45 protein-coding genes and 1 pseudogene (1 of these 46 running past the window's edge) are annotated in these 57,671 nt (G+C 32.0%); 13 read left to right on the plus strand and 33 right to left on the minus strand.

Annotation, left to right across the window (positions count from 1 at the left end; all coding sequences use genetic code 11):
* Positions 1–214: 214 nt before the first annotated feature.
* The 8 genes from CVD18_RS03480 to CVD18_RS03515 form a co-directional block, all read right to left on the minus strand.
* Positions 215–742 (minus strand): GNAT family N-acetyltransferase, encoded by a 528-nt coding sequence (locus tag CVD18_RS03480; protein ID WP_103864104.1) that lies wholly within the window; start codon positions 740–742, stop codon positions 215–217.
* Positions 743–779: 37 nt separating this feature from the next.
* Complete coding sequence (locus tag CVD18_RS03485) at positions 780–2,405, minus strand: M1 family metallopeptidase (protein ID WP_103864057.1); 1,626 nt, start codon at positions 2,403–2,405, stop codon at positions 780–782.
* 96 nt (positions 2,406–2,501) lie between these two features.
* A complete protein-coding gene (locus CVD18_RS03490) occupies positions 2,502–3,836 on the minus strand; it encodes a M28 family peptidase (RefSeq protein ID WP_103864058.1) in 1,335 nt (444 codons plus the stop codon).
* Positions 3,837–4,085: 249 nt separating this feature from the next.
* A complete protein-coding gene (locus CVD18_RS03495) occupies positions 4,086–5,426 on the minus strand; it encodes a DUF4302 domain-containing protein (protein ID WP_103864059.1) in 1,341 nt (446 codons plus the stop codon).
* Between the two features lie 16 nt (positions 5,427–5,442).
* Complete coding sequence (locus CVD18_RS03500) at positions 5,443–6,342, minus strand: substrate import-associated zinc metallohydrolase lipoprotein (RefSeq protein WP_103864060.1); 900 nt, start codon at positions 6,340–6,342, stop codon at positions 5,443–5,445.
* A 10-nt stretch (positions 6,343–6,352) separates the two neighbouring features.
* Positions 6,353–7,831: a RagB/SusD family nutrient uptake outer membrane protein gene (locus tag CVD18_RS03505; RefSeq protein WP_158250381.1), complete on the minus strand. Its 1,479-nt coding sequence runs from the start codon at positions 7,829–7,831 to the stop codon at positions 6,353–6,355.
* A gap of 13 nt (positions 7,832–7,844) precedes the next feature.
* Positions 7,845–11,549 carry a SusC/RagA family TonB-linked outer membrane protein gene (locus tag CVD18_RS03510; RefSeq protein WP_158250382.1) on the minus strand — a complete coding sequence of 1,235 codons (3,705 nt, stop codon included), beginning with the start codon at positions 11,547–11,549 and terminating at the stop codon, positions 7,845–7,847.
* 124 nt (positions 11,550–11,673) lie between these two features.
* The gene (locus CVD18_RS03515) at positions 11,674–12,843 is read right to left on the minus strand and encodes a FecR family protein (protein ID WP_103864063.1); all 1,170 of its coding nucleotides are present in this window, start codon (positions 12,841–12,843) and stop codon (positions 11,674–11,676) included.
* Between the two features lie 200 nt (positions 12,844–13,043).
* Here CVD18_RS03515 and CVD18_RS03520 point away from each other — a divergent pair, with 200 nt between their 5' ends.
* Positions 13,044–13,517: an RNA polymerase sigma factor gene (locus CVD18_RS03520; protein WP_255409411.1), complete on the plus strand. Its 474-nt coding sequence runs from the start codon at positions 13,044–13,046 to the stop codon at positions 13,515–13,517.
* 22 nt (positions 13,518–13,539) lie between these two features.
* Here CVD18_RS03520 and CVD18_RS03525 read toward each other — a convergent pair whose 3' ends face one another.
* Together CVD18_RS03525 and CVD18_RS03530 are read right to left on the minus strand one after the other, a co-directional pair.
* Positions 13,540–14,694 (minus strand): nitrate/nitrite transporter, encoded by a 1,155-nt coding sequence (locus CVD18_RS03525; protein ID WP_103864065.1) that lies wholly within the window; start codon positions 14,692–14,694, stop codon positions 13,540–13,542.
* A gap of 5 nt (positions 14,695–14,699) precedes the next feature.
* On the minus strand, positions 14,700–15,494 hold the full coding sequence (locus CVD18_RS03530) for a sugar-binding protein (RefSeq protein WP_103864066.1): 795 nt from the start codon (positions 15,492–15,494) through the stop codon (positions 14,700–14,702).
* Positions 15,495–15,872: 378 nt separating this feature from the next.
* Here CVD18_RS03530 and CVD18_RS03535 point away from each other — a divergent pair, with 378 nt between their 5' ends.
* The 3 genes from CVD18_RS03535 to CVD18_RS03545 all read left to right on the plus strand — a co-directional run bounded on the left by CVD18_RS03535 (position 15,873) and on the right by CVD18_RS03545 (position 17,682).
* Positions 15,873–16,280, plus strand: coding sequence for an amino acid-binding ACT domain-containing protein (locus CVD18_RS03535; RefSeq protein ID WP_103864067.1), 408 nt, complete (start codon positions 15,873–15,875; stop codon positions 16,278–16,280).
* A complete protein-coding gene (locus CVD18_RS03540; protein WP_103864068.1) occupies positions 16,277–16,747 on the plus strand; it encodes a DinB family protein in 471 nt (156 codons plus the stop codon). Before CVD18_RS03535 ends, CVD18_RS03540 begins: the two co-directional genes overlap by 4 nt.
* A gap of 245 nt (positions 16,748–16,992) precedes the next feature.
* Complete coding sequence (locus tag CVD18_RS03545; protein WP_103864069.1) at positions 16,993–17,682, plus strand: helix-turn-helix transcriptional regulator; 690 nt, start codon at positions 16,993–16,995, stop codon at positions 17,680–17,682.
* 74 nt (positions 17,683–17,756) lie between these two features.
* Here CVD18_RS03545 and CVD18_RS03550 read toward each other — a convergent pair whose 3' ends face one another.
* The 11 genes and pseudogenes from CVD18_RS03550 to CVD18_RS03600 form a co-directional block, all read right to left on the minus strand.
* Complete coding sequence (locus CVD18_RS03550) at positions 17,757–20,312, minus strand: T9SS type A sorting domain-containing protein (protein WP_158250383.1); 2,556 nt, start codon at positions 20,310–20,312, stop codon at positions 17,757–17,759.
* A 647-nt stretch (positions 20,313–20,959) separates the two neighbouring features.
* Entirely contained in the window at positions 20,960–22,771 is a 1,812-nt protein-coding gene (locus CVD18_RS03555) for an acyl-CoA dehydrogenase family protein (protein ID WP_103864071.1), read from the minus strand.
* A gap of 75 nt (positions 22,772–22,846) precedes the next feature.
* Positions 22,847–24,037 (minus strand): acetyl-CoA C-acyltransferase, encoded by a 1,191-nt coding sequence (locus tag CVD18_RS03560; protein ID WP_103864072.1) that lies wholly within the window; start codon positions 24,035–24,037, stop codon positions 22,847–22,849.
* A 40-nt stretch (positions 24,038–24,077) separates the two neighbouring features.
* Positions 24,078–24,426 (minus strand): annotated as a pseudogene (locus CVD18_RS03565) (four helix bundle protein).
* Positions 24,427–24,469: 43 nt separating this feature from the next.
* Positions 24,470–26,875 (minus strand): 3-hydroxyacyl-CoA dehydrogenase/enoyl-CoA hydratase family protein, encoded by a 2,406-nt coding sequence (locus CVD18_RS03570; RefSeq protein WP_103864073.1) that lies wholly within the window; start codon positions 26,873–26,875, stop codon positions 24,470–24,472.
* Between the two features lie 17 nt (positions 26,876–26,892).
* Positions 26,893–27,348: a MarR family winged helix-turn-helix transcriptional regulator gene (locus tag CVD18_RS03575; protein ID WP_103864074.1), complete on the minus strand. Its 456-nt coding sequence runs from the start codon at positions 27,346–27,348 to the stop codon at positions 26,893–26,895.
* 192 nt (positions 27,349–27,540) lie between these two features.
* Complete coding sequence (locus CVD18_RS03580) at positions 27,541–29,313, minus strand: long-chain fatty acid--CoA ligase (RefSeq protein ID WP_103864075.1); 1,773 nt, start codon at positions 29,311–29,313, stop codon at positions 27,541–27,543.
* Positions 29,314–29,864: 551 nt separating this feature from the next.
* A complete protein-coding gene (purL, locus tag CVD18_RS03585; protein WP_103864076.1) occupies positions 29,865–33,539 on the minus strand; it encodes a phosphoribosylformylglycinamidine synthase in 3,675 nt (1,224 codons plus the stop codon).
* 346 nt (positions 33,540–33,885) lie between these two features.
* Positions 33,886–34,329: a hypothetical protein gene (locus CVD18_RS03590; RefSeq protein ID WP_103864077.1), complete on the minus strand. Its 444-nt coding sequence runs from the start codon at positions 34,327–34,329 to the stop codon at positions 33,886–33,888.
* 2 nt (positions 34,330–34,331) lie between these two features.
* Positions 34,332–34,637, minus strand: a complete 306-nt coding sequence (locus tag CVD18_RS03595; protein ID WP_103864078.1) for a hypothetical protein — start codon at positions 34,635–34,637, stop codon at positions 34,332–34,334.
* 128 nt (positions 34,638–34,765) lie between these two features.
* On the minus strand, positions 34,766–35,977 hold the full coding sequence (locus CVD18_RS03600; RefSeq protein WP_103864105.1) for an RsmB/NOP family class I SAM-dependent RNA methyltransferase: 1,212 nt from the start codon (positions 35,975–35,977) through the stop codon (positions 34,766–34,768).
* Positions 35,978–36,053: 76 nt separating this feature from the next.
* Between CVD18_RS03600 and CVD18_RS03605 the strand changes: the two genes are divergently transcribed.
* A complete protein-coding gene (locus CVD18_RS03605; RefSeq protein ID WP_103864079.1) occupies positions 36,054–37,124 on the plus strand; it encodes an oxidoreductase in 1,071 nt (356 codons plus the stop codon).
* A 32-nt stretch (positions 37,125–37,156) separates the two neighbouring features.
* Here the strand turns inward: CVD18_RS03605 and CVD18_RS03610 are convergent, their stop codons facing one another.
* The 7 genes from CVD18_RS03610 to CVD18_RS03640 form a co-directional block, all read right to left on the minus strand.
* Positions 37,157–37,603: a sensor of ECF-type sigma factor gene (locus tag CVD18_RS03610; RefSeq protein WP_146052696.1), complete on the minus strand. Its 447-nt coding sequence runs from the start codon at positions 37,601–37,603 to the stop codon at positions 37,157–37,159.
* A gap of 34 nt (positions 37,604–37,637) precedes the next feature.
* Complete coding sequence (locus CVD18_RS03615) at positions 37,638–38,168, minus strand: hypothetical protein (RefSeq protein ID WP_103864081.1); 531 nt, start codon at positions 38,166–38,168, stop codon at positions 37,638–37,640.
* A gap of 31 nt (positions 38,169–38,199) precedes the next feature.
* On the minus strand, positions 38,200–38,718 hold the full coding sequence (locus tag CVD18_RS03620) for an RNA polymerase sigma factor (protein ID WP_103864106.1): 519 nt from the start codon (positions 38,716–38,718) through the stop codon (positions 38,200–38,202).
* A gap of 1,597 nt (positions 38,719–40,315) precedes the next feature.
* Positions 40,316–42,145, minus strand: coding sequence for an ABC transporter ATP-binding protein (locus CVD18_RS03625; RefSeq protein ID WP_103864082.1), 1,830 nt, complete (start codon positions 42,143–42,145; stop codon positions 40,316–40,318).
* 31 nt (positions 42,146–42,176) lie between these two features.
* Positions 42,177–43,907, minus strand: a complete 1,731-nt coding sequence (locus CVD18_RS03630) for a phospho-sugar mutase (protein ID WP_103864083.1) — start codon at positions 43,905–43,907, stop codon at positions 42,177–42,179.
* A 208-nt stretch (positions 43,908–44,115) separates the two neighbouring features.
* Entirely contained in the window at positions 44,116–45,063 is a 948-nt protein-coding gene (locus tag CVD18_RS03635; RefSeq protein WP_103864084.1) for a glycosyltransferase family 2 protein, read from the minus strand.
* A gap of 3 nt (positions 45,064–45,066) precedes the next feature.
* Positions 45,067–45,594: a DUF4199 domain-containing protein gene (locus tag CVD18_RS03640; RefSeq protein ID WP_103864085.1), complete on the minus strand. Its 528-nt coding sequence runs from the start codon at positions 45,592–45,594 to the stop codon at positions 45,067–45,069.
* A 353-nt stretch (positions 45,595–45,947) separates the two neighbouring features.
* Here CVD18_RS03640 and CVD18_RS03645 point away from each other — a divergent pair, with 353 nt between their 5' ends.
* Together CVD18_RS03645 and CVD18_RS03650 are read left to right on the plus strand one after the other, a co-directional pair.
* Positions 45,948–46,199, plus strand: a complete 252-nt coding sequence (locus tag CVD18_RS03645; RefSeq protein WP_103864107.1) for a type B 50S ribosomal protein L31 — start codon at positions 45,948–45,950, stop codon at positions 46,197–46,199.
* A gap of 208 nt (positions 46,200–46,407) precedes the next feature.
* Complete coding sequence (locus tag CVD18_RS03650; RefSeq protein WP_103864086.1) at positions 46,408–47,589, plus strand: GlmU family protein; 1,182 nt, start codon at positions 46,408–46,410, stop codon at positions 47,587–47,589.
* A 54-nt stretch (positions 47,590–47,643) separates the two neighbouring features.
* Here the strand turns inward: CVD18_RS03650 and CVD18_RS03655 are convergent, their stop codons facing one another.
* Together CVD18_RS03655 and CVD18_RS03660 are read right to left on the minus strand one after the other, a co-directional pair.
* Positions 47,644–48,720, minus strand: coding sequence for a hypothetical protein (locus CVD18_RS03655; RefSeq protein WP_103864087.1), 1,077 nt, complete (start codon positions 48,718–48,720; stop codon positions 47,644–47,646).
* Positions 48,721–48,838: 118 nt separating this feature from the next.
* Positions 48,839–50,461, minus strand: coding sequence for an ABC transporter substrate-binding protein (locus CVD18_RS03660; RefSeq protein ID WP_369858577.1), 1,623 nt, complete (start codon positions 50,459–50,461; stop codon positions 48,839–48,841).
* Between the two features lie 141 nt (positions 50,462–50,602).
* Between CVD18_RS03660 and mtaB the strand changes: the two genes are divergently transcribed.
* Positions 50,603–51,931 carry a tRNA (N(6)-L-threonylcarbamoyladenosine(37)-C(2))-methylthiotransferase MtaB gene (gene mtaB / locus CVD18_RS03665; RefSeq protein ID WP_103864088.1) on the plus strand — a complete coding sequence of 443 codons (1,329 nt, stop codon included), beginning with the start codon at positions 50,603–50,605 and terminating at the stop codon, positions 51,929–51,931.
* A gap of 69 nt (positions 51,932–52,000) precedes the next feature.
* Here the strand turns inward: mtaB and CVD18_RS03670 are convergent, their stop codons facing one another.
* On the minus strand, positions 52,001–52,303 hold the full coding sequence (locus tag CVD18_RS03670) for a GNAT family N-acetyltransferase (RefSeq protein WP_103864109.1): 303 nt from the start codon (positions 52,301–52,303) through the stop codon (positions 52,001–52,003).
* A gap of 304 nt (positions 52,304–52,607) precedes the next feature.
* Here CVD18_RS03670 and CVD18_RS03675 point away from each other — a divergent pair, with 304 nt between their 5' ends.
* The 3 genes from CVD18_RS03675 (at position 52,608) to CVD18_RS03685 (ending at position 54,819) form a co-directional block, all read left to right on the plus strand.
* Positions 52,608–53,279, plus strand: coding sequence for an alpha/beta hydrolase (locus tag CVD18_RS03675; RefSeq protein ID WP_103864089.1), 672 nt, complete (start codon positions 52,608–52,610; stop codon positions 53,277–53,279).
* A 68-nt stretch (positions 53,280–53,347) separates the two neighbouring features.
* Positions 53,348–54,295: a lytic transglycosylase domain-containing protein gene (locus tag CVD18_RS03680; RefSeq protein WP_103864090.1), complete on the plus strand. Its 948-nt coding sequence runs from the start codon at positions 53,348–53,350 to the stop codon at positions 54,293–54,295.
* 104 nt (positions 54,296–54,399) lie between these two features.
* Positions 54,400–54,819 (plus strand): sulfite exporter TauE/SafE family protein, encoded by a 420-nt coding sequence (locus CVD18_RS03685; RefSeq protein ID WP_103864110.1) that lies wholly within the window; start codon positions 54,400–54,402, stop codon positions 54,817–54,819.
* 10 nt (positions 54,820–54,829) lie between these two features.
* Here CVD18_RS03685 and CVD18_RS03690 read toward each other — a convergent pair whose 3' ends face one another.
* Together CVD18_RS03690 and CVD18_RS03695 are read right to left on the minus strand one after the other, a co-directional pair.
* A complete protein-coding gene (locus tag CVD18_RS03690; RefSeq protein ID WP_103864091.1) occupies positions 54,830–55,636 on the minus strand; it encodes a redoxin domain-containing protein in 807 nt (268 codons plus the stop codon).
* Between the two features lie 152 nt (positions 55,637–55,788).
* On the minus strand, positions 55,789–56,304 hold the full coding sequence (locus tag CVD18_RS03695; protein WP_103864111.1) for a hypothetical protein: 516 nt from the start codon (positions 56,302–56,304) through the stop codon (positions 55,789–55,791).
* Positions 56,305–56,480: 176 nt separating this feature from the next.
* On the opposite strand from CVD18_RS03695, the gene rpmH reads away from it, so the two are divergent.
* Positions 56,481–56,639 carry a 50S ribosomal protein L34 gene (rpmH, locus tag CVD18_RS03700; RefSeq protein ID WP_081414554.1) on the plus strand — a complete coding sequence of 53 codons (159 nt, stop codon included), beginning with the start codon at positions 56,481–56,483 and terminating at the stop codon, positions 56,637–56,639.
* Between the two features lie 99 nt (positions 56,640–56,738).
* On the plus strand, positions 56,739–57,671 hold the 5' end (the start) of the coding sequence (gene carB, locus CVD18_RS03705) for a carbamoyl-phosphate synthase large subunit (protein ID WP_103864092.1). It continues 1,920 nt past the right edge of the window; the window shows 933 of its 2,853 coding nt (coding positions 1–933); the start codon lies at positions 56,739–56,741; its stop codon lies beyond the right edge, outside the window.

The following is a 57,671-nucleotide window of genomic DNA, read 5'->3' on the forward strand; positions in this document are numbered from 1 at the left end:
ACAAAAAACTGTCCTAGATGTTAACGCTATAAAGAATTACAGAAATATCGAAGCACAATATCAAAAACTAATATCAACGCAATTATAAACTAGAGCCAAAATAATTAATAAAGTGTTCGTATAGAGGGGGGTAATTACTAAGTGAGGTTTTAATGCTTTGAAGCCTGTCTAGAAATTAAAGATCGGTTTCAAGCAAATACTTTGAAGACTTATCCTAAGATAGTTTATGTAAAGAAAAAATAATATTATCTACGTTATCTGGGTCGGTCTTGTTGGGCAAGAGCTTAAAATTATTTCTAATTAGTAAGTTTTTTGAGGCTTCATTATTTTGATGTGTATATGCTTCTATAGTATGTAGCTGAAGAGTTGTAAACCCGTAATCAAGTATACAGGTTAAAGCTTCATTCATAATACCTTTTTTATGAAAGGAGGTGTGTAAGTCGTAACCAATTTCTGCATTTTTTTTATCCTCAGAGAAATTCCATAAACAGATTGTACCTATAAGTTTTGGGTTTCCTTTTATGGTAATCCCCCAGAATACCCAGTCACCTTGTTCAATTCCTGTATTAATTTTATTGATAAAATGAATAGCTTCTTCTATGGTATTAGTTTTTGGCCTTTTTACATAAGTATTAACTAGTTCATCTGATCGTAAGAATTTTACTTCTGCACTATCATTTTTTTCTAATTGTCTTAATTGTAATCTATTGGTTTGTAAAATAGGGAAGGGGGAGAATTTCATTATCTGATTTTTGGTCATTACAGCTTACTAGGTAAAATCATTGCAATACAGTACTATCTATATAGAAATTAGGGTCAATAGTAATCTTATTTCCTTTTAAATCTTTTCTTTGCCATGACGCATTAGGGCGAATCCATAAAGGTGTTCCATCAACAAAAATACGAATAGGCATATCAAATTTTTCAACAATATTGGTGTATCTAAATTTTAAGGTGTCTTTTTCAAAAGTATACTCTAGAATAGGTATTCTTGTGTCTCTAAGGTATTGATCAAAAAACTGTTTTAAATCAATGCCTGTTATGGTACTTAGATAATCTTCTATTTGTTTTGTGGTAACGGTTTGATGATAAAATTTGGTATTAAGACCTCTTAGGATAGATCGCCACTTTGTATCATCTTCTACAAGTTGCCGTAAGGTATGTAGCATATTTGCTCCTTTGTAATACATATCTCCCGACCCTTCATCATTCACATTATAAGCTCCAATTATAGGTTTGTCGTTTAGGATAATTTTTCTAGTACCTATAACATATTCAGAAGCTGCTTTTTTTCCATAATAATAATCCACAAATAAGCTTTCAGAATATGCAGTAAAGCTTTCATGAATCCACATATCGGCAATATCTCTATTGGTTATATTATTGGCAAACCATTCATGTCCTGATTCATGAACAATGATAAAATCAAATTTTAACCCCCATCCAGAACCAGAAAGGTCATTGCCTAAATATCCATTTGCATATTTATTTCCATAGGTTACAGAGCTTTGGTGTTCCATTCCAAGATAAGGTACTTCTACAAGTTTATAACTATCTTCATAAAAAGGGTAGGGACCAAACCAATGTTCAAAGGCTTTCATTGTTTTTGGAGCGTCTTTAAACTGCTTCTTAGCTTTTTCTAGGTTATCTCTGAGTACATAATAGTTCATATCTAGAGTTCCTTTTTCTCCTTGATATTGCTCTCCAAAATGTACATAATCACCAATATTAATATTTACTCCGTAGTTATTAATAGGGTTGTTTACAAACCAATGGTAGGTTTTAGTTTTATTGGCATGATTTTCTACTTTTCGCAATCGCCCATTAGAAATATTCATCAGATCTTTAGGAACATTTACACTTATAAGTAAACTATCTACTTCATCATACATATGGTCTTTGTTTGGCCACCATATACTGGCTCCTAATCCTTGGCAAGAAGAAGCAACAAAGTGATTTCCATTTTGGTCTTTTTTCCAAGAGATTCCTCCATCCCAAGGAGCACGAACTGCTTCACGAGGTGCGCCACTGTAGTATATTTCTATAGCTTGGGTACTATTTTTTTTTTGAGTAGAAGAGAGCGTAATAAAATGTGCATTACCTTCTGAATTTACTTGTAATGGTATATTATTTTGTACTACTCTTTCAATTTTTAAAGGGGGTTGCAAATCAATTTGCATGACAGTATGTTCTTTGAGTACCTTATAATAGATGGTGTTTTTTCCTGAAATAGTTTTTTTATCTGGGTTCACTGCAATATCGAGGTGGTAATAAGTAAGATCCCACCATGCTCTTTCTGGAGTTATTGTACCACGTAACGAATCTTGTCTGGTAAAACTTGATTCCTGAGCAGATACTAACTGTATTTGAAAAGTAAGTAAGACGAAAAGTAAAAATTTATTCATTGTTTAATATATGATATCTTATTTATGAATTAAGTATTATCGGTAATAGCTACCTCTTATACTAATCTAGTTGATGTTTTGATACTGTTATTAGATTCAAAATACTTCAGAAGGAAATACTACAGGGCTCTCAAAACCATTCTTTCCTACTGTTGCTATCCCAAAAAAGAAATTATCAATAACAATACCATCTAATACAAAATTGTCTACATCACCAACAAATTTGCTATGATCCCAGATAGGAGAAGTAGTATCTCTCCAATATATTTTATATCCTAAGACAGTAGGGTCATTGACTTTTTTCCATTTAAATTTTGCTGCGGGTTGTACAATACCTCCAATTTTTACTTCGGAAGGAGCAGGGGGAGCCCAAGCAATGCTAGCTAAATTTATAGCGTTTACAGCAGTTAACTTTGCTGCATATTCAAAATTTACGTGTTCCACGACATCACCATAGTTAATTCCGTTTTCTTCTCTTATATTTTGATGTTGTTGTGTATAGTTTTCATGAGCTTCCATAATTCTGATTCCGGCATACCCCAAATCGTTAAATGGTCTATGGTGGCCACCTCTGCCAAAACGATCTAGTCTGTAGATCATCATGGGATTCATTTCTGGCATATATGTTTTTACATTTTTATGTACATATCTGGCTAGTTGTCTAGAGATTCCATCAACTTCACCTCCATAAAAACGTCTTCGTTTTATCGTTTTTTCAGTATCGGTAGGATTGGTAGGTTCAGAAAATATTCTGAATGATCTGTTATCAATTACTCCATCAACTCCTTTGATATTGCCAATCATATCGTTGTTGAGGATGCCTATAATATCCCATTCTTTGTTTTGTGCATATTTGGCCAACCCAGCCCCTCCAAAGAGACCTTGTTCTTCTCCTGATAATCCAACATAGATGATACTATTTTCAAAAGTATATTGAGATAATACTCGGGCAGCTTCGATTGTACCCGCCATTCCGCTTGCATTATCATTAGCTCCAGGAGCATCAGTAGTAAAATCCATAGTATCACTAGCTCTAGAATCTATATCACCACTCATGATAATATAGCGATTGGGGTATTTGGTACCTTTTTGTATTGCAACTACATTTACAACCCACGCATCATGCGGAACTCTAGTTCCCATATCTTTGGTAACAAAGTCTTTTTGATAAAATACAGAAAGACAGCCAGAGCATTGTTTTGAAACGTTTTCAAACTCTTGTTTTATCCATCTTCTTGCAGCTCCAATTCCTCTTGTATCAGAAATGGTATCACTGAAAGTATTACGAGTACCAAATGCTGCTAATTTTTTAATATCAGTTTCGATTCGATCCGCAGAAATAGTATTGATAATATCATAGACACGTTGATCAGTTTGTGAAACTAAAATAGTAGACATGAATAGTAGGGTGGCAGTGATAAATGTTTTCATTTGTGTTAATTTGATCGCCTAATTTAAATAAAAGAGATAAGTAATATGGATTTCTTAACATATTTATAAGAGGATAAGTCAATAAACCATAAGGGATAACAAGGAATAGTTAAAACATATTGATATATTTTTTTTAAAATGTGTAAGCTTTTATATTAAATAAGAAAACCCGAAGTAAAAACTTCGGGCTTTCGCAAGTTGAGTTAATTAGGCTATTGAGGGAACAATAGTCATTTGTAAATATTTTGATTAAGGATTTAATAATCCATACATAGAAAATCTAAAATTTGGAAAGCTTACATTGGTCAATTGAAATGATGGGATATCACTAAAACGGCTTTCATTCGTTCTTTGGAAATACCATCCAGTCCCACTTCTCAATAAATTCAATAAGCCTTCTACTTCATTTACTATAGGATTATTTGTTGATCCAACATAATTTAGGATTAGTCTTTCTCCTGGTATTTTATTAATTCTAAAGGCAAGTGTTAATTGATCACTAAGCCCTACAACTGATACGCCATGTACATCTGGTCCAAACTCATTCATCCTGATATCAAGAACTCGAATATTCATACTCTTAAGTAAATGTAAAAAATCAGGAGAAGTTTGTTCAAGATAAAAAGATGATGTATCGTCAAAATACAAATATCTATCGAATGCTGTATCAAAAGTATCTACATCTGATGAAAATAATGAAGGGACTAGTGCTGTAGCGACAGGGGCTAAATTATAACCAATAGTTGTATTTAGACCTCCATCTTCAGAAACTAGTGTGTTATTAGTTTCTACAAAAGTAAAATCAGTAACTTCTATGTCATTTATCTTGAAAGGAGTTAGAAATGAAAACCCGCTTTCTTTTACAGATACAGGGTATGAGGTAGATATTAATTGGCCAGTATTTTGATCAAATGTAGTTACAATACCAGTTCTTTCTATATCAGAAAAAGTAAATGTACCATTGAAAATGAGTTGATTTTCTGGAGCTTCAGAAGGATCTGTAACCACAATATTTCTTAAAAAACTGATTGTATTGTGCCCTGTAGAAACAGGGTCATAGAACTGTCTTAGCCCCATAATACGTTCTTTGTCTCTGGCATTAGCTTTTTCAAAAACGATTTTGGTAACATCATTTCCAGAATCGGTTTTACTTCTAAAACTTATTTGTTCTGCTGTAACTTCTTCAAAGATAAATTCAAACTCTGCTTCTAGTCTAAAACCATTAATTTCAAATAGATTATGAAAAGTAGAATAATTTTCAAAAACTAATTCAGGGAAATGAGCTTTTCCTACTCGATAAGTAGTTTCTAGATCTTGTGCACCTAAGGCATAATCAGATACGATTTCTACGGTATTATCCTCATTAAATTTCAAGAAAATATTATAAAAACCAACACTGTTTTTTGGGTGGTACACAAGTTTCCATCCATATTCAGCATCCGTTAATGTTTTTTTATAATCTGTTAGAAGTGCATCAACACGACTATCAATGTCTTGGTCAAATAATGGCTCTACTTCATTATCAGTGCTACAAGCCATAAAACCAAGAGTAAGGATAAATAATGTATATATTTTTATATTTTTCAACATGTTATTCCTAGTTTAATTAGTTAATACTATTTAAAAATTCATCTCTCAGAATATTCACATCTATTCCTACATCTTCTTTCATGTACTTGATGATTACATCATATTTTTCTTTGATACGAGCTTTACCTTCGTTTCTGGCAATACAACCAGGGGTTCCATCACATGTCTCAGGAGTAATATAAGTAGCTTCGAATACATCAGGCTCTGTTGTAATGATATAGGCCATAGTCTCTGCAAAATCTTCTGCGGGTGATGAAGTAGCATAAGGAGTAACCATCCCTCTTTGTAAAGCTTGTTCATCACTTAAATTAAACCAAGTTCCTGATGAAGTATAATTATCTTCAGAAATTCTAAAGAAAGACTCTATATCAAATTTAAAGTTCTGATCAATAATATGAGCAAACTCATGATGTAAGGTTCTGAATGTTTGTACAATCCAAGCTGTATTATCAGGTGTATATTCATTGGCTTGAGTAAGGGTTACTCTTACTCCAGAATCAGCTACCCCAAGGGTTATAGTACCATTGCTATTAAACAAAGGAGAACCTAAGATTACAATTTCTGCTGGAAAATATGTTCCTAAAAATTCACCTCCTTGATTTGAAGCCTTATTATAAGGCTCTATCCAAGCTTGTTTGATAAGTTCTGCTATTGGTTGTACTACATCTATACGTGGTGGTGTAGCAGATTTTGTAGGATCGATAAATTTATCTACAAATTTATAATGAATAACAGATCCATAAGGATCTCTGAATTCTTTTTTTAAGAATTGATCAATTTCTGTTGTTGATTCTGGTTCCCCGTTTTCAAAAATAGCGGTAGGCTGTAATGTTTCTTCTCTATCACAAGCTATAATGATTAGGATAGAAAATACGATAAACAACAGTTTCTGAGTTATATTTATTTTTGTCTTCATAATCAATATTTTATCTAGGGTTTGGAGTTAGTCCTAATGCGATTGCATCTTCAGGGATTTGTACAGCTTTTCTTAAGTCATTCTCAGTAAGAGTAAGTGTTTGTCCACCTTCACTTACAGGGAGTACGTGTGTTACAGAACGGTTATGACGTTTGATATCAAACCAACGTAATCCATGATCCCAAAATTCTTTCTTACGCTCGTGTAAGATCAATTCTAGAATACCATCCGCAGGAGTACTAGCATTATAAAAAGACTGAATAGCAGCAATATCGGTATATTCTGTTCCGTTATATCTTTTTACAGCCAATTGGTTGATATCTGCAAGGGCAGCATTTTGATTACCACTTAATAAATATGCTTCTGCTCTGTTTAATAAAACCTCTTCTCCTTTAAATTCTACACTAATGTGATAAGGTAATCCTGAATTTGAAGATAAATTTTCTCTGAAAAAATATTCAAAAAGTTTAGGGAAAACAGTTACTTCATCATCAGGAGAACTGAAAGGGTTATTTCTAACATCTCCAATTGATAAAGGGTTCGTAAAAAGTGCTATAACATCATTCCCATTTAATCTAAAACCAAAATTACTTCTTTGATAATTACTTGTTTTTTGAATAACTAGAGCATTACTTAGTTCTTCTGGGTTGGCATATTGTATCGCAATCGCATTAAATCCAGAAATTGAAAAATCTGCTCCGTTTTTTACATAAATAGCGGGGTTGTCATCAATAAAGAGGTTGCTATACTTGATACAGTTTTCATAATCTCTTTTCCATAAATAAAATCTGGAAGCAAAAGCCTGAGCAGCTTTTTTTGTAAAATGATACTTTTTTGTTCCCGAGAAAAATTTATCACTTATTAGGGCTAATCCATCAAGTAAATCTTTTTCAACAAAATCATAAACTTCTGCTACCGTATTACGGGTGTAAGTAGGTAGGAACTCTGTCTCAGGCTCTGTGATATAGGGTACCCCCAGATTAGTAGAAGCATTATTATTATAATGCATACCAAACATGTTTACCAACATAAAGTGGTTGTATGCTCTAGAGATAAGTGCTTCTCCTTTTATCGCATTTCTTTTTTCTGGATCTCCTTCTAGATTATCAATTACAGCAAGAACCTCATTGGTATGTGCAATTGCTTGATATGTTTGATTCCAAAAATAAGTTGGGGTATCCTGAAAAATTGCAGTTACATTATCCCAAGTATAGGTTTGTAAATCTTGTAGACGGATAGTGTTTCCTCCAGCATCAAGTACTACTCCATCTGCATTAGGAACTCCTAATGGGCCTGCCAAATCTGTATACATATCTGTAAATGCTATACCTCCTTGAGAATAAGAATTAGCAATTAGTTTTGCTGCTTTATCAACAGAATCTAATACTAGTCTGTCATCAGGAGATTCTTCCAAATATTGTTCGCAACTAAAGCTTACAATAGAAAGGACAAATAGTAATATATATGATTTTAATTTATTGTTCTTCATAATTAGTCTTTTTTTAAAATCCAACATTAAGTGAAAGAGATACTGTTTTTGGTACTGGTAATGCAGCACCTCCTGAGTTAAAAAATTCAGGATCCTGACCATTCAATGCTTTGTCAGAATACAGTAAGAATAAGTTCTCTCCCTGTAGACGAATTCTTGCAGAAGAAAGTCCTAATCTCTCTGCATAAGAGGATGGTACGGTATATCCTAATGCTATAGATCGCATACGTGCATAACTACCATCTACAACTCTTAGATCACTACTGTTGTATAGTTGATATGCATTATCACGAGCGAATACGATACCATTATTCACAAAACCATTAAGTTGACTGATTATAATACGATTATCTAAAATAGCTGGAATATTGGTTACATTTTCATCACCTGGAACAGCCCATCTGTTAATTAATTCTCCTGGTAAAGAATTAAAGTCAGTATATGCTGCATCAAAATTACTATTCAAACGTATTTTGTAATCAAATTTGAAAGAAATATTGGCTGATAAAGAAAAGCCAGCATACTCAATAGTATTACTAAAACCACCAGCTCCTCTTGGTTGTGTTGGTCCTTCATACTTCAATATTTTTTCAATATCATTTCTGTTTTGTAAGTCTATATTGGTTACTCTATTATTATCAGCATCAAAGAATGTAGGGATACCAAATTCATTAAGGCCTGCAAAACGTGTTGAATACAATGCAGAGATTTCACGACCATTTATAGGAGATCCAGAAGGTGAGATTAAATCAACTAAACGAGGATTAAACTTTAGATTCTTTACTTCTTCTGTATTATACCCTACATTAATGTTAGAACTCCATTTGAAATTTTTGGTTTTGATATTTACCGTAGATAATCCAAATTCATATCCTTCTACGTCTAGATCAGCAAAATTCCCTGTTTTAAATGCTTCTCCACCAACACCACTAGTTCTTACAGTACCAATTAAGTCAAAAGAATTACGCTTATAATATCCTATTTCTCCAGAAATACGGCTATTGAAAAGAGAGAATTCTAATCCTGTACTAAACTCTTTTAGTTTCTCAAAAGTTAAATCAGAATTTTCTAAAGAATTGATTCGTATTATAGTCTCAGCATCTTGAGGACGTAAAGGTATCCCACCACGTAGATCAAGAGATGCGCTGGTAAGAGGACCTCTTCCTCCTGATAAACCGTATGTAGCTTTTAGTTTTAAAAAGTTTACCCATTCTACATTAAAGAAATCTTCATTATCAATATTCCAAGCACCGCTAATGTTATAGTTGGTAAGGTATCTTGCTTTAGGACTTGATCCTTGTAGGTTTGATCCATCGTATCTCAATGTACCATTAATAGTATATCGGTTATCATAGGTATATCCACCATTAAAGAAAAAACCTGTAAAACGATCTCTAAAATTACTAATGTTAAAATATTGATCATTATTATCTATCAATTGATCGATAGCATCTGGATTTGTATTTACTAGATACCCGTTTTCATAAGAAATTCCAATACCAGTATATTCTCTACTCTGCCTTGTAGTAGATTTTACTTCTTGTCCCAAAAGAGCAGTAAATTGATGAATATCTTTATAGGTAGAATTCCAAGCAATAGAATTTCTCCAGTATACATAATCTAGAACATTTTCATTATACACATTAAGACCACCTTCTGGAAGAATAGAATATGGAGGTCTGTTTGGATTATCTCTATCCTGATATAAGAAAGGATTAATAGGACCAATAATATTATCACCAGCTCCAGCTCTAAAAGCTTCTGCTTGATTGGATACTCCTGTAATAATATGCTCTCTTTGCGTAATTGCTTTACGGTAATTAAAAGTAGAAGTAGCAGTTAAATTATTTGTAATTTTATAATTAAGATCAGTTTGAAATGCAATATCTGTTACATCAATATCTATATAATTATTTCTCAATTCATGGATGATATTAAAAGGAGCATAGTTCTTTCTAAAAAACTCTAAGCTCCCATTTTCATCATATGGTGTAACACTTCTACTATTTGTCAAAGAAAAACTATAAGGGTTGATTTCAAATTCACGTTGAAACTCACCAGTAAGAGGGTCTAAACTTCTGTCATTTGTTCCTGGAGTTCTTTGATTTCTAAAACTACCAGTTAATGAAGTAGCTAATGAGAAATTATCCGAAAGGTTAAATTTGGTACTTAGTTTAGTTGTATATCGTTGAGCTTCGTCTCCTATAGTTTGACCAGCATCATCAAGATAACTCAATGAGAAATAATAAACAGCATCATCACTACCTCCAGATACATTTAGAGAGTGTGTTTGTTGTAATGAGAAATCTGAGAAAAGTGTTTTGAACCAATCTGTATTTGCAGTTTGATAACGGTTGAAAAATTCATCTGATATTTGTCCGTTAGGGCCTATTTGTACATTGTTAGGTCTTCTAAGATTATAGTATTGTCCTAGTACCCCATAAGATTCAGCACGTTGCGCAGTAGTTAAATCAATTAATCCTTTTTCTACTAATTCTGCATATACAGATAATTCTTGTTGAGAATTAAGGACATTGAAGTTTGTATAACGAGGTCTTAAACGGTAAGCAAAGTTATTGTTATATTTTACACTTAATCCTCCTTTTTTACCCTTTTTGGTAGTAATTACAATGACACCATTTTTAGCACGTGCACCGTATAATGCAGTGGCAGAAGCATCTTTTAGGATAGAAAAACTATCAATATCATCAGGGTTTAATCCTGCAACAGAAGACCCTATTAATGAATTGATATCTCCAGAAGCTAAGTCTTCTTGAGCTAATTCTACATTATCTTCTAGGATAACTCCGTCAACTACCCAAATAGGGTTGTTGTTTCCATTAAGAGAAGTATTTCCTCTAATTCTAATTCTTGGTGAAGCACCAAAAGTTCCTGATACATTATCAACAACCACACCAGCATCTCTACCTTCTAGAAGTCTTGAAGCATCAGTTACACCTTCAATTTTGATGTCTTCAAGATCAAGTTTTGTAGCAACCCCTGCAAATAGACGACGATCCACTTTTTTATATCCATCGGTAATAACTACTTCTCCCAATGATTCTACAGATTCTATCAATACAATATTGAAAACTGTTTTTTTCTCATTAGCAATTGCAATAGTTTGGTTTTCAAAGCCAAGGCTTTCTATTAATAGTACATCCGCTACAGAAACTCGCATTGTGAAATTACCGTCAAAATCAGTAACAACTCCTTGTGTTGTTCCTTGAATTGACACGGTTGCACCTGGAACAGGAAGCCCATTTTTATCTACAATTTGCCCTTTAATTTCAAAACCTTTTTGAGGTTTCGAAAGAGCAGTTTGTGGGTTTTTTATAGGAGAAGCATTTGATCTTACTGGTTTTTTTACTAGTACAATTTGCTTATCCACTATTTTGTAAGAAGTAGTAGTGTTTTTAAATATTTTATTCAAAATATACTCAACTCTTCGGTTAGATACCTTTAGAGATATTTTTCTATTGGTATTAACTTCAGAGTCCTTGAAGAATACTTTGAATTCTGTTTTTTGCTGTATTAGATCAAATACTTTCTCGATTGTAAAATTTTGAACATCTAAGGAAATCTTAGTGTTTTGCGAGTATGTACTTGCGTTTATTCTAAATAGAGACAATATAATAAGTAGTATTGTTAGCCTCATTTTTAAATTAAATATTAATTTTGCCACACTATTACTGTGGTTTTGTATAATTATTTTCATACTTTTAATATGATTTAATGATTGAACCATTGTTGAATTAAGCTTACTCTAAATCGGGAAATGTTGCAGCATTTCTCGATTTTCTTTGTTTTATAGCTTCCTATTTCTTACTCATTTTTTGTTTTTAGGGGTTAATAATTATTTCACTTTCTTTGACAATAAAATTGAAGGATGTATTGCTACTGAAGGTTTTAAGCACATCTTCTAAGCTTTCTACATCAAACCTCCCAGTAAATTTTTCTTTCTTCAGTTTTTGATAATTGATTGTGATTTTCTTGTCGTAAGAGCGTTCTAGTTTTTTGACAATACTTTCAAAACTTTCATTTTTGAATAACAAAATACCATCTATCCATGCGACATAATTTTCTGTTTTTACTGTAGATATATCCAAATTCTGAGTTGATTTTGTAAGACTAGCTTTTTGATTAGGTTTTAAAATTTGATCTGTATTTTTATCAAATCGCTTGTTTCCCTTAGATATACCAACACTTCCTTCTACTAAGACAACTTCAGAAAAAGAATCATCAGTATAGGATGAAACGTTGAATTTTGTACCTAATACTTCAGTTCTAATACCATTTGTAGATACAATAAAAGGGTCTTTTTCATTTCTAGCTACTTCAAAATAGGCTTCTCCTGATAACTCTACTTCTCTAATCTGTCCTGCAACAAATTGAGCAGGGAATTTTAAAGTAGAACCAGCATTTACATGAACGGTTGTACCATCAGAGAGTACAATTTGAAATTTCTTACCATAGGGAACTTTAAGAATATTGATACTTGGCTTTGTATTTGCTATACCTTTACTTTCATTTGTATAAACAATTTTGCTTTTTTTCTGAACTCCTAATAAAATACCATCACCATTCTTGATTTCTTTAAATAAATCATTCTCTTTGATTGCTTCAAAGTCTCCATTGTCAACTTGTAATGTTATTTCATTTGTTGGTCGGTCGTTATTGAATATATCTTTATTGTAGTATAAAGCAGAGGAAATTATAAGACCAATAAAAATAGCAGCATATTTTAGATAATTATTGGTTTTATTTTTAGGGGTTTTAGTATGAGATTTTGTATTTTGTATTTGTGTTTTAAATAATGAAGATGCTTGTTGATTATCAAAATCATTTTTACTTAATTGAATGTAATGATCTGTGAGAATATATTCCTTTAACTCATTTAGATTATCTTCATCTTTTAATAAAATTTCAAAAGCGATGCGCTCCTCTTCAAACATCTCATTATTGACATATTTTATTATTTGATTTGTATCCAAATTTTTGTTTTTTTTCATGCGAATTATTGGCTTATTTATAAGTAAGACTAGAAAAAAATAAAAAACCCTTACGCTTGAAACTGTTTTTTTTATTATTTATGTAAAGTTTTTGTTAATTATTTTGTGATAGGGTTATAAATGAGGTTAAAAAGGTTGCTATAAAAAACGAAACCCAAATAGAAGAACTTAGGCGAGGGAATGAATTCGTTTATAGGCGTTTGTATGAAATGCACTATAACGAATTGTGTGCCTATATCTATAACTTATCGAGAGATAAACAACTAGCAGAAGATATCGTTCAGAATGTAATGCTTAAAATCTGGAAGAACAGAAAAAGTTTAAGGATTACTACTTCTATGAAAAGCTATTTGTATAAATCTTGTTATTATGAGTTACTTGATAGCTATAAAAGAAATAAAAAAGAACTTAATTATATAGAGCAGATAAAAAAGGATGCTTTAGAACTTTTTGTAGAAGAGGATAATGATTTTGTGAAAAACAGAATAATTAAGGTTAGAGAAGAAATAGAGAAACTTCCACCAAAATGTAAAGAAGTCTTTGTGTTAAATAAGTTACAAGGATTTAAATATAAAGAAGTAGCAGAGCAGTTAAACGTTTCTATAAAAACAGTAGAAGCTCAAATGTATAAGGCAATGACAAGGATAAAAAAATCGTTAGAATCCAAAGATTAGATGTTCTTTACTTTATAATAAACTATTTTCTTAGCATGTAAATCCCAAAGATAGGACCGATACCCAAAAATAAGTAGAGTAAAGTAGGGTCTATTTTATTTGCCAAGAATGATAATAACTGAATGCTGATAATAGTGATAGCAAAACCAATACAATTTACAATAGTTAACCCCGTACCTTTAAGTTCTGAAGGAACTGAAGTAGCAACCATAGTTGAGAATTGAGGAGAATCAGAGATCACTAACATTCCCCAGATATGCATTGCAATCAGAAATAATTCAAATGGTAATTGAAAAAGTAAGGGAGAGGTAAGGCAAAATATTCCTGAGGTTAATAGTGAATGATATGCTACTTTTTTACTACCACTATTCAACGATAGTAAGCCTCCTAGAATACAGGAAATAGCGCCAACTCCTATAATGATAAACGACCAAAAAGATACTTGAATGTCAATATGTTGTGTTTGTGCATAGGTTTTAAGTATAATAGGTACAAATGCCCAAAAAGCATATAATTCCCACATATGACCAAAATAGCCAAAAGATGCTTTTCTAAAACTTTGGATACTAAATAACTGAATGACAATCCCTAGTTGTAGCTTTGATACAAGTTTTCTATAAGGACCATCAGGTACTGTAAGCCACATTGCAAGTCCACCAATAAAAGCTAATAATGAGGTGCTGATGATAACCGTTTTATAATCATTACTCCATGAATACTCATTAATCAAATGAGGTAATGCCGTGCCCAAAACTAAAGCACCTACAAGGTATCCTAATGCTTTTCCTAAACCATCTTTATAATAATCAGAAGCTATTTTCATACCTATTGGATAGATTCCTGCTAGAAAGAATCCTGTGGCAAAGCGTGCAGTAAGCAAGTTGAATATTGTAATCTCAGGAATCAAAAGGAATAAATTACAAACCCCTCCTAGAAAAGCACAAATTATAAAAATCCGCGAAGGAGAAAATCTATCAGCAAGCGTAAGTAATGCAAATGTAAGTGTGCCTATAATAAAACCAAATTGTACGAACGATATGAGATATCCTAATAAATTAAAATCAACATCAAATTGAGAAGCGAATGTATCAACAATAGCATTGCCTGCAAACCATAATGATGTGCAAAAAAACTGTGAAATAATAATCACAGGAAGTATGTAGAACTTTGGTTTCAATAGATTTATTCTTTTAGAATAATTGTGCCGAAAATATCGGCATTAATTCGTCCCAGATCTTTTTCTTTTCCAGGAACAAAAACCGAGCCAATACAATTTTCTCGCTCTTTACTATTATCATTATCGTTATAAGCGATAGCAAATCCTATTTTTTGATCTTTTTGCAGGATTATCGGGTCATTTACTTTTCCTTCTTTATAGGTGTCATCATAAATAGTAACTTCAAATTCCCATATAGACACATCTCCATTGGTTACTCGTTTTGAATGTACATGATTTGTAAGTAATATAGGATTTTTATGCTCATCAATGTCAATTACATTACCATCTAATGAGATAGAGTAAGCAAATGCATTATTAGAATATTGATGCTCCCCTCCAGAATTATCTGCATCAATAAAAATTTCTATATTATCATCATTCCTCCAGAAATGTAATGGATTTTTATTTTGATCAATCAAGATATCATCCTTTATTTCTACAAGAATATAAAGAGCCTCGTGTGTCCATGCCATCTTATATCTTCCAAAAAAATCAGTAAAATTGTAGGCAGAACCTAACCATTTTTGATCAAAGCCATACCATAATGTTTCTTTCCAGATAGGGTCGTTCATATCTCCGTCTAATTTGGGAACAATGACAGCTTTTTTGACTTCTCTAATTTGATGATCAATTTTAGTGTTCTCAGACTGTGTATTTTGTTGATTTAGCATAGCCAATCTATTTCCTGAGGGATTAGTTATGTCTTTTTTACAATTGGTGTTAACTAATAAAAGGCACAATAAAATTAATCTTGTCATAATATAATTAGGTCAAATAGTCAGGGTAAAAGTAAGGAACAAAAATTAAAGATAGAATGTGGTATGTGAATAAGTAACAGTTATTTACTTTTTAAATATATAATTATAATAAAGAATATAGCTTGTTTGATACGTCTCAAAGCATACTAATTCTATGAAAAAAGAGTATAGCTTTTTGTTAAAAAATCTATACTTCATTCTATAATGAAATAAAAAAAAGGAATGAAATTTATTTTTGTACTGTATAAATATTGAGGTACAAAGTAATAGAACAAGAGGTGTTTGTAGATGGTAAATTATGATAGATGATATCTTTGATTATCAAGCGCTGTACAATCAGAAATTAGTATTAATCCATTAACATAAAATTATATTAAAATGAAAGATTTATCAATACGATTAGGGAACCATCCAGGAGCTTTGGCAGAAATGGGGGAAATATTAGCTAATGCAGGGGTTAGTGTTGAAGGAGGAGGAGCATGGGTAGTCAATGACTCAGGAATAGCTCATTTTCTTTTTGAAGATGCTACCAAAGCAAAAAAAGTATTAGAAGATAAAGGTATTGAAGTGATAAGAGAAAATAAAATTCTTGTGCAACGATTACAACAGGATCAACCAGGTCAGTTAGGAAAAATAACCAGACTCATGCAGAAAGCGGGAGTAAATATAGAAGTGCTTTATAGTGATCATGATAATCAATTAATTTTGGTTGTAGATAATTACGAAAAAGGAAAGGCTATTTCTGATAATTGGAGTAAAGGAATATATGAATTACAAGAAGTATGAATTCTATAGAGATTATTTTATTAAACGCAGAAGAAACAAGAAGGCGTAGCATAAAGCTATGGAAAGGAATACCAGAAGAATTTTGGAACTGGAAACCTGATAAAGATGCTTTTACTGTTATCGAAATGATTAGGCATGTGCTAGAAAGTGAACATTTATTTCATAAAATAATTGATAATAGAGGAAATCTTGGGAATTATCAATCTCCTTGGCAAGGAATAGTGTATTCAAATATAAAATTTGAATTAGAAAAGGCAATACCTTATAGACAAGCTTTTCTTGATATGATAAAAGACCATACACTTCCTGATTTGGAATATATAAGAATTGAAAGAACAGAAGTAGGGCAAAGCAAAAAACTTGGCGACTACCTCAATAGAATTATATTTCATGAAACCGTACATATGGGGCAAATGTTGAGTTATTTGAGAACATTGAGGATTGAATGTCCTAAAATATGGGATTAATAGCATTTCTTCTTTAGAATGGCTTCACCTGAATTGCCTTTTGATTCGGAGATTAGAGAAAATTTAGTGATAATCTCTTTGTCGATATATTTTATTTTGAAGTATGTGTAGTAGTTGATTGTATTTGGCTATTTCGGAGTGATATTTGATTGTAGATAGTAGTGTCGATATTATTACAATCAATACGATTAAAATTATTGAACTACTTTCGTAAATGTAATATTGTATTTTATCACAGACTACTTATGGAAGAGTTTGAAAATAAATTTTCTGAGATAGCTTCTCTTTTAGGAGATAAATCCCGATCAATTATGCTTTGGTGTTTATTAGATGGTAGAGCGTATACCGCTATGGAATTATCTATATGTGCTGATATTTCTGCACAGTCGACTAGTAATCATCTAAAAAAACTTATAAAGGCTAATGTATTGAGTGTAGAAAAGCAAGGTAGGCATAGGTATTATAGGTATGCAAGTGCAGATGTGGCTCAGGTTATAGAATCAATGGCAGGATTGGTGTCATTAGATGAAAATTACAAAAGAGTAAACAAGCCTAGTCAAAATAATATCACTTATGCAAGAACCTGTTACGATCATCTGGCAGGAGAGATTGGTGTTAGGATTACAGATGCGCTACTAGATAATGGAATAGTGGAAGTTTTAGAAAAAAAATATGTGGTCACTACAGAAGGAAAGAATTGGTTTAAGGAAATAGGGATAAATGTAGATGAGATAATGCTGCAAAAACGTTCTTTCGCTCACCCATGTCTTGATTGGAGTGAGCGCAGATATCATATTGCTGGTGCTCTTGGAGCTTCATTTCTAACGAGTATGTTACAAAACGATTGGATTCGAAAAAAGAAAGATTCGCGAGAAGTAATTGTAACTTCTATCGGAAAAGTAGAGTTAAGAAAAAGATTACATCTAGAAATATAAAAACCGCCTTTTTATTATATAAAGAGGCGGTTTTTTCAGACACTATCTCATTAAGTGTGTAACTTAAAACTAAGTTATTGTTTTATTATTTTTTTAATTATAGTTTCTCTAGATGTGATGATTTTGATAAAATAAACCCCTTTAGGAATTTCATTTGTTTCAATACTTAATTTAGTGTCATCAGTTATTATTTTATTAACTGGGAATTGTTTTCCGTTTGCTGAATAAAAATATAGCTCAAAATCATTTTTAGTATCAATTCCTTTTATAGTAAGTTCATCAATAAAGGGAACTGGATGTATTTTAATATTTCTTTCTAAATTAGAAGTAGAAAAATTATTATTAGGGTTAGAATTACAAGAATTCGTGAAATTAGTATGTATATCTTTTCTAGTGAATTTTTGGTAAGCATGGTTGATATCATCAACACATATATGATTTAACGCAGGATTATTAGTAGCTACAAAATAGAATATGTTTTTATTGCTTCCGTTTTTGAGATTCACAAAATTTAGATTTTTATTCTTGCTAAAATCTATACCTTTTAATAGTGGATTTTGCGATAAATCCAATTCAACTAATTTGTTGTTTTGAATGTATAAATATTTCAATTTCTTGTTGTTTAATAATTGTAAATCCTTTAATTGGCAATTATTAACATTTAAGTTTTCTAAATTAATAGTATACTCAGTGTTTAATTCGTTAATATTCGTGTTTGCTATATTCAAATTTTTAAGCTTCTTGTTGTTTTCTATATTTAATGTTAGTAGGTTTTTATTATTATCTATACTTAGGTATTCTAATGCAGTATTAAATTGTAAATCAATATTAGAAAAACTTGATCCGTATGCAGTAAAAGATTTCAAATTTACATTAGTAGATAGATCAATCGTAGTATAGTTTTTTGATTGCCATTCTAAACTCTCTAATTTAGTATTGGACTGTAGATCTACTTTAGTCAGATTTGTTCCTCCAATCGATAAGTCTATCAATTCTTTATTATTAGTTATATCAAGGGTTGATAAATTGCTGGCAAATGCATTTAATTTTTTAAGTGCTATGTTTTTAGATACATCTATGGTGGTCAGGTTATTATGTGTGATGTTTAATTCTTCTAAATATATATTAGCAGTAAGGTTTAAGTTATTTATTTGGTTAGCCCCAATGTCTAGTTTTACCAAATTTATAGTATTAGTTAAATTTATACTAGGGACTTGATTACCTGAAATATCTAGCTCTTTTAGAGCTATGTTTTTAGAGAAATCTAAATCTGTATTGATGAAATGATCAGAACATTTAAAAGAAGTTATATTTATAAAAGCTTCTATTCCTGTTATGTCATATATATGATTATAATCATAATCATAGTTACTTACATCTATTGTTCCTAAAAACCTTTCTGCTTCAGAGTATTGAATTTCACTATCCTGATTTAAATCAATCGTAGGATTATGATTTAGTAATGTTTTTTTAAACTTTGCATCAGGTATATTTACTATCTCTTCTATAGTGCATTGATCAACAAAAGTTGTTGTAGTATCAATATTTTTAAAATTTTGATTTGCATATGTTATATCATCTACACATATCTTAGCATTAGTACTTATATTTCTTAAGTAAAATCCACTAATCCCTATATTGTTAGTGTTTTTACAATTTACAAATTCCAGATTTTTATTGTTATCACCATGTATATATGTCAATTTACTCTGTTTAGAGACATCTAATTCTGTAAGAGAGTTAAATCCGCAGGTTAAAGAAGTTAGGTTGATGTTTTTAGAGATGTCTATATTGGTAAGCTGATTAGAAGAGCAGGTTAGTACTTTTAGATTTGTAAGAGCACTAAGATCAATAGATGATAAATTATTATTATTACAACTTAATTTTCCTAGGTTGCTAGAGGTTGTGGGTAGTATTAATGAAGATATATTGTTATATTCACATCCCAAGGTTTCTAACTTCGCATTTTTTGAAACATTTAAATTTTTGATTTGATTGTTATTACACAACAAATATGTTAAATTAAGGTTGTTTGATAAATTTAAATTTGTTATCAGATTATAAGAGATCACTAAACTTTTTAAGTGAGTTAGGGTACTAATTTCTATGTTGCTTATTTTATTTTGATTTGCATATACATACTCTAAAGCATTATTATTAGATAGGTCTAAAGTTTGTATGTTATTATTATCACAAGAGAAAACTTTTAGTGAGGTGTTTTTTGAAAGATCAATGTTTGTAATAGTATTGCCACTTATATGTAGTGAACTTAATTTTGTATTATTACTAACATTAATTAGAGAAAGATTGTTTTGATTTAATGCTAAATCAATCAATGCAGTATTTGCAGAAATATCGATTTTTGAAATATTGTTTGAAGAAGCATTTATCCCAGTAATATTAACAAACGCTTCAATACCTGTTAAATCATAAATTCCTTTGCTATACAAATTTAAATTTCCAGTAAATGCGATAGCTTCTTGTGTTTGTATTTCGGTATCTCTGTTAGTGTTTATTCTTATATTATCAATAAGTGCTTTCTTAAATTTTGTATCAGGTATTGTTACCGTTTGAGAAAAAATCGGAATGGTTAGTAGTAACAACGTTACTAAAAGATAGGTTTTTTTCATGTTTAAAGTTTTAGTGTAAGGAAAAAATGTGTGATTGTTGGTATAATGACTCATGTTTATACGGTTTAATATATATGTCGTAGCAGCAAAAAATGTTACCTTGATTTCAACACTTTTATGTTGATTTTTTTAAATAATCCATTTACAACTTTGGTGAGATCATGAGTGCGTGGATTATTGTGTTTATTGTTAATGTGTTACGGGTATGTTTGGAGTCGTTTTAGAGGCTTGTTTTTCGTAAAAAAACATCATGATTTACTTCTGAAAAGCAATTTTCTTATCGATTTTTGTCAAAAAATATTGTAGGTGTTTTTTAGTATTTATCAGGTACTAACCAATGAAAAAAAATATTCAAAACTCTGTTGAAAGTTCTGATTGTGTTTTGATTTTTAGATTCTAATTAAGATAAGTTTAAAAGGAGCTAAGAATGAATTACAAAATAATTATATAAAAAACTAAAAATAGAAATGGAGTAATAAGTTTTGAAAAATCTTTACATCTAGAAATATAAAAACCGCCTTTTTATTATATAAAGAGGCGGTTTTTTCATATCAAAATTAAACAACCCTCCAATTTTAAGCCTAGGAGAAAAGGCCTTTGCGTATCGCATAGAAATAATATATCTATGCTATTCTATTCGACATTGTTTACCCAATAAAATAACCGTTTTCTTGAGCAATTTTATCAGCGATTTTAGTTCTTAAAGCAACCACATTAGGTTGATTTGCATATTTTGTAAAACGTTTAAGTCCCATAAGCATCATACGTTGCTCATCACCTTCTGCAAAAGAAACTATTCCTTCTTTTCCTTTCCTAATCACGATATCTACCGCATTATATAAGTATAATTGAGACATTGCAATCTGAGTTTCTTGAGCCTCTTCACCAAAACGTTTGGCATTTTTCTCAGTTCTAAGAATAGTAGATTCAGCCATGTATATTTCTATAAGAATATCAGAAGCGGCCATTAATAATTGTTGGTGTTCTTCTATCTGAGGGCCATATTTTTGAATTGCAGCACCTGCTACCATTAAGAAAACCTTTTTTAGCTTTGCTATTATTTCTTTTTCTTCAGAAAACAACACAGAGTAATCTGGTGTGTCAAAAGAAGGAATACCAGTAAGTTCATCTGCAACCTTCATTGCTGGTCCTAAAAGATCTACATGCCCTTTCATCGCCTTTTTTATAAGCATTCCTACGGCAAGCATACGATTGATCTCATTTGTACCTTCATAGATACGAGAAATACGGGCATCTCTCCAGGCAGATTCCATTGGGGTATCAGCAGAGAATCCCATACCTCCAAAGATTTGTACTCCTTCATCTGTACAGCTTTGCACATCCTCAGAAACGGCAACTTTAAGAATAGAACACTCAATAGCATATTCTTCAACTCCTTTAAGTTCGGCTTCTTGGTGAGAATTTCCTTCTTCTTGTCTGATCGTAATTCTATCTTCTATATTTTTTGCAGCTCTATAACTAGCAGATTCATCAGCATATGTATTGGTTGCCATTTCTGCAACTTTAGCTTTGATAGCTCCAAAATTCATAATTGGAGTTTTAAACTGAATACGTTCGTTGGCATATTTGGTAGCTTCCCCAATTACTCGGCGTTGTGCATCAAGACATGCTGCGGCTAGTTTAATACGACCTACATTCAATGCGTTCATTGCTATTTTGAATCCATTACCTCTTTCTGATAACATATTCTCTACTGGTACTTTGGTATCACTAAAAAATACCTGACGTGTAGAGGAGGAGTGAATCCCCAGTTTCTTTTCTTCGTCTCCTAGAGAAATTCCGTTGGAAGGATCATTTTCTACAATAAACCCTGTAATATTTTTATCATCTTCGATACGGGCAAAAACAATAAAGACATTACAGAATCCTGCATTAGAGATCCACATTTTTTGTCCTGAAATAGAGTAGTGCTTCCCATCTTCAGAAAGTACTGCTTTTGTTTTTCCAGAGTTGGCATCTGATCCAGCTCCTGGCTCTGTTAAGCAATACGCACCAAACCACTCTCCTGAAGCAAGTTTTGGTACATATTTGTTTTTTTGTTCTTCATTTCCGTAAAGGGTAATTGGCATAGTACCAATACCAGTATGAGCTCCAAAAGCTGTACTGAAAGATCCAGTTGCTCCCGAAATGTAATCACATACCAGCATGGTAGAAACAAATCCCATTCCTAAACCTCCATATGCTTCGGGTACAGCAACTCCTAATAAGCCTAGTTCCCCTGCTTTGCGCATACATTCTTCAGTAAATGCGTAATCTTTATTTTCAAATCTTTCCCAATGTGCCCATAGTTCACGATCTACAAATTCTTTGGCGCTATCACGCATCATCCTTTGCTCTTCAGAAAAATCTTCTGGAGTAAATACATCGTCGCAATTGGTTTCTTTAACAAGGAATTGTCCTCCTCTAAGAATATCTTTTTTTATATTTTCTGTACTCATTTGTTATAAGTTTTTAGGAGTTAGTGTGAGGACTGAGGTAAATTAATTCCAGCAATACTCATATCTCAATTCTAATTATTTTAAAAATTCATAAATGCCGGCAGCTCCTTGTCCTGTACCTACGCACATGGTTACCATACCATATTTACCTTGCATATTACGCTTGCGCATTTCGTCGAACAATTGTACTGATAATTTTGCTCCAGTACATCCAAGAGGGTGACCTAATGCGATGGCACCTCCATTTACATTTACAATATCCTTATTAAGGCCTAATTCTCTAACTACTGCGAGTGATTGAGAGGCAAAAGCCTCATTAAGCTCAATAAGCTCTACATCGTTTTGATGTAATCCAGCTTGTTTTAGTGCTTTTGGAATTGCTTTTACGGGACCAATACCCATAATTCTTGGTTCTACACCTGCCGCAGCATAGTTTACAAGTCTGGCAATAGGTTCAAGGTTAAGTTCTTTTACCATCTCTTCGCTCATTACCATCACAAAGGCTGCCCCATCACTCATTTGAGAAGAGTTACCCGCAGTTACACTCCCGTTGGCAGCAAAAACAGGACGTAGTCTTGCTAGCGCTTCTTTATTAGTGCCTGCGCGAGGGCCTTCATCTTTGGATACGGTATATGATTTGGTAGCTTTTTTTCCATTTTCATCAACATATATCTGTTCTACATTAATAGGAACTATTTGATCTTGAAAACGATCTTCAGCTTGTGCTTTTAGAGCTTTCATATGAGAATGATAAGCAAATTCATCTTGATCTTCACGAGATACTTTAAATTGATTTGCTACTGCTTCTGCCGTATTACCCATTCCCCAATAATAATCTTCATGGCCAGATTTGGCAAGGTCATAATTAAGCTCTGTTTTGTATCCTGTCATTGGTACAGAGCTCATACTTTCTGCACCACCAGCAATAATGCAATCTGCCATTCCTGATTGTATTTTGGCAGTAGCAATACCAATAGTTTCTATTCCTGAGGAACAAAATCTGTTTACGGTTACACCAGGAACATCTACAGAGTTGAGACCCATTAATGAAATAAGGCGTGCCATATTTAGTCCCTGAGACCCTTCTGGCATAGCGTTACCTACAATAACATCATCAATACGTGTTTTGTCTAATTGTGGCAATTCTTTCATCATATGCGCTATGGTTTCTGCTGCTAGTTCATCAGTTCTTTTGAACCTAAACACTCCGCGAGGCGCTTTTCCCACGGCTGTTCTGTATGCTTTTACTATATATGCTGTTTTCATTAATTTATAGTATTGAGTATTGAGATATTAGTATTGAGATTTATAACTTTTTTTGAAATGAATAATTCATTTTTTGTATTTCAACACAACATTCAATAACTGGTTGTACTTTTTCTTTACTGATAATATTTAATTCTATTACTAATATTAATTGGGTATGAAGTTCATAACAAGATCCATTAGCAATACTTAAAAAATGCTTAAACTCTTTATTTTGAATTTCTTCCAGCTCCTTCTGCTATATTGGAAGAAATAGAAATTAAACTACGTTTTATTTGAGAAATCAAGCCGTATTTTTCATTAGAAGGAAGTTTTTCTGCAAGTTGATAGATGGGTTTAGCTAAATCAATCGATTTTTTCCAAATTTTTAAATCTTCAACTTTATGCATTGTATTTTTTTCTAATTACTCAATACTAAATCCTCAATACTAATTAATTACGTAACGGTTTTCCTTTTTTAAGCATGTGTTCTATTCGTTCCAGGGTTTTTCGTTCTGTACATAGAGACAAGAAAGCTTCTCGTTCTAAGTCCAGGAGATATTGTTCTGTAACCAAAGTAGGTTCAGATAAATCTCCACCTGCCATTACATAACCTAGTTTATTAGCAATTTTTCTGTCGTGTTCAGAAATATATTTACTAGCTTCCATAGAATCAGTTCCTACTAAGAACATTCCTAAGGCTTGTTTACCTAGTACTTTTATATCTTTTCTTTTAGGTGATTGTGTATATCCTTGTTCTGCTATTAGTTTTGCATATGCTTTTGCTGTAGCAATCTGGCGATCTTTATTTACTACCACAATATCTTTTCCTTTTTGTAGTATATTAAGATCATATGCTTCATAAGCAGAGGTAGATACTTTTGCCATACCAATGGTTAAAAAGTGTTCTTGAAGCACATTAAGCTCAACATCATTTTTCTTGAATGTGTCTGATGCTCTTAGTGCCATTTCTTTTGATCCACCTCCACCAGGGATAACTCCTACTCCAAATTCTACGAGTCCTATATATGTTTCTGCGGCAGCAACTACCTTATCTGCATGCATAGAAAGTTCGCATCCTCCACCAAGGGTCATACCATGAGGAGCAGCTATTGTTGGAATTGATGAATAACGCATACGCATCATAGAATCCTGAAAGTACTTAATAGCCATATTAAGTTCATCGTATTCTTGTTCTACAGCCATCATAAAGATCATCCCGATATTGGCTCCTACAGAGAAATTTGCTGCTTGATTACCAACAACTAATCCTTGAAAATCTTTTTCGGCAATATCAATAGCTTTATTTAGTCCTGCCAATACATCACCTCCAATAGTATTCATTTTACTTTGGAATTCTACATTTAGGATTCCATCTCCTAGATCTTCAACTACAACACCACTATTTTTAAATACTTCAGAAGACTTACGAATGTTGTCTAGTATAATAAAAGCATCTTGTCCAGGAACTTTTATTTGTTCTTTTTTAGGAATATCATAGAAAAATGTTGCTCCATTTTTTACGGTATAGAAAGAAGTATTTCCAGAAGCGATCATATCATTAACCCATGTTGCTGGTACTAACCCTTCGGCTTTCATGATTTCGATTCCTTTTTCAACACCAATAGCATCCCAAATTTGAAAAGGACCATGCTCCCATCCAAAACCTGCTTTCATTGCATCGTCTATTTTGTATAAATCATCAGTGATTTCTGGAATTCTATTAGATACATACGCAAATAAGGCAGAGAAGGTTTTACGATAGAACTCACCAGCTTTATCTTTACCAGCGACTAATACCTTGAATCGATCTACAACCTTATCAATAGTTTTGGTCATTTCTAGAGTAGGGAAGGAGGCTCTTTTCTTTCCTCTATACTCTAGAGTATTTAAGTCAAGAGAAAGAATTTCTTTTTTTCCATCAGCGTTTACATTCTTCTTATAAAAACCTTGCTTGGTTTTACTTCCTAACCATTTGTTTTCCATCATGGTATTAATGAAATCAGGAAGCTTAAATAATTCATGACGCTCATCATCTGAACAATTATCAGCAATACCATTTGCTACATGAACTAAAGTGTCTAAACCAACAACATCTACGGTACGGAAAGTTGCAGATTTAGGACGACCAATTACGGGACCTGTAAGTTTATCTACTTCTTCTATAGTTAAATCCATATCTTTTACCATATGAAATAAGCTCATAATACTAAAAATACCAATTCTATTACCGATAAAAGCGGGAGTATCTTTTGCAACTACAGATGTTTTTCCTAAAAATTGCTCGCCATAACCGTTGAGGAAATCAAGAACTTCCTGAGAGGTGTTAGGGCCAGGAATAATTTCAAATAACTTAAGATAACGGGCTGGATTGAAAAAGTGTGTTCCACAAAAATGTTTTTGGAAATCTTCACTTCTTCCTTCATTCATAAACTTAATAGGAATACCTGAAGTATTAGAAGTGATTAAGGTACCTGGAGTTCTGTGTTTTTCAAGATTTTCAAAGACTATCTTTTTTACATCAAGTCTTTCTACAACTACTTCTATAATCCAGTCTACGTCTGCAACTTTTGCAATATCATCTTCTAAATTTCCTGTGGTAATCCTGTTAGAAAATTTTTGATGGTAGATAGGAGATGGTTTCGATTTTAGCGCGGCAGTTAGCGAGTCATTTACTAATCGATTGCGTACTGCTTTATTTTCTAAGGTAAGCCCTTTTGCTTTTTCTTTGTCATTAAGTTCTCGAGGAACGATATCTAATAATAGTACTTCGACACCTATATTAGCAAAATGACAAGCAATGCCGGATCCCATAATCCCTGAACCGATCACTGCAACTTTTTTAATAATTCTTTTCATTTTATAACTTCGGGTTGTTAAGGTTTTATAGATTCTTGTTTTGAGTAAATTTTTTTGGATGCTATAAGGTCATTTATTGTTTGAAAGACTTCAAGAAAAATATCCAGTTTTTCTTTTGATACATGTTTTTTTACAGTGTTGTCAAAAGTAAAAACAACTTCTTTTGAGAAGTCTCTCATTTCTATTCCAAAAGGAGTAAGGTAAATCAATACACCGCGCCCATCTTGTGGATTCTTTTTTCTATAAATAAATCCTTTTTCCTCCATGGTTTTCAAGGTGCGTGATAGGCTTGTCGCTTCCATTCCCATTTTTGGTCCCAAAGAGGTAGAAGGAGTACCATTTTCTGGGTCTATGCTTAGCAATGCAAATCCAGTAGCCATGGTGCTTCCCTTTTTACTAGCTTCTTCATTATACATCTTGGCAACTGCCATCCAAGTAGCTCTAAGGGCATAATCAATTGTTTTTTCTCTCATTAAAATAGATATTGTGATGTAAAGGTAAGAAATTTTATTATGCATGCATAATAAATAAAGTAGAATTTCAGGAAAATTTAACGTAATTTACATTTTTATATTGAATTAATAAAAAAACTCCTCATAAAATGAGGAGTTTACTGATTAACAGTTAAAGCTTATCGCATTTTGTGATGTAATCAGTTCATTGAATTAGCCATAAATTTTAGAGTATAATTCTTTATATTTTTCTTTTATTATTTTTCTTCTGAGTTTCATTGTTGGGGTAAGATGCCCTGCATCAATACTCCATTCTTCTGGGGTAAGTTCAAAACGTTTTACTCGTTCCCATTTACCAAATTTTTGATTGTGTAGATCCATCTCTTTTTGATAGCGGTCTATTACAATTTGATGGCTAATTATTTCTTCATTAGAATTGCCAATTTGTAAGTTCTTACGTTCTGCCCATTCTTTTAGGAATTCAAAATTTGGTTGTATAAAGGCAGCTGGCATTTTTTCACCTTCTCCTATAACCATTATTTGCTCAATAAAGCGAGATTGCTTCATTGTGTTTTCAATAAGTTGCGGAGCAACATATTTACCTCCAGATGTTTTGAACATTTCTTTTTTACGATCTGTGATCCGTAAAAAACCATCACTATCAATTTCTCCAATATCACCTGTATGAAAGTATCCGTCTTTTAATACTTCGTTAGTTTTTTCTTCATCTTTATAGTAGCCTAGCATTACCTGAGGGCCTTTTACTAGAATTTCACCATCTTCTGCTATTTTTACTTCGGTATTAGGAATTAAGCGACCTACGGTTCCAATCTTGAAACCATTATTTTCCTTTTCGTTAACAGAAATTACAGGAGAAGTTTCTGTTAGTCCATAACCTTCCATAACACCAATTCCTGCAGCATTGAATATTCTGGCTAGTCTTGGTTGTAATGCTGCACTACCAGATGCAATTAGTTTTAAATTACCTCCTAATGCTTCTTGCCATTTGCTGAAGATGAGTTTTCGGGCAACATCTAACTTTTTTTCATACCACCAACCATTGGCTCCGTATGGTTTGTACTCTAAACCAAGTTCTACAGCCCAAAAGAACAGTTTCTTTTTTATACCTGTCAAATCAGTACCCTTTGCGATGATCTTATCATAGACCTTTTCTAGTAGTCTAGGTACTGCTGTCATGACATGTGGTTGTATTTCTTTAAGATTATCACTAATGGTTTCTAGTGATTCTGCAAAATAGATGGTCACACCACGATATTGATATAAGTACATTAGCATGCGCTCATATATATGACAAACGGGTAAGAAACTTAATGCTTTTGTATCTCCATCTACAATAGGGAATCTAGTAGAACTATTGATGGCATCACTTACTATATTTTTATGACTAAGCATTACTCCTTTGGGTCTTCCTGTTGTTCCTGAGGTATAGATAAGAGTTGCTAAGTCATCTTCTTGTATAGACGCCATTATTTTTTCTACTTCCTCTTGATTACTATCGTCTTTACCAAGTTCGAGAACTTCATTCCAGCTTTTACAACCATCTATGTCATTAAAAGAGTATACTCCTTTTAATGAAGGTACATTGGCATTAATGTTTTTTACTTTTTGATATACTTCATCATCAGATACAAAACAGTATGTAGCTTCAGAATGATTTAATACATACTGGTAATCTTCTTGAGAAATTGTAGGGTAGATGGGTACATCTTGTGCGCCAATCTGAAGAACACCAATATCAGTGATGTTCCATTCAGTTCTATTGTTAGAGGATATGATCGCAATTTTATCGTTTGGTTGTACACCTAATCGTAATAAACCACGGCTAATTTGGTTTGCTTTTTCTACATATTCTTTGGTAGAGGTAGCCACCCATTTCCCATTATATTTGGTAACTAGAGCTTTGTCTAAATTGAATTTTTTTAGTTGATGATGTGGAAAATCAAATAGTCTGGTAATTGTCGTCATATGTTGTTTTAAAATATTTATAATAGCTCCTTATACTCCTGATATTATAAACTTCTGTTATATAAAAATAGTAATAAACCTTTTTACATACATTATTTTTTTAAAGAGTTTTTTTTTAAAAAAAACTATTATGCGTGCATAGTTTCGCAAATTATAAAAAATATGATAATACACAACTCCAAGATATAAAAAAACGAGCTTTAAACTGTTAATTCTGTAAAAAATAGTGAACATTTTGATGATGTTTGTGATAATAATACATACAATCAGTGTTTTGTAAGAAAAAAAATAAATGAAATTTATTATGAGTACAATGAAATTGTACTACTTTTTTAATTAGAAGTAATTATAGAATACTATACGGATGGTAATAATATGATCAAAGAATTTTTTATATAATAAAAACGAGCGAGAATATATCTCGCTCGTTTCATTTTTTAATAATCCAAATTTACTCACTAAGTGAGATTTTAATGCTCTGAGGCTAGCTCCCAAATTAAAGATTCGTTTCAAACGAATACTTCATCTTCGTGGGTTTAGCTCATGATAGTTTATTTAGAAGCTTTTTCTTCTAGCCATTTTCGGGCATTTACAAAAGCTTCTGCCCAAGGAGAGATTTGATCTTGTCTGTCTTGAGGGTAATGAGCCCAGTTCCATTGAAATATAGAACGCTCTATATGAGGCATCATTACTAGATGTCGTCCTGTTTTGTCAGTAAGCATTGCGGTATTATAATCAGAGCCATTTGGATTAGCAGGGTATTGGTCATATCCATATTTGGCAACGATATTGTATTGATTTTCATCAAGTGGAAGGTTAAACTTTCCTTCTCCATGAGAAATCCATACACCCAATGTGCTTCCTGAAAGCGTAGATAACATTATAGAATTGTTATCTTGAATGGTAACAGAGGTAAAGTTGCTCTCGTGTTTATGAGAGTCATTATGTATTAATTTACCATGTGTCTCGTGCTCTGGGTTGATTACTTCTAGTTCCATAAAAAGCTGACAACCGTTGCAGATACCTACAGAAAGAGTGTCTTCTCTTTTAAAGAAGTTGTGTAAGGCTGTATTGGCTTTTTCATTATATAAGAAAGCACCAGCCCATCCTTTGGCAGAACCAAGAACGTCACTATTAGAAAAACCTCCTACTGCTCCAATAAATTGAATGTCTTCTAATGTTTCCCTACCTGAAATCAAGTCTGTCATATGTACATCTTTTACATCAAACCCAGCTAGGTACATTGCATTAGCCATTTCACGCTCAGAATTACTCCCTTTTTCACGTATGATAGCTGCTTTTGGCCTTGGTGTTGATATGTCGATCACAGGGTTTTTTCCTGTAAAATGAGTAGGGAATGAATATTGTAGTGGTTGGTTTGGATAGTTCTTATATCGATCTTCTGCTAAATTATTTGCAGTTTGTTTTTGATCTAATAAGAATGATGTTTTGTACCATGTATTTCTTACTTCTTTTATATCAAGATTAAAAGAATCGTTATGATTTTTGATAGTCACTGTAGCTTGTTCTGTTACGGTTCCTATATTAAAAAATGAAATACCATTTTTAGAAAGTATAGTTTCTATATCTGAATTTGAAGCACTTTGAAAAACGATTCCAGAATTTTCTGAAAATAATAATTTTATAGAATCTATTTCTGAAATAGAGGTAAGGTCTAATGTTGCTCCTAGGTTTACATCAGCAAAACATAATTCGAGTAGTGTAGTAATCAAACCTCCCGAAGCTATATCATGACCAGCTACAATTTTACCTTCTCTAATTAGATTTTGAATGGTATTAAATGTTTTCTTAAAACAGGCAGGACTATTAATACTAGGAACCTCAGAGCCAATAGTGTTTTGGGTTTGTGCAAATGAAGAGCCTCCTAATTGATGTTGACCACCAGAAAGGTTGATATAGTAAATATCTCCTTTATTTTTTTGTAATACAGGCTCGATGACCTTAGTAATATCATTACAATTTGCAGCTGCAGATATAACTACAGTACCAGGAGCAATTACTTCTTCGTTTGGATATTTTTGTTTCATTGATAGCGAATCTTTTCCAGTTGGAACATTGATTCCTAGGTCAATAGAAAAATCTGATATTGCCTTTACTGCTTTATATAACCTAGCGTCTTCTCCTTCGTTTTTACAAGGCCACATCCAGTTGGCTGATAAAGAGATGGATTGTAGTCCATCTTTGAGTGGCGCCCAAATAATATTGGTTAATGCTTCTGCAATCGAATTTTTACTACCTGCTTCGGGGTCTATAAGACCAGAAATAGGGGAGTGCCCAATACTGGTTGCAATACCCTCTTTACCATTATAATCCAATGCCATTACCCCGCAATTGTTTAAGGGTAATTGTAAGGGTCCTGTACATTGTTGTTTTGCAACTTTTCCGCCAACACAACGATCTACTTTGTTGGTTAACCAGTCTTTACAAGAAACGGCTTCTAGTTGTAACACTTGATTTAGATAGTTGGCAAAATTATCTGTACTATATGAGATTTCTTTATAGGTGCGATCTATAGTTTTGTCGGTCATGATTGTTCTGGGAGAACTACCAAACATATCTTCTAATGCAAGATTCATAGGAGTGTCTCCTTTGGCCTTTGACTCAAAAGAAAAGCGATGATCACCAGTAACATCACCTACTTCATACATTGGCGAACGCTCACGTTCTGCAATACGTTGTAGGGTGTCTATATTTTTTTGTCCGATTACAAGTCCCATTCTTTCCTGAGACTCATTACCAATGATTTCTTTTGCAGATAGGGTAGGGTCACCTACAGGTAATGTGTCAAGATCAATTTTTCCTCCTGTTTCTTCTACAAGTTCAGAAAGACAGTTAAGATGTCCTCCTGCACCATGATCATGAATAGAAACAATTGTATTTTCTTCGCTTTCTACCATTCCGCGAATTGCATTGGCAGCACGTTTTTGCATTTCTGGGTTAGAGCGTTGTATGGCATTTAGTTCAATACCACTACTAAACTCTCCTGTATCTGCAGAAGATACTGCTGCCCCCCCCATACCGATTCTATAATTCTCTCCACCTAGGATTACAATTTTATCTCCTTTTTCTGGTGTAGCTTTGATTGCTTGCTCTGCTTTGCCATATCCGATACCACCTGCTTGCATGATTACTTTATCAAAACCAAGTTTACGAGTTCCTTCTTCATGTTCAAAAGTAAGTACAGATCCAGTGATTAATGGTTGGCCGAATTTATTACCAAAATCAGAAGCCCCATTAGATGCTTTTATCAAAATATCTACAGGGGTTTGGTATAGCCAATCTCTTTCTGTCATAGCTTTTTCCCAAGAACGATTATTTTCTAATCGAGAGTAAGAAGTCATATAAACAGCTGTTCCTGCAAGGGGTAAAGATCCTTTTCCTCCTGCTAGACGATCTCTGATTTCTCCTCCAGAACCTGTTGCAGCACCATTGAATGGTTCTACTGTTGTAGGGAAATTATGAGTTTCAGCTTTAAGAGAAATCACACTATTAAATTCAGTTTCTTGATAGAAATCTGGTTTGTCTGCTGTTTTTGGAGCAAACTGGGTTACTTTTGGGCCTTTTATAAAGGCTACATTATCTTTATATGCAGAAACAATATCATTAGGATGTATTTCTGATGTCTTTTTTATTAATTTAAAAAGAGAGGTAGGTTGTTCTTCTCCATCTATTACAAAAGTACCATTGAATATTTTATGGCGACAATGTTCTGAATTTACTTGAGAAAATCCAAAAACCTCTGAGTCAGTAAGTTTTCGACCTATTTTTTTACTTACATTCTCTAGATATTCAATCTCTTCATTATTAAGAGCTAAACCTTCTGCAGTATTATATGCAGCAATATCATCAATATCTATAATAGATTCTGGTAAAATATTGATAGTATAAATATCTTGATCTAATCGTTCATATTTTTGAGCAAGCATAGGGTCAAAGTCAGTAAAATCTTTTGATACTGCTTGAAACTCTTCGATCCTGATGATTCCTTCGACTCCCATATTTTGGGTGATTTCTACAGCATTGGTACTCCAAGGAGTAATCATTGCGGCACGCGGACCAACAAAAAAAGCGTCAATAGACGCCGCAGATAATTGGGGTTGGTCGCCAAATAACCAACTTAATTTTTTTACAGTTGATGAGGAGATTTCTTTGTTTACTTGAATTGCAAAGACTTTCTCTTTTGGGTTTCCGAAGAAATGGATCATGCTTCGATTATTTGATTTTTAGTAAGCCGCAAATTTACTATTTTATTACAAAAGTATGGTATAAAACAAAAAGAGAATCATGCTAGTTATTCACTGAATTTTGAACAATAATAAATAATACTGAAAGAGAATTACATAAAAAAACAACTTGGTTGCTCTATAATAGTCTTTTGAGTTGAGAGTTTTGATCGTTATAATAATGAGTAATAAATAATAACTCGCTGTGCATTTTGATATTAATACTAGTATAAAACTATTCTCGATATACTTCTTCTTAAGGAGAAACTATATTTAGAGTTCAAAAATATCAAAATGCACAACGGTTGGTGATACACTAAAAAGAGAGCTACTGTTTTGTGTCTGTTTGGATAAACGTATGAATAGTATCTAAGTCTGTTTTTTGCTTTAATTCGTTATCTAATTCTATAATGGCTTCTTTTTCTAATGCCTTAACTAGAAATTTAACTTTTTTAGATCCGTTATTTTCTGTATTGTAGTTTATTATCATTTTTTTATTTTCAGCAGAGAAACCTACGATTTGGTCGTATTTAATTAATTTTTTTGAGGCTATTATACCTAGTTTTATTTCTAGATATTGTGGGTAAAGCTTTATTATTTTTAAATTTTTGTTTAGGATTCCCATTGTTGTAAATAAGATACCTATCCCAAATAATGTTGCGTTACCAATTAAAAATAAGAAGATTACACCTATTATTAGGGCAGTTATCCCCATATAGAAATTTTGATTGGCTATTTTTTTACTTAAAAAGAATTCTTTTGTTGGTTCCATATTTAAAGTGTTTCTAAAAATTGATCTTCCTTTATTTTGTTTAGTATTTTTTTAGCTCCTATTGCCCCAATCAAACCGATAGGAACAAAAATGATGCTTCCGATTAGGAATAAAGTACTTCCTATTTTGGGTTTACCTAATAAAATAATAATAATTCCTATACTGTTGAGTATTAGAAAAGGAAGGGTTATCCAGAAGAAGATTAAGGCATCTTGATCGTTGGAACTTATTGTGAATAGGACAATTGATAGTTGAATGATTAACCATATAATCATCTGAGGGTTAATTAGTTTTGTTTTTGGTGTCATTGATAAAAATTGAAGTTTTGAGATTTTTGTTTGTGAACTCAAAATTCAATCATTATTATAGATTTAACCTCCCTGTTTTCAGTGAAAATATTGATTCTTAATAAGTGGTAAAAGGTGTTTTTTTAGTATTATGATTTTCTTTCTAATAATGCCATATAAAAACCATCATAACCAGATTGGTGAGCTAGCACCTTTTTGTCTTTGATCATCATGAAATCATTTCCTATCTCTTTAGAAAGGAAGTTTTTTACTTGATTTTGATTTTCAGAGGGTAGAATAGAGCAGGTAGCATACACTAGTTTTCCTCCTGGTTTTACCATCTTGGAATAACTTTCTAATATTTCTGCTTGGGTAGTTCTGATTTTATCTAAGAATTCAGGTTGTAATTTCCATTTGGCATCAGGATTTCTTCTTAAAACTCCTAGACCACTACATGGGGCGTCGATAAGTACTCGATCTGCTTTGCCGTATAGCTTTTTAATATCCTTTGTGCTCTCAATAACTCTAGTTTCAATATTATGGGCACCCCCTCTACGGGCTCTTCTTTTGAGCTCTTTGAGCTTATTGTCATAAATATCCATAGAAACTATTTGACCTTTATTTTGCATTAAGGCTGCTAGGTGTAGGCTTTTTCCTCCTGCACCTGCACAGGTGTCTATAATACGTTGTCCTGGTTGTGCATCTATAAAATTAGCAACCAATTGAGATGAAGCGTCTTGTACTTCGAACAACCCTTTTTTAAATGCTTCTGTACTAAATACATTGGCTCTTTCTATAAGACGAAGCGCATCTGGATATCCTTTGATGAATTCGGTATCAATATTTTCGTCTTCGAGTACGCTTCTTAATTTATCTCGTGATATTTTTAAGGTGTTTGCTCTAAGAATTACTGGTGCTTGCTCATTAAGTGCTGTAATTTCTTTGCTCCATTGCTTTCCTAATTCTTGTTCTCCTAATGTATCAATCCAATCAGGAATAGACTCTTTAAACTTTCTGATTTTACTTAATTCATCAAAACGTCCTTTGATACGTCTGGTAGGTGTGGGAGCAATCTGTTTCCAATCGGGTAAAGAAATACCTCTTAGTGTTGCCCAAACTGCAAAAATTCGCCATAAGTTTTCTCTAGAAAAAGGTTCTTTTACCTCGGCAATTTCTGCATATAAGCGTTTCCATCTAACAATTTCATAAACCGTTTCTGCAATAAAGCTACGATCTCGAGAACCCCATCTTTTATCTCGTTTTAATAATTTTTGCACAATTTTATCTGCATATGCTCCTTCATTAAATATTTCGTGCAATCCATCTATAACGGCAAAGACAAGATTTCTATGTAAACGCATTGTATTCTTTTTTAAGGTGTGCAAAGGTAGACCTTTGTTATCAAATACCATTATATTTGAAATATAATTATTGATTATGAAATTAATTCGTGTATTACCATTTGTTTTATTGTTTATAACATGTGTTACTATAGCTCAAAAAGAAATTGTTACACATGATTTTTCTACTGTAGAAATAGAAGTTGTCTTAAAGGATTCTTTAAGTATAAGAGCATTAGATGTTTTTAATGATTCATTGATTGGTTTTGGCTTTGATAGAGGGTATGGATTTATAAATATGGAAACTCAAAAAACGATTTTAAGAGAGTTTGAAATAAATGATACAACTAGAGCTAAAAAGAACTGGATTACAGAACAACGAGCTGTTGGGTTTACGGATGAGGCTTTTTTTAGCTTAGGAGTAGGATCTCCTGCAAGGTTGCGGAAAATAGATAGAATAAATAATAAGGAAAAAATCGTTTATATAGAGACTCATAAAAAAGTATTCTATGATGCGATAGCATTTTGGAATTCTAATGAAGGTATTGCAATGGGAGACCCTACAGAAGATTGTTTGTCTATTCTTATTACTAGAGATAAAGGAGAAAGCTGGAAAAAACTTTCTTGTGATGATTTGCCTAAAACTGTAGTAGGAGAGGCGGCTTTTGCAGCGAGCAATGGTAATATTGCAATTGTTGGTAATAAAACTTGGATCGTATCTGGAGGAACACAATCCAGAGTTTTTTATTCACCTGATAAAGGTACTACCTGGGAAGTCTTTGATACACCTCTTATTGATGGTAAAGAAACTACAGGGGTGTATTCTATTGATTTTTATGATGACTATAATGGGATTGTTTTTGGAGGGGATTATACAAAGCCAGCTCAAAATAAAGCGAATAAAGCAATTACCAAAAATGGTGGAAAAACGTGGCAGTTAGTTTCTGATGCTAGTGGGCCTGGATATAAAAGTTGTATTAGATATGTGCCAAATAGTGGTGGTAAAGAAATGATAGCTGTTGGTTTTACAGGAATCTCTTTTTCTAATGATTTTGGAAAGCATTGGAAAGAGATCAGTAAAGAAGGATTTTATATAGCACGTTTTTTAAATGATAGTACTGCTATAGCTGGAGGCAAAGGAAGAGTAGCAAAGTTAACATTTAAATAAAAAGAGGTTACTTTTTTTTATAAAACTCTCTATCAATGCTGTTTTTTTCTTCGTTCCTTTATTTTAGCCAGCATACGTTTATGAAAACTAGCTTGAGCTTCTATAAGCTTTAGAATTTTATTATTAGGTAACACCTTTTTAAGATCAGGGATTAATTTTTTGCGAGCTTGTGACTTCTGATCTTCTATTTCGAGAAAACTATTTATATAATCTCCAGCAATTTTATCACTTAGATTATTATTGTGATTAGCTTCTTTTATACTTTTTATTAATTTACGCTCTTTACGTCTTAATTTTCCTATAGTTTCTTCATGTGCATTGTATATAGGCCAGAAGAGTTGTGCTTCTTTACTGCTTAAATCTAGTTTTTCTGTTATATATGCAATTTTAAGAGCTTTAATTCTTTCTCTTGGTCCGTTTTGAGCAACAGCACAAATAGTAATAAAAATAAAGCAAAGAAGTAATCCTATTTTTTTCATGTATCTATATATTTTGATCATATATGATCCTTATTTATTCTACAAATATAATTTCGTCATCCAAATTTTCTTCAGAAAGGTATTCTAATAATGTATCATCAGTTATTAATTCATCTTCAAATACCTCGGTATAATTTATATCTTCTCCTAATAAAGAAGCTATTTCTGTATTAGTTAATTCAATGTTTTCTTCACTAAAATAAGTATGAACATCAGTAACTTTTATATCATCAAAATCAAATTCTGATTTTTTCTGTATTGATATAGTTAATATCAAAGTGATCATTGCTGCGATACCAGAAATATATAAGATATTTTTTCTGTGTACCAGAGAGATTATTTTTCCTTTAGATTTATTGGCACTTAATTTTTGTTGTATGCTACCTTCTAGAGTGGTAAAGTATTCTTTGGGTACTTTAAAACCTGTATCTTTTTTATCAGGTAGGGTAGGTGTGTTTTGATTATTGGTACTTGATACTTTTTCTGAGAGCTTATTTGTAAAACTCTCAAAATAGTTTTCTGGTACTTTAAAACCATTGTTAGTATGTAAATTATTTTTTTCCACTAATTATATGACTTTGTTTTTGAGAAAAGGTTTAATCACTTTTTAAGAATGCTTCAATTTTTTTTGTAGCATGATGATAAGATGCTTTTAAGGCACCTTCACTGGTTTCTAATATTTCTGATATTTCTTTATATTTTAGTTCTTGAAAATATTTCATATTAAATACCTGTTGTTGCTTTTGTGGTAAAGTTGCAATTGCCTTTTGTAATTTTAATTGCATTTGATCCCCATCATAATAAACATCTGCTTCAAGGTTTTGAATCAATTGGATACTTAGTTCTTCATTACTTATTTTATATTTTTTTGCACGTTGATTAAGAAACGTTATTGATTCGTTTGTTGCAATGCGATATAACCAGGAATATAGTTTACTATCACCTTTAAATTTTTTAATATTCTTATATACCTTAATAAATACATTTTGCAGTATATCATCAGTATCCTCATGATTTTTAACCATATTTCTTATGTGCCAATAGAGACGTTGTTGATATAGAGCAACAAGTTTTGCAAAATCAGCATTTATATCCTTTTTTGTTTGTAATGCAATAAGTAGATTTTTTTCTTCCTGAGTATCCAAAGGTACAATGGGTTTTATTTATAGCTTCATTAGCTTGTTTTGATGTTATTAAGACTAAAGTACATAAAAAAGGTTTAATGTGTATAGAGCATTTAATTACCAAATACTTATCTCTAAAGTGGATTTTTAATTTAGTTATTTGTAGGAATTTGTAGGAATAAATGTTAAAAATCAATGTTTTTGCTTATTTTAATAGATAAAAAGCTAGAAAAGTTTGGTGAAATGAAAATATAGAGTATCTTTACAGTGTAATAATGATTGAGTTCTTTCATTCTCCCCAAGATGAAAGATTTTTATAAAAGTGAGTTTTAATTTTAGAGTAAGCCCCTAAATTAAGATGATTTGTGTGAGGAGAAAGAGTGCGAGAGCACTCTTTTTTTGTTTGGTAATAAATATACTTCAAATTATAAATGTAGGTAAATACTTACGTATTTCAAATGTTTAAAATGTTTAAAAACATAATAATTAGATAAAAAGCATTTTTTGTTTGGTTTATTAATAATAAGTTGTATCTTTACAGTGTAATAATGAATGAGTTCTTTCATTTTTCCCAAGATGAAAGATTTTTATAAAAGTTGAGTTTTAATTTTAGAGTAAGCCCCTAAATTAAGATGATTTGTGTGAAGAAAAAGAGTGCGAGAGCACTCTTTTTTATTTTATATGATTCTTTGTTATAAATCAAAGAATCATTAAAAAGTAAGATAAAGACTACAAAATTAGTGTATTTTATGTATTTAAATAGATAAAATGTTAATTTTTAAGATAAAATACTATTTTTATTTGTGAGCCTTGTTTTTTTGATGTATATTTATCTCATAATAAGAAAGTTGATTCTTTCATTTCCCCCAAGATGAAAGATTTTTATAAGAGTGAGTTTTAATTTTAGAGTAAGCCCCTAAATTAAGATGATTTGTGTGAAGAGAAAGAGTGCGAGAGCACTCTTTTTTATTTTATATGATTATTTATTACAAATCAAAGAATTATTATAAAGTAGGATAAAGACTACAAAGTTAGTGTATTTTATATATTTAAATAGATAAAATGTTAATTTTTAAGATAAAATGATGTTTTTATTTGTGAGCCTTGTTTTTTTGATGTATATTTATCTTATAATAAGAAAGTTGATTCTTTCATTTCCCCCAAGATGAAAGATTTTTATAAGAGTGAGTTTTAATTTTAGAGTAAGCCCCTAAATTAAGATGATTTGTGTGAAGAGAAAGAGTGCGAGAGCACTCTTTTTTATTTTATATGATTATTTGTTACAAATCAAAGAATTATTATAAAGTAGGATAAAGACTACAGAGTTAGTGTGTTTTATATGTTTGAGTAGATAAAATGTTAATTTTTAAGATAAAATGCTGTTTTTATTTGTGAGCCTTGTTTTTTTGATGTATATTTATCTTATAATAAGAAAGTTGATTCTTTCATTTCCCCCAAGATGAGAGATTTTTATAAGAGTGAGTTTTAATTTTAGAGTAAGCCCCTAAATTAAGATGATTTGTGTGAAGAAAAAGAGTGCGAGAGCACTCTTTTTTCTTTTGTATATTATTGATTATTAGAGATTAAGTTATTCTAATGATTGCATGTTTACTAATTTTTCATAAACACCATGTTTAGAAATAAGCTCATTATGAGTTCCTTGCTCTACAATTTTACCTTTTTGCATTACAACGATTAAATCTGAATTTTGTATAGTAGATAACCTATGGGCAATTACAATACTTGTTCTATTTTTCATCATATTCTCTAATGCAGATTGAACCAGTCTTTCACTTTCTGTATCTAATGCAGAGGTAGCCTCATCCAAAATCATGATAGGAGGGTTTTTTAATACAGCTCTTGCGATAGATAGTCGTTGTTTTTGCCCACCACTTAGTTTATTACCACTATCACCTATATTCGTTTCAATGCCAGCGGGTAAATCTTTTACAAACTCCCAAGCATTTGCAATTTTTAGGGCATTAATAATTTCTTCATCAGATGCTTTTTGATCACCTACTAATAAATTGTTCTTAATAGTGTCATTAAATAGTATTGAGTCCTGAGTAACTAATCCCATTAAATTCCTTAATGAAGTTTTGGTAAGGTCTCTGATATCAACATCATCTATTTTAATACTACCTTTATTTACATCGTAAAAACGAGTTACTAGATTAGCAATTGTTGATTTACCACTCCCAGATTGCCCTACTAATGCAACAGAACTACCTTTTGGTACTTTTAAAGAAAAATCTTTTAAAACATACTCATCTTCATATTTAAAAGACATATTGTCTATCATGATTTCTGAGGTAAACTCTTTTTTCTCTTGTGCATTAGGTTTATCTTGTAAAGGAGATGTAGAGTTTAGTATTTCTAATACGCGCTCTGCAGCAGCGTTTCCTTTTTTTACACCATAACTAGCTTTTGATATTGCTTTTGCAGGTGTTAGAATATTATATGCAAGTCCCATGTAAGCAAAAAATTCAGCTGCTTTTAAAGTCCCTTCAATAAATACCATTTTACCACCAAACCATAATAAAATAGCAATTACACATATTCCTAAAAATTCACTAGTAGGTGATGCTAGATTTTGTCTGTTTAATAAAGAGTTAGAAAATTTAAAAAATCTATCTGTTGAATTTTCAAATTTGCTTCCAAAAATTTTTTCAGCATTAAACCCTTTTATAACCTTTAATCCCCCAAGGGTTTCCTCAACAATAGATAAAAATTGCCCTTGCTCTTTTTGAACTTTACCCGATTTTCTTTTTAGAGACTTACCAATTAATGAAATTAAAAAACCTGATATTGGTATAAAAACAAAAACAAAGATTGTCAATTTTAAGCTTATTCCAAACATCATTATGATAGTAAATAATATCATGAGAGGTTCTCTTACAATTAGTTCTAAAATAGAAAGAAAAGAGTGTTGTATTTCTAGTACATCAGATGTAACCCGTGCAATAACATCTCCTTTCCTTTTTTCAGAAAAATAGGATAAAGGCAGACTAATAGTTTTTTTATATAGCTCATTTCTAACATCCCTCAATACACCATTTCTTAAAAATGTAATAAAATACATAGCTAAGTAGTTAAACAAGTTTTTAAACAAAAACATTATGATTACTAATGTAACCATGGCTGTAAGAATATAAACTTCTCCTTCCTGTTCTGTTTTTAGGGTAATAAAGTAATTAGAATAATCCATCAAGTAATCTTTCAAATCAGTCAAATTACCTTTCCATAAAGGTTTAATAGTAACAGGATCTGTTTCTTTTAGTAAAACACTTAACATTGGTATTAAAGAAATAAAAGAAAGAGTTCCGAATAATGCATAAAAGACATTGCATATAATGTTTAAGAAACCATATATCTTATATGGTTTCGCAAAGCGAAGAATTTGTTTAAAATAGTTCATTAAAAATAGGCTGAACAGTTAATACTGCGAATTAGATTAATTTTAGGTCTTTTTTGATAGCATTAATTTTACTATCTAATTGTTGTTGTGTTATGTCAAAATTTGTAACTGAATCAAGAGATTCTTGTACACTGATATAGAATTTTATTTTTGGTTCAGTACCGCTGGGTCTTGCCGCAATTTTGCTTCCTGCTTCTGTGTAAAATATCAATACGTTTGATGTTGGTATTTCTATAGTAGTTTCGGTATTATCTAGTATATTTTTGGTAATACCTGTCTGATAATCTTCAATCAAAACCACTTTTTCGTTATTGATGTATTCTGGTGGATTATTTCTAAGGTCGATCATGGTTTGCTTAATTTCTGCGGCACCGTCAATTCCTTTCTTTACTAGAGAGACCAGGTTTTCTTTATAGAAACCATATTTTGTATATAATTCTAGTAACGTAGCGTAGAAGGAGCTACCAGTTGCTTTTGTTGCGGCTACTATCTCGCAAGCTAATAAAGTAGATGTGACTGCATCTTTATCTCTAACAAAATCGCCTACCATAAACCCAAAACTTTCTTCTCCACCTCCAATAAAATTTTTATCAGGATAGTCCTTGATTAATTTTGCAATCCATTTAAAACCTGTTAAAACTTCTTTGTATTCTACTCCATATGAAGAGGCCAGATTTTGCATCATTGGGGTTGATACAATAGTAGAAGCAACATATTCGTTACCAATGAAGTCTTGTTGTTTTTTATAGTTTTCCAAAAGAAACCATGTCATTACGATCATGGTTTGATTTCCATTTAATAACTGTAGTTCATTTTTATCATTTCTAATGGCAATCCCTAAACGATCACAATCAGGATCTGTACCAATTACAATATCTGCTTTAACATCTTCGGCAAGTTTCATAGCCATGGTCAAAGCCTCTGGCTCTTCTGGGTTTGGGGATGCTACTGTAGGGAAGTTACCATCTGGTTCTGCTTGCTCCTTTACAATATGTACATTTTTGTATCCAGCTTTTTTTAGAGTTTCTGGGACTGCAGTAATAGAAGTACCGTGCAAAGAAGTGAAAACAATTGTTGTATTGTCTTTTGCTTGTTGAGTAGCTACAAAGCTTCCGTTTTGTACACTTTGATTGATGAAAACAGTATCGATTTCATGATCGATTTTTTGTGTTAATTCTGTGTTGGCGGTAAATTGAATGTCAGAATACTTTAATGAATTTATCTCATTAATAATCTCACTATCTTGCGGAGGAACTAACTGTCCACCATCTTGCCAATAGACTTTATATCCATTATACTCTGGAGGGTTATGACTAGCAGTTAATACAATGCCGCAATGACAACCTAATTCTCTTACAGCAAAAGACAACTCAGGAGTTGGTCTTAAGCTTGAAAAGAGGTATACTTTGATTCCGTTAGCAGAAAATACATCAGCCACAATTTGTGCCAGTGTATCACTATTATTACGACAATCATAGGCAATTACCGCTTTTGGTTGTTCTTCAGGGAATTGTTTGATTAAATAATTACTTAATCCCTGTGTACTTTTTCCTAGCGTATATTTATTAATTCTGTTGGTGCCTACTCCCATAACGCCACGCATTCCTCCTGTACCAAATTCTAGATCTTTATAAAAACTTTCTTTTAACTCTTCATGATTATTATTTTGGAGATTTTGGATTTCTTGTTGAGTAGCGGTATCAAAAAAAGGAGTTAACCATTCTTGAACTCTTGTGTTTATAACAGATTCTGTGATTTGCATGGCTGGTAATTTTATGACAAAAATACTATTTAATTTGTTTAAAAAGTTTTGAAAAATAGGTAAACAATACTTAACTACATATCATAGATGATAATACTTATTATATATAGTAAATTTTTACCTGAATTTATAAAAAAGAAAAAGAATCAAAGAGGTTATATGCTACAAAAATAGATTTTATTTTTGTAGATGCATGATTATATTGTTATTACAAATGTATTTTTTCTGCGATGTTATATCTTTCTTTACTTCTTTTAGCGGTTAAAATAATTTCACCTAAAAATCCTGCTAGAAAAAACTGAGTCCCTAGCATCATTGATGTTAATGCAATATAAAACTCAGGACGTTGCGCAATTAGCCTCCCTTTTGTTTCTATAAAGAGTTTGTCTATTCCTAAGTATAGAGAGAGACAGAATCCGATTATAAAAAGTAGGGTACCAATAAGTCCAAAAAAGTGCATTGGTCTTTTTGCAAATCTAGACATAAACCAGATGGTTACCAGATCAAGAAATCCATTTACAAAACGACTCATTCCAAATTTAGTTTTTCCGTATTTTCTGGCTTGGTGTAGGACTACTTTTTCTCCAATTTTGGAAAAACCTGCATTTTTGGCTAGTACAGGAATATATCGATGCATCTCACCATGAACATCTATATTTTTTACAACCACATTTTTATATGCTTTTAATCCACAGTTGAAATCATTTAATTTTACTCCAGAGGTTTTTCTTGCTGCCGCGTTAAATAATTTTGAAGGTAAATTTTTAGCAATAACAGAGTCGTACCGTTTCTTTTTCCATCCAGAAACTAGATCATAACCTTCTTTCATGATAAGGTTATATAGCTCTGGTATTTCTTCGGGATTATCCTGTAAATCTGCATCCATCGTGATGATTACTTCTGCGTGTGCAGCTTCAAAACCCGCATGTAATGCTTGTGATTTCCCATAGTTTTTGAGAAAACGAATCCCTTTTACTTGATCATCTTTTTGTGACAATTGTTGTATGGTATCCCATGAATCATCTTTACTACCATCATCAATAAAGATAATTTCATAAGAAAAAGAATTGGATTGCATAACTTTTGCAATCCAATCATATAATTCATTTAGAGATTCCTGCTCATTAAGCAGTGGTATGACTACAGATATATTCATATATTAATGTAACTCTTGTTTTTTTTGCATGATGAGACCACCAATCAAAGAAATAATAAAACCAAAGAATAGATTTCCTATTAATGCGATTGCGGCAATCATGTATGGAGTTGTGAATTTTTTTGCAATATCCAAAGTTTGATTTAGTTGTTCTTTAGACATGTCAGGATATTGCTCAATTGTTTGCGCTCTTTGTAACTCGTTAATTTGACTTATAATGTCTGGTTCTACTAAAATCATTAAAGTAAGAATCCACAAGACATATATAATACCACCGATTAGAGCAATACCAATACCAACTTTTAATGCTTCAGTTAGATTAAGAAAACCAGCATTTACAGTTTTGTATGCTTTTATTCCATATATAATAACCCCAATTAAGATAGCTATACCAATAACATTATGTATCCAGTTTGGTTCAGTGTAACCATCCATTATGTATATGAGAACTCCTAATGTAGTAGATAAGATTCCAAGAATAATCCCATAGTTTATCATCATCTTTTTTGCAGGTGCTTTATCATTTTCCATATGTGTAATTAATTTAGTTTTAGATATAAACTATGAGTAGACAAATATAGTAAAATGTTACATGTATGTTTAAAAAAGTTATAGGGGTAGTGGAGATAATTTTTACATAATATTTTAACTAAAATAAGAATTGTAAATTTATGGAGAAGTCATTTTAAAAAACTATAAAAATTAAAGGAATTAGCCTTTTATTAGCTCTGAAATGAAATAGAATGTATACTTGTTTTTTTATATCAGATAAACATAGTATTTTTATCTCTGAAATAAAATCCTGTTTTCTTTATCGAAAATTGTTTTGGATTTTAAAAAATAGTTGTAAATTTGCACCTCGAAAAAAGAAAAGAATAATAAAAATGAGAAAAGATATTCACCCAGAAAATTATAGATTAGTAGCTTTTAAAGATATGTCTAATGAGGAAGTTTTTATAACTAAATCTACAGCAAATACTAAAGAAACATTAGAAGTTGATGGTGTAGAGTATCCTTTGATAAAACTTGAAATATCAAGAACTTCTCATCCGTTTTATACTGGTAAATCAAAACTTATCGATACAGCAGGACGTATTGACAAGTTCAAGAACAAATATGCTAAATTCAAAAAGTAATTTAAGCAATCATATTTATACTAAAGCCCTTCCTAATTAGGAAGGGCTTTTTGTTTTTATAATGATAATGTATTTCATGTTTAAAAAAATGTTGTTTGTCGATTATTATATGTTATTTAGCGCTTTTTAATAACATTTTGTATAAAGGTATTTTTTGTACCTTTCGTTATTGTATAAATAGATATAAAACCACAGATAATTAATACAAATGAATTATATTCTTTTTGATGGGGCTTCACGTAATGCTTTACTACCATTTACATATACTAGGCCTGTTGCAGAAATAAGGGTTGGAATATTAACCATTCGTGAAAAATGGGAAAAATATTTAGGATATACTACTTCTACTGTAACTGAGGATTACCTCAGTGAAAAATTTCCTATGGTAGAGTTAGAAGATAATATAATGATTAATGCTTCTTATCTTCCCTCCGAATCTCTTGTGGATGTAATAAAGAACCTTGAGGTTGATCAGGCTATTTTTTATAATGATGAGCCTATTGCATTTTATATAAAAGAAGGGCAGGAGGTTGATTTTGAAAAGTATGAATTGATTGAGTGTGATTTTGATGTTCTGGCAATTCAACAGACATGGGATATTTTTTCTAAGAATGAACAAGCAATCCAGCAAGATTTTAAATTGCTTACGTTTGGTAGAGAGAGCCAGCCTATTCCTGTAAGTAATAATGTAATCAAACCAGAAAATATTTTTATTGAGGAAGGAGCTGTTTTAGAATATACTACATTGAATGCTACTAAAGGCCCGATTTATATAGGAAAGGATACAGAAATAATGGAGGGGAGTCTTATAAGAGGTCCTTTTGCTCTTTGTGATAATTCTGTGATAAAAATGGGAGCAAAAATTTATGGAGCAACGACTATTGGACCATATTCAAAGGCTGGAGGAGAAATTAATAATTCTATATTATTTGGGTGCTCTAATAAAGGGCATGAAGGGTATTTAGGTAATAGTGTGCTAGGAGAATGGTGTAATATTGGTGCTGATACCAATGTTTCTAATCTTAAAAATAATTATGCGCCTGTACGGCTTTGGAGCTATGAAACAGAAGGTTTTGCAAAAACAGGCTTACGATTTTGTGGATTGATGATGGGGGATCATTCTAAGTGTGGTATCAATACTATGTTTAATACAGGTACGGTGGTTGGAGTAAGTGCCAATATTTTTGGAACAGGCTTTCCTCGTAATTTTATTCCAAGTTATAGTTGGGGAGGAGGTAATGGTTTTTCAACCTATATTACTAAAAAAGCATTTGAAGTTGCCGAGGTGGTAATGTCACGAAGAAATATAGAATTCACAAAACAAGATAAAGATATCTTAGAACATATTTTTGAAGAAACAAAACCATGGCGCAAAGGATATGAGTCATAAAAAAAGCACCTTTTAATTTTAAAAGGTGCTTTTTTTTATAGTGGTATTTATATATTATTTTGAAAGAAAAAACTCTATGTTATAAGTAATGTTTTCTTCATACGAAAATTTGATTACCATAGAAGATCCATCAATAACGGTGCTGCCATCAAAGCTAACATCACCATCTTCTGAGATGCCTTTGTGAATTTCTTGATTGTAAAATTCGGTATATTCAAATTCTACTAGCGTCATTCTTTTTTCTTCTTCATCATAAGCCCATTGCCCTTTAGAGATATAATATTCGTCTTCTTCAGGGTAAAAAGTGGCTTCACAAGTTTCTGTACTTGCAGTGTAATTAAAATCTATATTAGTGTCATCACTTCTATACTCATAAGTGCCATCACTATTTATGGTAAGTTTAAAAGCATCTAGGGCATAACAATGGGCATCATCTATAGTTAATTCTTGGTTGTTATTACAGGTTATAGTTGTTGCTTCACAACGACCTCCTTCGCCAGGTAAAATGGTTTTTCCATTTTCAATTTGCTTAGTGTAGTTCCATGTTCCTACTAGAGCAGAGTTTCCTCCCCATGCTTCTACTTCTACACATACTTCTACAGGTTCGCTTATATTGCCATTATTGTCATAAATACATAGTAAATAACAAAATTTACCAGGAGGAATAGCATTTCCAAAATCTACTTCAATTTCTATATTATTGTCTACTTTACTTTGTTTAGAAAAGATGTTGGCACTCTTTTTAGGAGTACTGCGAAGAGCTGTGCTTTTTGGAACATCAAAATAATCAGAAGCCATGGTTCCGTCATTTGATTTGATCAAAAGATATGCTCCTGCATAATTTTGTGGAGCACTAAAAGAAATGTCAAATCCACTGTTTAAGAAACCTGATTGAGTGGTTTCGCTCATAGAAAAAGGAATATCTCCGTTTGGTGTTGGGGCAGCTCCTGTAATTCTGGTTGCTCCTTCAATAGAGATGTCTTTAGATACGGTATTTGCATTTAGAGCTGTTTCTTCTACAGGATTTGGATCAACATTATTTTGTGTGTCACTTTGATTATCGTCATCACTACTACATGAGATTGCTCCAAAGAGAAGACAGGAAAGAAAAAATAAATTAATTTTTTTCATACGATTTTTCGTTAATTGATTGTGTTAATAATTTGATTAAAAGGTTGCTAATGTAAGAAAATAATCGATTAAAGTCAAATAATAAGGATTAACTGTAGGTGTTGTGATTTTTTTACATTTATTTTAACTTTTCTTTCCAAACTTTTTTCAATACTAAAAAGTTTTGAGGGTTATTAGTGAGTCCTTTTACATTTTTTTGAGTGAATCGTACTACTTGATCATAATATAAAGGTACAATAGGAGCATGTGCAATGATGATAGAATCCATCTTTGCATATTGTTTTTCTCTAATTTTAGTATCGGTTATCAAAAAACTTTCCTCGTATAATTGATCAAAAGTTTCATTTTTGAAGTGGGTATAATTAGGACCGTTGGGGGTGAAGTTTTTACTGTAATACGGGGATAAGAAATTCTCCGCATCTGGGTAATCTGCAATCCAGCTAGCTCGAAATATCTCTAGCTCACCTTTCCATTTTTTTTGGCGTATTGTAGAAGAAGGCATAACATCAACTATGATCTGCAGTCCAACTTTTTCTAGTTCACGTTGAATAAATTCACAAATACTTTGATAATTGGCATCTGTTGCAATTCGTATGCTAGGAGTGTTGTTTCCTGTTTGTTTTTTATAAGCATCTATAAGCTTACGGGCTTTTTCGGGATCATATTCATATCCAGGAGTACTATTAAAACCAGGAATTCCTTTTGGTATAAAACCATGTGTTGCAGGGGTACCTATCCCGTTTTTGAGATATGTGATCATTTTTTTTCTATCAAACCCATGATTAATAGCTTTTCTCAAGAGCACTGATTGTATTTCCTGTTTGTCTGTATCTAGATAGAAGCCTAGGTATTCAGAGTTTAGGTAAGAGCCTTTGCTAATGTTGATTTTGTCTTTGTAGTTTTCTCGTAATTTACCACTAGGGGTTAATAATTCATCTTTGTATGAGGTATCTAGACTGTTGAGTAGGTCGATATTTCCTTTTGCAAATTGTAAGAATTCACTTTGTTTATCTGGTAAAAAGGTGACCGCTACGGCTTCGAGATAGGGTAATTGTTTGCCTTGGTCATCTTTTTCATAATACAACTCATTTTTGCGTAATACAAGTTTAATGTTTTCTTCCCATAATTTGAACTTAAAAGGTCCTGTGCCAATAGGATTGGCTCTGAATTCGTTTCCGTAAAATGTTACAATTTCTTTTGGAACAACAGAGCAGTATCGCATGCTCATTAAGCCTAAAAATGCTGGAAATGGTTTTTTTAATTTAATCTCAAAAATAGTATCATTTATTGCTTTGTAAGAATCTAAGGATTTTAGCACCCAATTACCTGGAGATGCTAGCTTAGGATCGATAAGTCTGTTGAAGCTATATACAAAATCCTCTGCAGTAACAAAACGGGTACTGTCTTTAGTGTTAAACAATTTGTGCTTATGAAATCGTATATCATTGCGAAGGATAAAGGTGTATCGTAGGGCATCATCAGATATTTCCCATCTTTTTGCGATGTCAGGTTTGATATGTAAAGAGTCGTCTAATTGTACAAGACTATTAAATAGCTGGTTGGTAGACCAGATATTGGGAACATCTCTTGCAAATGCAGGGTCTAGAGAACTTACGTTTTCATACTGATTGTACCTGAATACCAAATGATCTTTATTCTTTTGGTTAGAATGGCTACAAGATAGCAGAGTGGTAAAAATATAAAAGACTGTAAGATAACGAATTGCAGAAAAATGACAGATTATTTTCAATTTTAATAAACGAATTATTGTTGGTATATTTGCACTCTGAAAATTTATTCCAGAGAGACTCAATGTTTTTGAGTTTTGGTATGGGTAAATATAATGAGATTTCTGCCTTTGCGGAAATGACACTTATTTTTTATGAGAAAAAAAGTTGCTTTTTATACACTTGGATGTAAATTGAATTTTTCTGAAACCTCTACGATAGCAAGAAACTTTAATGATGAAGGTTTTGACCGTGTAGATTTTTCTGAAAATGCAGATATATATGTTATCAATACTTGTTCTGTTACTGAAAATGCAGATAAAAGGTTTAAGACAATAGTAAAACAAGCGCAAAAAACAAACCCTGATGCCTTTGTGGCAGCGGTAGGGTGTTATGCGCAATTAAAACCTGAAGAATTGGTTTCTGTAGATGGAGTAGACTTGGTGTTGGGAGCTACAGAAAAATTTAAAATTACAGATTACATTCATGATCTTTCTAAAAATGAATTTGGAGAGGTGCATTCTTGTGAAATAGAAGAGGCAGATTTTTATGTAGGAAGTTACTCTATAGGGGATCGTACTAGGGCATTTTTGAAAGTGCAAGATGGCTGTGATTATAAATGTACATATTGTACCATTCCTTTGGCTAGAGGGATTTCTCGAAGCGATACATTGCAAAATGTATTGAAAAACGCAAAAGAAATTTCAGAAAAAGGGATTAAAGAAATTGTGCTTACAGGTGTGAATATCGGAGATTATGGTAAAGGAGAGTTTGGTAATAAGAAACATGAGCATACCTTTTTTGAGCTTGTGCAGGCACTAGATGCAGTAGAAGGAATTGAAAGGCTAAGAATCTCATCTATAGAACCAAATTTACTTAAAAAAGAGACTATTGATTATGTCTCAGGTTCTAGAGCTTTTGTTCCTCATTTTCATATCCCATTACAGTCTGGAAGTGATTTTATTTTGAAAAAAATGCGTCGTAGATATCTTACCAATTTGTATGTGGATAGGGTGAAAAAAATAAAAGATGTGATGCCTCATGCTTGTATCGGTGTTGATGTTATTGTAGGGTTTCCTGGTGAGACAGATGACCATTTTTTGGATACATATAATTTCTTATCACAATTGGATATATCTTATTTACATGTGTTTACTTATTCTGAGAGAGATAATACGGTTGCTGCTAGCTTGGATGGGGTTGTATCTATGGGGGCTAGAAAAAAGAGGAGTAAAATGTTGAGAGGATTATCTGTAAAGAAAAGAAGGGCATTTTATGAAAGCCAGCTTGGTAGTGAAAGGACAGTACTTTTTGAATCAGAAAATAAAGAAGGGTATATTCATGGGTTTACAGAAAATTATGTAAAAGTAAAAATGCCGTGGAATCCATTATACATAAATACATTAAACAGAGTGAGGTTAACTACCATAGATGATGATGGTATTGTGAGATTTGATTTAATTGTAGAAAAATTAGCGGTGTAAACACTATAACTATATTATAATAAAAAAATCTGCTGTGAGGCAGATTTTTTTATTATAGAAAAGCATTGTCTATATGTTTATTCCTACAGGAAGTAGATCTTTGTATCGTCTTCTGTTTTTTCTCATAAATTTAGCGATAATAGGACAAGTAGGAACTAATCGTATGTTACGTTCTTTAATTACATTAAATACAGCAACAATAAAATCTTGTTCGAGCCCTTTTTCAAGTTGTTCTTCACCTATTACAAGTTTAGTAAGAAAAATTTTTCTTTCCTGTAGCGCATATTCGATCTTTGCTTTCTGACCGTCAATTGTAGTTTCGAATTGTCTTAGAAATTCATTATCTGTAATTTCTAATTCAACAGCACTCATGTTCTCCATATGTTTTAAATTATGAGGTATTTAATCAAATATATAAGGGGTAAACCTTACATGCAATAACAATCCTAGGAAGGTACGCTCTCTAAGAGGTGTATTCTAGAGATAGTTGTCATTAACTTAAAAATAAGAGTTGACATTACCTTGTTCAACTAAGAATTGCTAGTTCTAAAAAATTCCCTTTTTGCAAAAAATTAACTCAATATTTCCTTTTATCTGATAAAGGAATACTATAATTTTGAGACGCAAAGATAAGGAAATAAGATTTTTTAATTTAATATGTACTGTTAAAATACCTATGTCGCAGGAAGTTAACTATATTTATTTTGTTCCAGGAATGGCAGCTGATGTTTCTATATTTGAATTCATCAAGCTTCCTGAGGATAAATTTGTAGCCAAAACCTTACCTTGGAAAATCCCTGATAAGAGAGAGTCTGTAGAGGATTATGCAAGGCGAATGTGTGAAGAAATTGAGCACAAAAACTGTATTTTGGTAGGAGTTTCTTTTGGTGGAGTAATTGTGCAAGAAATGAGTAAATTTCTTACTCCCAAAAAAATCATAATCATATCAAGTGTAAAAAACAAATATGAATTACCAGCAAGAATTAGATTTGCTAGAAAAACCAAAGCTTATAAATTGCTTCCTACGTCGCTAATCTCTAATATTAAAAATTGGGAGAGATTGGCTGTTGGTAACTTTGCAAAAAAAAGAGCCGCAATGTATCAGAAATATTTATCAATAAATGATAAAGTGTATTTAGATTGGGCAATAGAAAAGATGGTATGTTGGGATCAAGAAAAAACGCTAGATAAGTTGGTTCATATTCATGGGGATAAAGATATTGTTTTTCCTATTTCAAATATTAAAAACTGTATAATAGTAGATCAGGGAACTCACGTTATGATTGTGAACAGGGCTAGATGGTTTAATAAAAATTTACCTCAAATTATAGAGGATAACTTGTATTAGTCTAACTTTTTACGTTATATTGTACTATTAGTATTATTCCCCAATAAAATCAAAGTCTACTTTAAGCTATGAAAATGATAAAAAAAATGTTAGCCCTTTTGGGAGTTGTGTTTACCTTTGGAATACTGGTTAATGCTGCTCAAGATGAACCTCAAAAACCTTTGACTCAGGAAGTTCTAGAAACTAAATTGATCAATGATTATAATGTCTATGCGATAGCAATGCCAGATAATATAAATTTTTCAGGTGAATTAGTTCCAATAGAAAACCCTGATATTCGAGAAAGGATGGATAGAGAGTTGCTGGTAAATACATATTGGCAGTCTAATGGGCTACTCCTTTTTAAAAGAGCAAATAAGTTTTTTCCTATTATAGAACCAATTCTTAAAGAAGAGGGAGTACCTGATGATTTTAAATATCTAGCTGTTATAGAAAGTAGTTTGACTCAAGCAGTATCTCCTGCAAGAGCAACTGGTTTTTGGCAAATTCTAAAAGGTACAGCACAAGAATTTGGGTTAGAAGTTAATAAAAATGTAGATGAACGATATCATATTGAAAAATCTACTAGAGTTGCGTGTAAATATTTGAAAAAAGCAAAAAAACGTTTTGGAACGTGGACATTGGCTGCTGCTGCGTACAATGCTGGTAGTGCAGGGATTAATAGAAGGTTGCAAAAACAAAATGCTGCTTCGTACTATGATCTCCTTTTAGGAGAAGAAACAGGAAGATATGTGTTTAGAATTGCAGCAGTAAAAGAGATTCTGAGTAACGCAAAGAAGTATGGTTTCAACTTCAGTACAGAAGATTTGTATGAGCATATACCTACTTTTAATGTACTGGTTGATGAGCCGATTACTGATTTTACTAAGTTTGCGACGCAGTATAATATAAATTATAAAATTTTAAAACTTCATAATCCTTGGCTTAGAGAAGCACACTTAAATAATGCTACAGGAAAAGAGTACCTCATAAAAATACCAAGAGAAGGTTATTATACATATGGTGTAGGCCAGTAGTAGTGCTAAAACATAATTTTTTTAACTCAATTTGATAATCTATTTCATTTAGATTGTAGTAATTGGCAAAAAAATAGTTTGTGTGGGGTAGTATTGCGTATTGGATTTTTTGGAGTAATGACTCCTATAAGAAAGTAATAATTCTAAAAACATACATGAATACTTCGATATTAATTTCACTGGTTTTAATAGGTTTATTAGCTGGTTTTTTTAGCGGTGCATTAGGGATAGGAGGAAGCGTAATAATGATACCTCTATTGATATTATTGGTCAATTTCTCTCAGCATCAAGCACAAGGAACAAGTCTGGCAGTGTTGGCAGTGCCAGTAACATTATTGGCTGCTTATAATTATTATCAAGAAGGATATGTAAACTGGAGATATGCTGTTGTTATTGCAATAACATTTATTGTAGGAGGATATTTGGGAAGTAAGCTGGCTATCTCGATAAATCAAGCACTTCTCAAAAAAATATTTGGAGGAGTGCTCATTGTAGTCGCGCTAAAGATGATTTTAGGTAAATAGAAGATAAATTCTAATTATCTTTTTGATTCAAAGAATCGCGCTCACGTCTATATTTTTCATACTCTTCATCAATATTTCTTTCGTCATCCGTACGTAAATCAGAATTCTCCTTTGTGTTTTCTTCTTCTCCTTCTTTAGTTTCTGCGTTCAAATCTAAGTCAGATATTAGCAAGGAAACTCCTTTTGATAGTGAGTTGAAATGTATGTTGTAGGAATTACTTAAGGATTCGCTAGAATGATGTGTCACAATTTTTCTAATATCAAGTAATTTTTTTTCATTATCCATAAAATACATCATAGGAAACCCTAGTGCATGTTTTAGTTTGTTTATGATATATGAATCTTGATTCGTTTTTTCATCTATATGTACCAATTGTATATTACTATCGTACTCTTTAGATTTTTCTTTTAATTTTTCTTTATTATCCCAGAATAAAACTACAAAATCTATTTGATCATGAAACCTGTCAGCCAGATCATTTAATGCAGGAATCTCTCCAACTCCAGGAACGCACCAAGAAGCATAAGTGATAAGGAACATGGGTTTTTCATAATCTTCTAATAGGATAGGATCTCCTTTTAGCGGATAAACGCTAAAGTTGTCCATGTATGTACCACTTAGGTGGTTATTTACTAATGAGTCAAATAAAAACTCTGCTCGTTCTAAATCCTGGTCTTGGTATGCAGCGTCTATTCTTTGATTATATTTTACGATATGAGCAGAAATAGCTACAGAGAAGGGGACCCTTCTTTCTTCTTGAGCAAAAGAATTACAAAAGTGTAAAAAGAGTATCCCTAGTACTAGTATTTTTTTCATTCCAAAATAGATTACGGCATCTAATGTAAGATAATGCTATTAAAAAAAACATTTTTTATAGGCGAAAAATATGTATTTCCTTTATTTAAAAACGTTTTTAATAAAAAATCAAACTATGATTATAAACGTAGTTTTCTATGTAATTAGTATGCTTAGATTTTTTTCATTTGCTGTTTTATCATATTAATTTGATCTTTCAGCATATTGTGTTTATCTAATTTCTTTGCTTCAGTAAGTAGTATTTGTGCTTCTCTTTTACGACGTTTAGTCATTGCGATACCAGCAAGATTTAGTTTGGCAACAGCGAGATCTTGATTCATAGATAACCCAAGCTTGATTGCTTTTTTTAAGTATTTTTCAGCTTTTGTGATATTTGTTTGGGATAACATAATACCTAGGAGGTAGTTATAATATCCTTGTTGTTTCACAATAAGAGAGCTTTCAGGGTCTTTGATTCTATCCAACCATTTTTTCGCTCCTTCAAAATCTTGTTTACGCAATCTAAGAAAGGCAAGTAGAATTAATTCATTTTTAAAATATAAAAAAACAAAAATTGCAGCCAGCAAAATAAGCATGATTCCATTTCCTATATATCCTTCTATTGTTTGCCATACAGCAACCCCTATAATAATCGCTGCAATTACTAATTTTATATTTTTATTGTACATTGAAAAAGTTTGTTTTTTTTTGAGTATCGGCAAAGGTAATAAAAACAAATAAAAATAATTTGATATTTACGTTTGTGAAAGTAAAAACTCTTTGTATATTTGCCCGCAGTTTTGAGGAGAAATACTTCAGAAATATTAAATTAGATATCCAAAGAAGATTATAAAGATAGATAGCAATGAAAAGAACGTTTCAACCATCGAAAAGAAAGAGAAAAAACAAACACGGTTTCAGAGAGCGTATGGCTTCTGCAAATGGTAGAAAAGTGTTAGCTCGTAGAAGAGCAAAAGGAAGAAAGAAGCTATCTGTTTCATCAGAATTAAGACATAAGCACTAATGGTAATGTGCATTAAAATAATTAAGGTGTTACTTTAACGGTAACGCCTTTTTTTATATCTAATACATAATTTAAAGTAAAAGACAACACTGTAATTACATGCCTAAAAACGAAAAACTAAAGAGTATACTTATTATTGGGTCAGGACCAATTATAATTGGACAAGCTTGTGAGTTTGATTATTCAGGTACTCAAGCATTACGTTCTTTGAGAGAAGATGGGATAGAGACGATTCTTATAAATTCGAATCCAGCGACTATTATGACTGATCCCTCAATGGCTGATCATGTATATCTTAAGCCGTTGAATACAAAATCAATAATCCAAATCCTAAAAGAGCACCCTCAAATAGATGCGGTATTACCAACTATGGGAGGGCAAACAGCACTTAACCTTTGCATTGAGGCAGATGAAAAAGGTATTTGGAAAGATTTTGATGTAGAGATCATTGGTGTTGATATTGATGCAATTAATATCACAGAAGATAGAGAACAGTTTAGAGAGTTAATGCTCAAAATTGGGATTCCGATGGCACCACAGGCTACGGCAAACTCATATCTAAAGGGAAAAGAGATCGCTCAGGAATACGGATTTCCATTAGTGATTAGAGCATCTTATACACTTGGAGGAGCAGGAGCATCGATTGTATATAAAGAAGAAGATTTTGATGAGTTGCTAACGCGTGGGTTGGAGATTTCGCCGATTCATGAAGTAATGATTGATAAGGCACTGATCGGATGGAAAGAATATGAATTAGAACTGTTAAGAGATAATAATGATAATGTTGTTATTATTTGTACTATAGAGAATATGGATCCAATGGGAATTCATACAGGAGACTCTATAACAGTTGCTCCAGCAATGACTTTGAGTGATAAAACTTTTCAACGTATGCGTGATATGGCAATCCATATGATGCGTAGCATTGGAGATTTTGCAGGAGGATGTAATGTGCAATTTGCAGTAAGTCCTGATGAAAATGAAGATATCATAGCTATAGAGATTAATCCAAGAGTTTCTCGATCTTCTGCA

The sequence above is a fragment of the Aquimarina sp. I32.4 genome (assembly GCF_002924285.1).
Lineage (GTDB): Bacteria > Bacteroidota > Bacteroidia > Flavobacteriales > Flavobacteriaceae > Aquimarina.

Bases quoted from the DNA above. Each gene is read 5' to 3' on its own strand.
- CVD18_RS03480 (WP_103864104.1), bottom strand. From the start codon at position 742: ATGAAATTCTCCCCCTTCCCTATTTTACAAACCAATAGATTACAATTA.
- CVD18_RS03485 (WP_103864057.1), bottom strand. From the start codon at position 2,405: ATGAATAAATTTTTACTTTTCGTCTTACTTACTTTTCAAATACAGTTA.
- CVD18_RS03490 (WP_103864058.1), bottom strand. From the start codon at position 3,836: ATGAAAACATTTATCACTGCCACCCTACTATTCATGTCTACTATTTTA.
- CVD18_RS03495 (WP_103864059.1), bottom strand. From the start codon at position 5,426: ATGTTGAAAAATATAAAAATATATACATTATTTATCCTTACTCTTGGT.
- CVD18_RS03500 (WP_103864060.1), bottom strand. From the start codon at position 6,342: ATGAAGACAAAAATAAATATAACTCAGAAACTGTTGTTTATCGTATTT.
- CVD18_RS03505 (WP_158250381.1), bottom strand. From the start codon at position 7,831: ATGAAGAACAATAAATTAAAATCATATATATTACTATTTGTCCTTTCT.
- CVD18_RS03510 (WP_158250382.1), bottom strand. From the start codon at position 11,549: ATGAAAATAATTATACAAAACCACAGTAATAGTGTGGCAAAATTAATA.
- CVD18_RS03515 (WP_103864063.1), bottom strand. From the start codon at position 12,843: ATGAAAAAAAACAAAAATTTGGATACAAATCAAATAATAAAATATGTC.
- CVD18_RS03530 (WP_103864066.1), bottom strand. From the start codon at position 15,494: ATGACAAGATTAATTTTATTGTGCCTTTTATTAGTTAACACCAATTGT.
- CVD18_RS03535 (WP_103864067.1), top strand. From the start codon at position 15,873: ATGAAAGATTTATCAATACGATTAGGGAACCATCCAGGAGCTTTGGCA.
- CVD18_RS03540 (WP_103864068.1), top strand. From the start codon at position 16,277: ATGAATTCTATAGAGATTATTTTATTAAACGCAGAAGAAACAAGAAGG.
- CVD18_RS03545 (WP_103864069.1), top strand. From the start codon at position 16,993: ATGGAAGAGTTTGAAAATAAATTTTCTGAGATAGCTTCTCTTTTAGGA.
- CVD18_RS03550 (WP_158250383.1), bottom strand. From the start codon at position 20,312: ATGAAAAAAACCTATCTTTTAGTAACGTTGTTACTACTAACCATTCCG.
- CVD18_RS03555 (WP_103864071.1), bottom strand. From the start codon at position 22,771: ATGAGTACAGAAAATATAAAAAAAGATATTCTTAGAGGAGGACAATTC.
- CVD18_RS03560 (WP_103864072.1), bottom strand. From the start codon at position 24,037: ATGAAAACAGCATATATAGTAAAAGCATACAGAACAGCCGTGGGAAAA.
- CVD18_RS03570 (WP_103864073.1), bottom strand. From the start codon at position 26,875: ATGAAAAGAATTATTAAAAAAGTTGCAGTGATCGGTTCAGGGATTATG.
- CVD18_RS03575 (WP_103864074.1), bottom strand. From the start codon at position 27,348: ATGAGAGAAAAAACAATTGATTATGCCCTTAGAGCTACTTGGATGGCA.
- CVD18_RS03580 (WP_103864075.1), bottom strand. From the start codon at position 29,313: ATGACGACAATTACCAGACTATTTGATTTTCCACATCATCAACTAAAA.
- purL (WP_103864076.1), bottom strand. From the start codon at position 33,539: ATGATCCATTTCTTCGGAAACCCAAAAGAGAAAGTCTTTGCAATTCAA.
- CVD18_RS03590 (WP_103864077.1), bottom strand. From the start codon at position 34,329: ATGGAACCAACAAAAGAATTCTTTTTAAGTAAAAAAATAGCCAATCAA.
- CVD18_RS03595 (WP_103864078.1), bottom strand. From the start codon at position 34,637: ATGACACCAAAAACAAAACTAATTAACCCTCAGATGATTATATGGTTA.
- CVD18_RS03600 (WP_103864105.1), bottom strand. From the start codon at position 35,977: ATGCGTTTACATAGAAATCTTGTCTTTGCCGTTATAGATGGATTGCAC.
- CVD18_RS03605 (WP_103864079.1), top strand. From the start codon at position 36,054: ATGAAATTAATTCGTGTATTACCATTTGTTTTATTGTTTATAACATGT.
- CVD18_RS03610 (WP_146052696.1), bottom strand. From the start codon at position 37,603: ATGAAAAAAATAGGATTACTTCTTTGCTTTATTTTTATTACTATTTGT.
- CVD18_RS03625 (WP_103864082.1), bottom strand. From the start codon at position 42,145: ATGAACTATTTTAAACAAATTCTTCGCTTTGCGAAACCATATAAGATA.
- CVD18_RS03630 (WP_103864083.1), bottom strand. From the start codon at position 43,907: ATGCAAATCACAGAATCTGTTATAAACACAAGAGTTCAAGAATGGTTA.
- CVD18_RS03635 (WP_103864084.1), bottom strand. From the start codon at position 45,063: ATGAATATATCTGTAGTCATACCACTGCTTAATGAGCAGGAATCTCTA.
- CVD18_RS03640 (WP_103864085.1), bottom strand. From the start codon at position 45,594: ATGGAAAATGATAAAGCACCTGCAAAAAAGATGATGATAAACTATGGG.
- CVD18_RS03645 (WP_103864107.1), top strand. From the start codon at position 45,948: ATGAGAAAAGATATTCACCCAGAAAATTATAGATTAGTAGCTTTTAAA.
- CVD18_RS03650 (WP_103864086.1), top strand. From the start codon at position 46,408: ATGAATTATATTCTTTTTGATGGGGCTTCACGTAATGCTTTACTACCA.
- CVD18_RS03655 (WP_103864087.1), bottom strand. From the start codon at position 48,720: ATGAAAAAAATTAATTTATTTTTTCTTTCCTGTCTTCTCTTTGGAGCA.
- mtaB (WP_103864088.1), top strand. From the start codon at position 50,603: ATGAGAAAAAAAGTTGCTTTTTATACACTTGGATGTAAATTGAATTTT.
- CVD18_RS03670 (WP_103864109.1), bottom strand. From the start codon at position 52,303: ATGAGTGCTGTTGAATTAGAAATTACAGATAATGAATTTCTAAGACAA.
- CVD18_RS03675 (WP_103864089.1), top strand. From the start codon at position 52,608: ATGTCGCAGGAAGTTAACTATATTTATTTTGTTCCAGGAATGGCAGCT.
- CVD18_RS03680 (WP_103864090.1), top strand. From the start codon at position 53,348: ATGAAAATGATAAAAAAAATGTTAGCCCTTTTGGGAGTTGTGTTTACC.
- CVD18_RS03690 (WP_103864091.1), bottom strand. From the start codon at position 55,636: ATGAAAAAAATACTAGTACTAGGGATACTCTTTTTACACTTTTGTAAT.
- CVD18_RS03695 (WP_103864111.1), bottom strand. From the start codon at position 56,304: ATGTACAATAAAAATATAAAATTAGTAATTGCAGCGATTATTATAGGG.
- rpmH (WP_081414554.1), top strand. From the start codon at position 56,481: ATGAAAAGAACGTTTCAACCATCGAAAAGAAAGAGAAAAAACAAACAC.